The organism is Algorimicrobium echini (genome assembly GCF_900115185.1).
GTDB classification, from domain to species: Bacteria; Bacteroidota; Bacteroidia; order Flavobacteriales; family Flavobacteriaceae; genus Algorimicrobium; species Algorimicrobium echini.
Genome location: NZ_FOVN01000005.1, coordinates 7,501 through 65,171, shown reverse-complemented (window position 1 = coordinate 65,171; position 57,671 = coordinate 7,501). Strand labels below are relative to the sequence as shown.

The window sequence follows — 57,671 nt, the reverse complement described above, 5'->3', positions numbered from 1 at the left end:
TATTGTATTTTTTATATGAAAACGTGTTACCAAATTCAGCTTCCAGCTTTTCAGGATGTTTGCTAATTAACGTGATGTGGAAATCCAATGTTTTTAAAACAGCCTGATTTTCATAAAATCCTTTAATAAGGTGGTAGTTAAACTGACCAAAACCAAAGAAGAGATTATCAATATTATGAGATTCCAAACAAATTGTGGGCATACGAAAAGCTTTTGTGCAAATTATATAAAATGAAAACCAACTGCTAATTTAATTCCGAATAAAAATAAAATAAATATTGTAATATTGTAGGATGAATTACACAGTGCACAAGGCGTTTCAGAAGGATGAGCAACAGCTTACATCTTATATTGAAAATTATGAAACGACTGGTGAGAATTTTGGTAATCAGGATCGGAATTCACTAAAACTATACAATTTAAATGGTTTAACGATTAACGTGAAATCTTTTAAAATTCCGAATTTGGTGAATCAGATTGCCTATCGCTTTTTTAGAAAAAGTAAAGCACAAAGGTCTTTTGAATATGCTAAACGTCTCCTACATTTAGGCATTGGAACGCCTCAACCTATTGCTTTTTATGAGTATAAAACACCTTTTTTATTCAAGAAAAGTTATTATATCAGCGAGCACTTGCCTTATGATTTAACCTATCGTGAATTGACTTTCAACTTAACTATGGCGAATCATGAAGCCATTTTACGTGCTTTTACACGATTTACATTTGGACTTCATAAAGCTGGCGTGAATTTTCTAGACCATTCGCCTGGAAACACGTTGATTCAATTAAACGATGGTGCGTATAAATTTTATTTAGTGGATTTAAACCGGATGGAGTTTGGTGATATGGATTTAGAAACCCGTATTAAAAACTTTGCACGCTTAACGATTCACAAATCAATGGTAGAGGTCATGAGTGACGAATATGCTAAATTAGGAGGTTATGATTATAATCGCGTTTTTAATTTAATGTGGGCTGAAACCGAAGCGTTTCAGAACCGATTTCATAGAAAAAGACGTATTAAAAATAAGGTGTTTTTTTGGCGAAAAAAATAAACTAAACCTTGTTTTTCCAGATTTGATAGAGTTTAATGTATTTTAAAAATGTGACATTAAAGGTCTGTACACAAATAATAAAACCATTAAGTCCATCCAAAAAACCAAGTCTTAAAAAATAGGCTTTAAAAAATGCCCAGCTTGGTCTGTAGAGTATTTTCCAAATAGATGATTTTTTTCCTAACTTAAAATAGGCTTCAGCAGCAATTGTAGAAAAACGTTCTACTTTTTGATTGTGTTCTTGATAGTCTCTAAAAATCCAATGCAATAAATCACCTTCTAATTTTCCAGAACTTTTTCCAGGTTTTAATGTGAAACTGTCATGTGGATTAATACCTTGCCATTCTCCACTTTGTTTTTTAAATAAGCGTAGTTTTTTATCTGGATACCAATCAGAGTGCTTAATCCATTGACCACAATAATTATTCATGCGGTTGCAATAATAACCATCAAATTGCCAGTTCGACTTTGTTTTTAAGATGGATTTTTTTAAAGATTCAGACAGAGCTTCATCACCGTCTAATGATAATATGTGCTCAAAACTCGCCTTGTTAATAGCTATGTTTTTTTGCTCAATGTAACCTTCAAATTTATGCTGGATAAATGAAACATTATAGGCTTTGCAAATAGCTTCTGTTCGGTCAGTAGAGTAGGAATCTAAGACTATAATTTCATCGGCAACTTCTATTAAAGATTTTAAACATTTTTCTAAATGTTCTTCTTCATTATAAGTTATTATGACTGCAGATAACTTAACCATGTGCAATTAATTTCTTTAAAAATACTTGTAATTTTTCAGTGAACAAATTAGGATTAAATACTTGATATAATTCCGTGGCCTGTGGTTTCATATCTTTCTCTCTTTTCTCTTTATATAATTCTGGTTTGTAGTCTTTTAAATGCACGGATTCATTTACACATTTTTCCTCAAAAATATTCCAAGTATCTTTATCAATCCACGGTGAAAAAATGGTAAATGTTTTTATATTTAATGCTTTAGCCATATTTATAGCGCCACCTTCATTTCCAATTAATGCATGACAATGTGCTGTGAGTGCTAAAAATTCACGCAGACTTTTTCCAAATAAATTGAGATAAATATGGTTTTGTGTTTCTGGTTTACAGAGCTTAAAAATGGCTTGAGCATCGGCTTCCTGCTTTGGAATATAATTAAATAAAACCTGACCATCTGTTGTAGCTACAATTTGGTCAATTACTTGTGCCATGTACTCAAACGGATAGGTTTTATTAGGGCCACTGCCTAAAACACTAATCATAATTAGTGGTTTATCGAGGTTTATTCCATTTGAAATTAAAAATTGTTTACTTGTTTCAAGTTCTTCCGTTGTCAAATAAATTTTAGGACGAGCTGATTGAATATAAATATCTAAAGGTTCTAGCAACTGCAAACGATTAACTATTGCTAAACCGCAAGCTTGATCCGTTTTATTACTGCGTTTTATATTGTGATGATATAGGAAACTTGTATACGGCTTATAATAAGAAATTTTAGTTTTAGCTCCAGATAAAGCAGTAATGAGGTTACTGGATAGTTTTGAATACACATCCATTACCACATCATACTTTTCTTTTTTTACAGATTTAGCTAAAGACCAAAGCGCTATTTTGCTTTTTTCGGCTTCAGGTGTAAAGAAGATGAAATTATCAATAAACGGATTGTTTTTTACAACTGGAAACGTATGCGAATTTATTAAGTAATCTAATTGCGCATTTGGATAGCGCTCTCGTAAGGCCTTAAATAAGACACTAGTTGTGAGCACATCACCAATCATTTTTTGTTGTATAACTAATACTTTCAAATAACTAGGTTTGTTTTTATTCTTTCAAACTTCTACTGTACACGGCTACTGTAAACTAAATTAAACCGCTACATCATACTCACGAAGCGCATCGTTTAAAGATGTTTTCTTGTTGGTACTCTCTTTACGTTTTCCGATAATTAATGCACATGGCACTTGAAATTCTCCTGCTTGAAATTTTTTAGTGTAACTACCAGGAATAACTACAGAACGAGCAGGAATAATGCCTTTCGTTTCAATTGGTTCATCGCCAGTAACATCTATAATTTTAGTACTCATGGTTAAAACAACATTAGCACCTAAAACAGCTTCTTTTTCAACTTTAACACCTTCAACTACAATACAACGAGAACCAATAAAGGCACCATCCTCTATAATAACAGGAGCAGCTTGAAGCGGCTCTAAAACACCACCAATACCAACACCGCCTGAAAGATGCACGTTTTTACCAATTTGAGCGCAACTGCCTACTGTAGCCCAAGTATCTACCATCGTGCCTTCATCTACATAAGCACCAATATTTACATAACTCGGCATCATTATAACACCTTTAGAAATATAAGCACCATGCCGTGCAACTGCATGTGGTACCACTCGAATACCTTTATCTTTATAACCTGTTTTTAAAGGAATTTTATCATGATATTCAAAAATGCCGACCTCAAAAGTTTCCATTTTTTGAATAGGGAAATATAAGACGACCGCTTTTTTTACCCATTCATTTACTTTCCAACCTTTAGCAGTTGGTTCAGCAACGCGTAGTGTACCTTCATCTAATAAGTCTATAACACTTCGAATACTATCAATAGTGACCGTATCCGTTAATAATTCACGATTATCCCATGCGTTTTCTATAATTTGCTGTAGTTGTTTCATAATATTTATACTAAAGTTTAGGCGTCTAAAATGTATTATTTTGCTCTTTTCACAAAGATAAAGTTATAAATGAATTCTTTATTATGGATTGCTTTTAAAAAATGTAATATTTGATTAAGTTTTGGTTTTTAATGGTAACTTTGTCGTTATATGGGACGTATACTCGCAATAGATTATGGAAAAGTAAGAACAGGAATAGCTGTTACAGATGAACTGCAAATTATTGCTTCGGGATTAACAACGGTAGCTACCAAGGAATTAATTAGTTTTTTAATAGATTATGTTAAAACTGAATCTGTTGAATTATTCGTTGTTGGCGAACCCAAGCAAATGAATAATCAAGCTTCAGAAAGTGAGGCACTAATTCAGCCTTTTTTGAGTAAGTTGCAAAAATCTATTCCGCAAATCCCTATTGCTCGTGTTGATGAGCGGTTTACTTCAAAAATGGCCTTTCAAAGTATGATAGACAGTGGTTTATCAAAAAAGAAAAGGCAAAATAAAGCATTAGTGGATGAAATTAGTGCAACGCTAATTCTTCAGAGTTACTTAAATAATAAATAACTGATTTACAATCACGAATAAGTGCCTTGAAATACCTATCCCGTTAAAAATAGTAAGCTTGTCGTTTTTATAGGCTAGTTGACAGATATTTTTGAAATTGATTGGGCCTGCGAATTATATTTGTCCAAAACCAAATCAGTTTATTATGAAAAAAAATTACATGTTTATAGTGCTTTTAACGGCACTTTTCTTTTTTAACCAAGCGCAAGCGCAAATTTGTCCAGATAATGGGTTTACTAATACAACCTCGTTATTCTTTTTTTATGATGCAGGAGCGCCACCTTGTGTAGATAGACCAACAACAATAACTGTGGAAGGGAGTACTTTTAATTTAACAATTTGTGATAGCTCTTCTGCTGTTTATGATATTGAGCCTGGCGACACCCCTATTATGAATGCCACATTATTTACAGCAGATTTCGGAACAGCAACCTGTGAGTACACGAATGGAAATTTAACAGATGAAACCTTATCTATAGATTCTATCGATAAAGCTTTAAATAATTTTGTTGTTTTTCCTAACCCAGTAGTTCAAGGCAATTCATTTAATGTTGTTTTTGGGAGTAACTTAAACGCCCAAATTAATTTGTTTTCTGTAACAGGAAAACGTGTTTTAACAGAAACCGTGTCTAATCTTGCCAGAAAGCAATTAGAGATTTCCAATTTACCAAATGGTGTGTATTTATTACAAATTAAAAGTGGATCTTCAACCGTATCAAAAAAGGTTGTCATAATGAAATAATATTTTTATTTCCATTTAAGTCTAAAAACTTCTTACACATGTAAGAAGTTTTTTTTTGCTTACCGTTTATCGGATGGTATTGTTTTTAAGCTGTTTTTATAGATTTATCAGCTTTTTTTTTATTCGTAATAGTTTACTTATATACTTTATAATGAGCTTGTTTTAAGAGCCTTGTCGGTAAAATACCGTTTGTAAAGGTCTATTAGCGTTACGTTTATCGATAAAAGGTAAGGCTTTGTCTTATTAACGAGTATATCTTGTGTTTCAACAAATTAATTATAGCCTTACCGTTTATCGATATTATATTTGTCGTGTTCAATTAAAGCAACATAACAATGAGACAGTTTTTATTAATCGGGATTTTTACAGTATTTAGTTTAGCTGGTATGCAAGCTCAAACTTCTAATAAAACTGAAGACTTAAAAAAGATTGAGTCAACAAGTCAAAAAACCGTAGCTGTAAAAACAGAATCTAATGAGTTAGCTGCTAAAAAGAAAGATATTCTAACTGAAAAAATTGAATCAAAATTAAACGGAAGAATTAATATTTTTGTTTTAAAGGAAACACGTCTAATTTGCTAAAACATTAAAAACATTAGTATATACTTAAAAACTCCTTTTTTAAAGGAGTTTTTTTATGGGTATAATTAAGAAGTATTGTATTTTTGCAAAGAATTTCTAGAATTAAAAATCCATGATATTACCCGTTATAGCCTATGGCGATCCTATTTTAAAAAAAGTAGGAAAAGAAATTACAAAGGACTACCCAAAATTAGATGAATTATTAGACAACATGTATGAAACCATGTACAATGCTTATGGAGTTGGTCTTGCAGCTCCACAAATAGGTTTGGATATTCGTTTGTTTTTAGTTGACACATCGCCATTTGCTGAAGATGAAGTCTTTTCGGAAGAAGAACGTGCTTTTTTAAAAGATTTTAAGCAAACATTTATTAATGCTAAAATTTTAGAAGAAACTGGTGATGAATGGGCTTTTAATGAAGGCTGTTTAAGTATCCCAGACGTGCGTGAAGATGTGTTTAGAAAACCAACAATAACTATCGAATTTTACGATGAAAACTTCGAAAAGCACACCAAAACTTACGATGGTTTGGTAGCGCGTGTTATTCAGCATGAATACGACCATATAGAAGGTGTTTTATTTACAGATAAACTATCGTCATTAAAGAAACGCCTGATTAAAGGGAAACTTTCAAATATTTCTAAAGGAAAAATAAGTGTGGATTATCGTATGCGTTTCCCAAGTCAAAAAAAGAAACGATAATATTTGTTTAACATAAGTAAACATAAGATATTTGCCCACCTTAAAATGAAGATATGAGTTTAGAAAAAGTATTATCAATAGCAGGAAAACCAGGATTGTATAAAATGATGGCACAAACAAGAGGTGGCTTTATAGCTGAATCCTTGTTAGATGGTAAAAAAATGTCTGTAGGCATCCATCATAATGTAAGTATCTTAAGTGAAATTGCTATTTACACACTTACGGAAGAAAAACCATTACGAGAGGTTTTTAATTTAATTAAAGAAAAAGAATCTGGTGGTGAAACATCAATAAGTCATAAAGATAATAAAGATAAATTAGAAGAGTATTTCTTTGAAGTATTACCAGATTACGATGAAGATCGTGTGTATGCAAGTGATATTAAAAAAATTATACAGTGGTATAATTTACTTCAGAAAAATGATTTGTTAGATTTTGAAGCAGAGCCTGAAACCGAATCGGTAGCAACAGATGAGGAAGAATAGTAACAGTTCACTATCTTGAATGTAAAAAATCCAGTAACGCTTATGTGTCACTGGATTTTTTAGTTTGTCAGATATTTAAAACAATATTAATTGTAATTTTATCAAAAACCAATTATGAATACCAGAGAAGATCAACTACAAGCTTTTAATAGACTATTAACCATCATGGATGATTTGCGTGCGCAATGTCCTTGGGATAAAAAGCAAACTATGGAAACCCTTCGCCATTTAACCATAGAGGAAACTTACGAATTGGGCGATGCTATTTTAGATCACGATTTAAATGAGGTAAAAAAAGAGCTGGGTGATGTGCTTCTACATATAGTTTTCTATGCTAAAATTGGAAGCGAAACCAACCATTTTGATATAGCTGATGTTTGTAATGGTATTTGCGAAAAACTCATTCATAGACATCCACATATTTATGGCAATGTTAAAGTTGAAAATGAAGCAGATGTAAAACGAAACTGGGAAAATTTAAAACTTAAAGAAGGTAAAAAAAGTGTTTTGGAAGGTGTTCCAAAAAGTTTACCAGCACTAGTAAAAGCTAGTAGGATTCAAGAAAAAGTTTCTGGTGTCGGATTCGATTGGGATGAACCTAAACAGGTTTGGGAAAAAGTGGAGGAGGAGCTTCAAGAATTTCAAGACGAAGTGAAAGCTGGTAACCAAGAAGCTATGGAAAGTGAATTTGGTGATGTTCTTTTTTCTATGGTAAATTATGCAAGGTATTTAGGTATTAACCCTGAAAATGCACTAGAAAGAACCAATAAAAAATTTAGCAAGCGCTTTCAGTATTTAGAATTGAAAGCCAAATCTTTAAACAAAAACTTAAAAGACATGACACTCCGTGAAATGGATGTTTTTTGGGAGGAAGCCAAAAAGCAGTAATTGAAAACCATTTTCAGGTTTTCAAATAATTTAAAAAAATCAGGAAGCCAAAAAGCAGTAATTGAAAACCATTTTCAGGTTTTCAAATAATTTAAAAAAATCAGGAAGCCAAAAAACAGTAATTGAAAACCAATTTCAGGTTTTCAAATAATTTAAAAAAAGGGGAAGCCAAAAAACAGTAATTGAAAACCATTTTTTTAGGTTTTCAAATAATTTAAAAAAATTAGCAAGCCAAAAAACAGTAATTGGAAACCATTTTCAGGTTTTCAAATAATTTAAAAAAATTAGGAAGCCAAAAAACAGTAATTGAAAACCATTTTTCAGGTTTTCAAATAATTTAAAAAAATTAGGAAGCCAAAAAACAGTAATTGAAAACCATTTTCAGGTTTTCAAATAATTTAAAAAATTTAGGAAGCCAAAAAACAGTAATTCGGCAGAAGTTAAGAAATAAAGGTTTTAAGCTGTTGTTTTTAAAGTGTTTGTGTTAATTTTTAAAAAATATTTAAAACAAAACGTCCAAATCTATTTTATGTGCGTATATATAACAAATGCACGTTCATTAGTAGATTAATAGCATAATCATAAATAACTTTCCTTATAACGTGCATGTAAGTAGATTTAGTTGTTTAGGTTGGGACAAAACAACTATTAGTTAGTTTAGTTAGAAAAAATCCTGCTCGACGTTCTTATACGGCAAGCAGGATTTTACTTTTATAACACAATAGAGTTTAAGCTTTTTTAATACAGCTCTTTTATTTTACTCAATTTTGTTTTCCATAATTTTAATTCTTGTTTGTGTCTTTCAATATTTTTATGAACCTCTTGGACTAATGGGTTTTCATCATTAACATTCTGAAAAAACTGCAAATTATTTTCCAACTGATTAATTTCAGCTTTAACTTCTGTAATACGCTTCCTAATAAATTGACGTTCATTATCTAAATGTCTCGAATCTTCAGAATTATTAAGCGTTTCTAACTTGGTTTCAAATTTTATTAATTCGGCTTCATTTTTATTGAGATTTAATTTTTTGAAAACACCGTCCAAGGCTTTATTGAGCTTTCCTTCAATATAACGCTTGTTAGATGGCACATTGCCAACCGACTTCCAGTTTTCAATAAATGCTTTTATAGTTTCTAAATCCGTTTCTTTTTCACCTGATAAGTTGATAGTTTTCAATTCTTCAAGTAATTGTACTTTTTTAGAGAAAGCTTCATTTCCTTCTGCATTTGCAGTGTCTTTTGCTTTATGTAAACGGTCAAAATAATGATTACAAGCTGTTTTAAATTGTTTCCATATTTTATCGCTGTTTTTACGTGGCACATGACCAATTTTTTTCCAGTCACTTTGAATTTTTTTCATCAAAGCTGTTGTGGTTTCAAAATCGTCACTATCTTTATTATCCTCTGCTATTTGGATTAATTCCATTTTCTTTTGAAGATTATCAAACTGCGACTTTTTTAAATTTTTATAAAAAGCATTTTTTTTGCGATTAAAGCTTCTAACAGCATCTTTAAACTTTGCCCAAGTTTCTTCGTTAACTCTTATAGGAACTTTTCCAGCGCTAAAAAATATTGTTCTTAACTGTTCAACATCTTTAATACTATTTTGCCAACCATTATGAGAATCTGCACCTTTTTCAGTTATTTTATTAATTTGCTCAATAATTTCATTTTTAACCTCCAAGTTCTTCTCATAAACTTGATCTAATTCGGCAAAATAGGCTTGGCGTCTGTCATGTATTGTTTTAGTAGCTGCTTTAAATCGTTCCCAAACAGCTTCACGATGTTCCTTATCAACTGGGCCAAGTTCTTCTTTCCACATTTTATGAAGAACCTGTAATTCCCGGAAAGCACGATTTAAATTTTCGTCTTTTGCCAGCTCTTCAGCACGCTCAATAATTTTTAGTTTTTGATCTAAATTATGTTTAAAATCTAAATCGCGTAAATCACGGTTTAAATGCAGAAAATCATAGAAAACTTCAACATGATGGTGGTAACTATTCCAGGCATTATTGTATTTGTCACGTGGAATTGGGCCAGCCGTTTTCCAGCGATCTTGAAGTTCTTTAAAGTGCTTATATGTGGTATTTATATTTTCTTCATCATTAAATAATCCTTTTATTTCCTCAATAATTTGGAGCCTATTGGCTAAATTATCTTTTAGATTATTTTCAATGTTTTTATGGTGTGCATGTAATTTACCCTTGTAGTCTTTGTAAATATCTTTGAACCGTTTTTGAAGCGGACTGGAAAAAAAGAAATCTATTTCATTTCCACCATCATTTAAAAATTCTTCTTTTTTCTCGTCGAGAAGTGTGTTAAATTGAGCTTTAAACTCTGTTCTAATAGCTTCTACCTGTTTTTTAATGGCTTGCACTTTGTGATTCGAAACCAAATGTTCTAGCTCATTTACTAGAGCTTCCATAGACATTTTATCGTAATCTTTTTCTTCTATGTGATGCCTATCTGCATTGCCTTCGTCTTCAGCGTCTTCAGCATTGGATTCTTCAATTTCATTAATAACTTTATCAGGATCTTCTTTATCCAATTCTTCTGTTTTTTCTTGGGTAACAGGCGCTTCAGTATCAATGTTTTCTGATGGTTCGGAAGGTGTTGGTTTTTGAGGAATTTCCTGTTGTTCTTGAACGTTTTCACTTGTTTCAGGTTGTAATTCCTCTGGTTTTCCATCTGCTTTGGGCAGGTTATCGTGCTCTGACATTTTGTAAATGTGTTAGTTTTTTGAAATAACTTTAGCGTTAAAGATAACAACAACTGCAATAATTACAAAAGGTTAAACCGTATAAATCATGTTTATCCTACAATTAGTTAGCGTTCCAGATGCGCCATGCTTTTTCCGCTTGGAATTTTAACATTTGTAATCCATTAATAGTTACGGCATTTTTAAGCTGACCTTGCTTTAAAAAACGGGTTTCTTCCGGATTATAAATTAAATCGTAAAGAATATGGTCTTTTGTTAGAAACTGATACGGAATATTTGGTGCATCTGCTACGTTGGGAAAGGTTCCTAAAGGCGTACAGTTTATAATAATTAAATGTTCTGAAATGGTAGATTCCCCTAAATTGTTGTAGGTTAATTGGGTTGGATTTTTTGATGTTCTTGAAACAAATTTGTAAGTAATACCTAGTTCCTTTAAAGTGAAAGCAATGGCTTTACTAGCACCACCTGTTCCTAAAATAAGTGCTTGCTTATGAAAAGGTTTTAAATGTGGTTTTAAAGTTTTTTTAAAACCATAACAATCCGTGTTATAGCCTATTAACTTGCCATTTTTATGACGTTTGATAGTGTTAACAGCGCCAATATTTTTAGCCTTTTTATCAAGTTTATCTAAATAAGGAATAATAGTTTCTTTATAGGGAATAGTAACATTGCAACCAACTATTTCAGGGTTTTCAAAAATATTAAGAATAGTATCAATATTATCTATATCGAAATTTTCATAGGTAGCATCCAAAATATTTTCCGAAGAAAATTTATCAGTAAAGTAATTTTGAGAAAATGAATACGAAATATTCTTACCTATTAATCCAAATTTACGCATGTTGGTTTTTTGTTTTTCGTCCGTAAAATTCCAGTGCTAGAACAATAGCAATTCCGAGGATAATATAGGCCAATGCCATATAGGTTTCGGTGTTTAATTCCGGAAAATACCGTTCGTAGTTTTCAATAATTTTTTTGCCCGAAGAATCTAGCATAGCTGTACCATTGGGTTGTAGTTTAAAAAGTGTTTTTTTCCATGGCCAAACCACACCTAAAGATCCTACTATGAAGCCTATAATGGTTGCTAGTGTGATACTTTTGTAGTGTTTTAGAATATAACTTAATACATGCGAAAAAGTAACGAGACCAACTACAGAGCCAAACGTAAAAACAGCTAATATTTTAAGCATTCTAATACGAACTGCATTTTCCAGAAAACTGAAGTCACCTTGAATAATTTCCGTAAATGTGTCAAATAAAGCATTTACAGAATCTACTAATAATAACACATAATTACCTAAAAGAATCAGTATAAAAGAGCCTGAAAATCCAGGTAGTGTCATTCCTGAAACGCTTATTATGCCACAGAAAAATACAAACCATAAATTGTCGTTTTCCATAGCAGGATCTAGAAAACTAATGCTGACACCTAAAATAATCCCGATGGTAAGCGCCATATATGTTTTAAAATTCCAGTCTTTAAAATCTTTACTAATATAATAGATGGAACCTATAATCATACCAAAAAACACACTCCAAACATAGAGTTCGAAATGTTTGATGAGGAAGTCCAGTACTTTCGAAATACTGAAATAACTGATAATCATCCCTAAAAATAACAAGCTTAAAAACCGACCATTTATATATTGAAAAAAGCTTTTAAACCGACCATTAATGAATAATTTAAAGGCTTTTCTATTTATTTTTTGTAGTGAATAAATAAATTCTTCATAAAAACCAGCAACAAAGGCAACCACACCACCAGATACTCCAGGAACCTTATTGGCGGCTCCCATTCCTAATCCTTTTAAAATTAAGAATATTTTATCGGTAATGGTTCTTGTGCTCTGCATTATTGGACTTTTTTACCGAAGCGTTCTAGAATAAAAATGGTAAAAAATCCCACAAGCATTAGAATAATGGCTGGTACTAATTGTGGATCCAGTCCATTATTTTGAGTGGCATACATGTTGGGTAAAATACTCGTTTCAGAGATAACCTTAAGCGAATCAAAGTCTGCTAACTCTTGTTGGTAGATAGTTAAATTTCCTAGCGTGGTAATATCAGATAATGGTGATATCAATCCAGACGATTTCTCCATAACCAAGTCTGTTAATTTCCATGGCCAAACCTTATTTAAAGAACCAAAAATGAAACCAGTTAGTAATGCTAATGTCACGTTATGATAATTTTTAAATAACCATTTCAGTACATGACTAAAACTCAATAATCCCACCAAAGCACCACCAGCAAATAAAGTAATTCGTTTCAAGTCGAAATCATGAAACGCATCACTTAATGTTTTATAAGCGCCTAGAATTAGAAGAATAAAGGAGCCCGAAATTCCAGGTAAAATCATGGCACAAATAGCTATGGCACCAGCTATAAATAAAAAGTATGGCGATTCATTTCCTGCAGATGATGGTAGTGTAGTAATATAAAATGCAGCCACAGTTCCAGTTATAAGAGCTAAAACAGTTGGTAAGTGCCATTTATTAATTTGTTTTCCCACAAAATAAATACTGGCAATAATTAATCCGAAGAAAAACGACCAAATTAAAACAGGATGGTATTCAATCAGGTATTTTGCCAAGCGCATAAAGGATACAAAACTAACAATAATTCCAAGTAATAAAGCTACCAGAAAATTTCCATTTAATGCTTTCCAAAAAGCAGTAAAACCAGATGTTTTAAGTGTTTTAAATAAACCTAAATTAACATTACTTATCGTGGTAATTAATTCTTCATAAATTCCAGAGATAAACGCAATAGTTCCGCCTGAAACACCCGGTACAGCATCGGCAGCACCCATGGCAATCCCTTTTAAGGATATTAATAAATAGTCAGATAAACGTCTTTGCATGATTTAGTTTTAAGTACAGGAAATCAAAGGTAAATAAATAAAATCAGACGTGTAACTTATAGTTTGGCTTTCAGGAGTGATTTTACGGGTTGCGATTTGCAAATGCTTGGAAAAAGTTCTTCAAGAATAAATGCAAATTCGGCATTAAAACGTAAACCATTTTTTAAATGGTAGGAACCTTTTTCAGTTTCTGAAAGCAGATAATACAAACCTGCTAAACGAAATTCTATTTCAGCATTTTCTGGATAAAACTCAGAGGCTTGTATGAAATTATAAACGGCTGCTTCTGGTTCTCCTAATTGATGTAGAATATCTCCACGAGTTAACCAAGTGTTTAGTTCATGATTGCCCAATTCTAATGCTTTTTTATAGCCACGTTCAGCTTCTTCTAAATGTTGTAAGCGTTCGTTAATTTGAGCATATAGTTTCCAGTAATGCACATTTTCACTATCAATATTTATGGCTTTATTAATGTAGTAGAGTGATTTTTGATAGTTTTTCTGACGGTTATAAAATTTAGTTATGGCTATCCAACCTTTATCTAAAAGCGGGTCTTCTTCTACTGTTTTATAAAAATATTGAACGGCTAAATCGTTATTACCTAGTTTTTGATGACATAAACCAATGTGTAAGAGAGCAAAAGAAGTCGGATCATCTAATGTTAATGTGATACTATAATTTTCTATAGCTTCATGAAAACGTTTTAATTTTTCTAGAACCTTCCCTTTTTCTAAATAAGCACCAATAAACCGGTCGTCTGAAATAATGGCGAAATCAAAAGCGGTGAGTGCTTTTTGATAATCTTTTAAATCGAAATACTGCTTACCAAGTTGGTGCCAAGCGACTTCGCAATATGGATTGTTTTCCAAAAACATATTCAGATAGGTAATAGCCTCTTCATGTTGGTCTAAAAAGTCAAAACAATAAATCATATTATGAAGTGCAGAATAATCTTCTATATCAGACTCCAAACATTTCATAAAATTCGCTTTAGCCTCTTCAAATTGATCTAAAAATAAATGCTCCATTCCTATAAGTGAGTAAATATCTATTGGATCCTCTGTAAGTTGTAGTGCTTTTTCTAAAACTTCAATGGCTCTAACATGATCGTCACGTTTTGATAAAATATTTGCTTTCTGTATGTATATTTCTTCATTTAAAGGTTCCAAAGCGTATAACTCGTTTATAAGCATATCTGCTTTTTCCAAATCGTTTTCAAAGACAAAAATTTCGACTTTAAACAGTTTTAAATTTGTAGAAGTTGGATGTTGAAGCAATCCCAGTTTTATAGCTTTTTTAGCAAGTGCAATTTTACCATGATTCAGATAGTGATGAATGATATTCTCAAATTCTTCAGAATCGAAAAACAACACATGGTTTGTTTTTAACATCGATTCGAATCGGGTAAGGGATAGATTATTGTTGTCATTTGGACGTAACTCCATAAGCAGATTTATATAGTTTTTCCTTGAAATAAATGTAAGGCTCTAATTGGTGTTTCAGGCCAAAAGGTTTAAATGTTTTTAACAAAGTAATCAACAATTAAGCCGAATTTGCCTTTTAAATACTGAAAAACAGATTCTTAAAGGGTTTGATTTGTTTGAATGTCGTCGAGAATAGTCGTAATAATTTGACAACCTTTCATGATTTCCTCATTACTGATGGTTAAAGGTGGTGTTATTCGAATGGCCTTTGGTTCAAATAATAACCAAAATAGAATTAGTCCAGCCTCTTGTGCTTTTAAAACTAATTGGTTTGTAATTTCAGCAGAAGGTGTTAAAGCAGCTAGCATTAAACCACGACCACGAATTTCTGTTATAAGCGGATGTTTTAAATGTTTTTTAATAAGTGCCTCTTTTTCTAGAGTCTTTTCCATTAAGTTAGATGAAAGCACTTCATGTAAAGTTGCATGGGCTGCTGCTGCAATAACCGGATGACCACCAAACGTGGTAATATGCCCTAGCTTGGGATTGTTTTGTAATAGTTGCATTAAATTATGAGATGCTGTAAATGCTCCTATTGGCATGCCACCACCTAAACCCTTGCCAGTAACTAAAATATCGGGAATACAATTGTAATGCTCAAAAGCGAATAATGTTCCAGTTCTACCAATTCCAGGTTGGATTTCATCTAAAATTAATAATGCACCAACCTCTTGACAACGTTTTTTAACTTTTGCTAAATATCCATTTTGAGGCTCTATAAAACCAGCACCTCCTTGGATGGTTTCTAAAATGACACCAGCTGTTTTGGTAGTGATATTTTGAATATCAGCTTCCTTATTATAAGTGATAAAACGGACATCTGGAACTAATGGACGGAATGCTTTTTTGCGGTCTTCATAGCCCATAACACTCAATGAACCCATGGTGTTCCCATGATATGCGTGGTGAGCTGAAATAATTTCGCTTCTACCAGTAGCACGTCTAGCTAGTTTTAAAGCACCTTCTACAGCTTCAGTACCAGAATTTGTTAAGTAGGTGGTTTGTAAGGATTCTGGCAAGTGTTCAGCCAATAATTTGGTGAGTGCTACGGCTGATTCCTGTATGTATTCGCCATAAACCATTACATGTAAATACTTGTCCAACTGTGTTTTGATAGCTGCCACAATTTTGGGATGCTTATGTCCTAAAGTACAAGCTGAAACACCTGCAACAAAATCTAAAAATGCTTTATTATCAGTGTTGTAAATGTAAGAGCCTGTGGCATGCGATACTTCCATAGCTAAAGGATGTGGTGAGGTTTGGGCCTGATATGTATAGAAATCTGTTTTCACAATTAATTGTCATCAGAATTTATAGCCGTTCCAATACTTGGTTTTTTCTTTGGCTTGTCTTTAGCTTTCTTTTTTTTCTCTTTTTCAGGACTTAAAGCTTCTTCAGGAATATTTCGAGACACTTTGGATTTTTTTGCTGGCTGTCCATCGTTCGGAACTTCCGTCTTTTTTAAATTTTTATCCGCATTTTCAACCCGTTTTAGTAAGGCGTCATCAAAAAACGCTTCTTGCGGTACGTATTCTTCAAGCCCTTTTATTTTCGGTAAGTTTAGAGGTGGATCATCACTAAATAAATCTGCTACACTTTTTGGTCGTTCGTCATCACGCCATACAAAACCTCTTAATAATCGTCCGTTTTCTGGGAATTGCGATTCAGGGGTTGTAACAGCATCAGGTTGTTTATAACGAATAAACTGGTCTATATCACCTTCCGAAAAGAAAATAGAAATACTTCCAGATTTAGCTTTGTCAATGCCTATCAATTCTTGCTCATCATTACGAGCATAAAAAATAGATTCAGCATTTTTATCGATATCTACTTGGCGCAAATTATTTGCTTCATCAAACAAACCGACTAATGTTTTGCCTTTTATTTGATTGTAACCATCTTTGCTAATGGTATCTCTACTAATAACAAAGGCATTTTCAAAAACAAAAAGTGAATCTATTTTTTCCGTTTCTGGATTAGATTTAATATGAATGGTATCACCTGTCATTTGGTTTTCTAAATTCCAAATTACTGGGTCTCTACGTTTGGCAAAGGCATCTTGTGAGGCTAAACGTTTTAAATTTATTAATTGGGTTAAACCTGTTGCATGATTGACATGTACGGAATCTGCTTTACCACTCATATCCGATTTATAGAATTTCGCATTTCTGAATCCGCGTGTAATCCGTTTTTCAGGTTTGCCAGTTACCATTAAAGTGTCTGCATGCATATAGATAGAATCGTTTTCTTGAACCGTAATGGCTAAAGCACGTTTGGTGATAAAAACCGAATCCTTCGCTTTATATATTTCAGCATAATGACCTTTAATGATACTTTTGTTTATGGTATCCGTTACTTTAATATGGTTGGTAGCCGATGCAAAACTTCGGGTATTATCAAAGTACATGCTATCACCTTCAAAAATACGGTTGTCATAATCTATACGCGTTTTTTTAATGCCGTAACCTGTTTTATTTTCGGTGTCATAAAAGCCTCTTTCACAATAGGTTTTACTTTCATCGGTTACAATAGTGGATGGACCGTATAAATAGGCGTGACCGGTTTCTGAATAGAAATCCAGTTGATTGGTATTAATCACGTAATCTGGATTATCTAAAACCACGTTATTTACAAATTGGTATTTTTTAGCGTTCATATAATAGCGACCAATTTGGCTGGTAATGGTTCCCGAAGAATCGCGCACCACACGACCACCACTTTTATAATACGATTCCTGTTTTACGCGATCAAAATAGAGTGTATCTGTTGTTAAAATAGAGTTTGGTTCTTCCAGTTCTACTTTGCCACTAGCAAATGCTAGTTGGGTTTTTCCGCTATATTCTACATATTCGGATTTCATGTTTATGGTATCACCTTGTTTCATAGTGACGTTTCCGTAGGCTTCCACGAAATTTTCATTACTATACAAATTGGCTTGGTCGCACCACATGTCTATACCCTCGTGAATAACATGCACTTGACCAGAATCATCACGTGTCATGACTTTTAAACCTGGTTCTACAGCATCATCAAAGTTTAAAAAACCCGAATAGACAATTTGAATTTGCTTTTGCTCTTGTGCTGATGCTGATGTAAGTACAAACAGGCAGCAGATTAAAAAGCTATATATAAAAATGGATTGTTTCAAATTATAAAATTTGCCTCAAAAATAATGATAAAAATGAAGTGATGGGTTTGTTTGTGAAATTTTTAATAGAAATGGCGGATTTAAGATGGAGTAGTAAATGAAAAAACCTGTCAGGAAATTTTCTTGACAGGTTTTTTGTTTTATTAGATGCTCCGCTTTACTTCTGATAACACATCAGGCGTAAAAATAGAGCTTACATAAAAATAGTCTGTTTTCTATCTGGTCCAACAGAAACCACGGTAATAGGGATTTCTAATTCTTTTTCCAAGAAGGCGATATATGTGTTTAATTCTTTTGGGAATTGCGATTTTTCGGTCATTTTGGTTAAATCGTCTTTCCAACCAGCGAACTCTGAATAGATAGGTTTAATATTTTCAGGTTCTATATTATACGGTAAATGCGTAATAGTTTCACCTTTATATTCGTAGGCAGTACAAATTTTAAGTGTTTTAAACCCGGAAAGGACATCACCTTTCATCATCATTAATTTGGTAACACCATTAACTTGGCATGCATATTTTAAAGCCACTAAATCCAACCAGCCACAACGTCTAGCACGACCAGTAACAGCTCCAAATTCGTGACCAATTCTAGCCATGTCTTCGCCTACGGTATCAAACAATTCTGTTGGAAATGGGCCAGAACCTACTCGTGTGGTATAGGCTTTAAAAATGCCATATACATCGCCAATTTGGTTAGGTGCCACACCCAAACCAGTACAAGCACCAGCAGCAGTTGTGTTACTAGAGGTTACAAATGGATAGGTCCCGAAATCGATATCTAATAGTGAACCTTGAGCACCTTCGGCTAAAATAGTTTTACCTGCTTTTTGGGCTTGGTATAAATATTCTTCACTATCAATAAATGTTAATTCCTTTAAGCGCTCAACGGCTTCAAAAAATTCAGTTTCTAATTCTTCTAAATCATATTCAATTTTAACGTTATAGAAGTCAATCATTGCTTCATGCTTATTAGCAAGTGCACGATATTTATCTTTCCAATCTGCCAACTCTAAATCGCCAACGCGAATACCGTTTCTACCCGTTTTATCCATATAAGTTGGGCCAATACCTTTTAAGGTGGAACCAATTTTAGCTTTTCCTTTAGAGGTTTCGCTGGCTGCGTCCAACATACGATGTGTTGGTAAGATAATATGTGCTTTTCTAGAAATGATTAGTTTCTTTTTATAATCAATATTAAACTGATCTAATCCTTCTAATTCTTTTACAAAAACAACGGGATCAATCACCACACCATTACCAATGACATTTATGGAATCGTCGTGAAAAATTCCAGAAGGAATGGTTCTTAAAACGTGTTTAATACCATCAAATTCCAAGGTGTGTCCAGCATTTGGTCCGCCTTGAAAACGGGCAATAATGTTGTAGTTGGAGGTTAAAACATCAACAATTTTTCCTTTGCCTTCGTCTCCCCATTGTAATCCTAGTAGTAAGTCTACTGCCATGTTGTAAAATATTATTTAGTTGTTTTCTTGTTGCCGTAAAAGTAGAGTGAGTGGTTGGTGATTTCAATATCAAAAACCTCTTCAATTGTTTTTTTTATGGATTGAATTCGCGGATCGCAGAACTCGATTACCTCACCTGTATCTGTTAAAATAACATGGTCATGTTGCTTATCAAAATACGATTTTTCGTAATGCGCTTGGTTTTGGCCAAATTGGTGTTTCCGCACCAGACCGCATTCTAAAAGGAGTTCTATTGTATTGTATAAAGTAGCACGACTAACACGATATTTTTTATTTTTCATGTTTAAGTACAAGGATTCAATATCAAAGTGTTCTTCGCTATTGTAAATTTCTTGTAAAATAGCATAGCGTTCTGGTGTTTTACGATGCCCTTTATCACTTAAAAAGGCTGTAAACACATTCTTAACTATCTCTTGGTTTTTGGTATCTGTTTTAACGCTCATAATCGGCTGCAAATTTACACATATTTTTAAACTCTTTGTACTTTATCAATACCATTAATTTTTTTTAGGTTATCCATAAGCTTTTTAAGCATGTTATTATTTTTAACAACCACATTAATTTTTCCAGAAAAAATACCGTCATCACTTTCAAAACTAATGCTTTTCATGTTTACATGCATATTGGATGATATGACTTTAGTAATGTTGTTTACCAACCCTAAATTATCAATACCAGATAATTTAATTTGTGCAGGAAACTCTTGTTGAGATGAATCAATCCATTTAGCAGGCATAATCCTGTAGGCATAATTAGACTGTAAGCTAACCGCATTTGGACAGTTTTTTTTATGAACTTTTAATCCGTCATTAATTGTTAGGAAGCCAAAAACAGGGTCGCCAGGAATAGGATTGCAACAATTAGCAAATTTATACTCTAATTTCTCTTCTTCTTTACCAAAAACAAGTAAATCATATTTGGATGTTATCTCGTCTTTTTCTAGCTCTTCTTTAGGAATATTTGGCTTTCTGGATATTTTGTTTTTAATATAACTCATGAAAGCATTGCTTCTGGATGATGCATATTCCTTGAGCATGGTATTATCAATAGATCCAGTGCCTACACGATAAAATAAATCTAAACTGGTTTTAAGCTTAAAAAAGTTTACCAGTTCATTAACTGATTTTTCATCTAAAATTATTTTTAATTGCTTTAATTTTCTTCTTAAAATCTCTTTTCCGTCTTCAGCAATTACTTTCTTGTCTTCTTTTAATGCCGATTTTATTTTACTTCGTGCTTTGGCTGTTGTTGCATAATCTAACCAGTTTGGATTTGGTTTAGCATTTTCAGCAGTTAGAATATCTAAACGGTCGCCACTTTTTAATTCATGACTTAAAGGAACGAGCTTACCATTCACTTTTGCACCACGCGTTTTCATTCCAATTTCTGTGTGTATGCTAAAGGCGAAATCTAAAGGAGTTGCTCCTTTGGGAAGCGATTTTAAATCACCTTTAGGAGTGAAAACAAAAATTTCTTTCGAATATAGGTTGAGTTTAAATTGTTCAACAAAGTCTATAGCATTGGTTTCTTGGTTTTCTAAAGTTTCTTGTAATTTGGATATCCAGGTGTCAATACTGTCATCTTCTCGTTCGGAACCTTCTTTATACTTATAGTGAGCAGCATAGCCTTTTTCGGCTATTTCATTCATACGCTCGCTTCTAATTTGTACTTCAACCCAACGGCCTTTAGGGCCAACAACGGTTATGTGTAATGCTTCGTAACCTGTAGATTTTGGAGAAGAAATCCAATCGCGTAAACGAATGGGATTTGGGCGAAAATGGTCTGTAACAATAGAGTAGATTTTCCATGCCAGAAATTTTTCATTTTCAGGGTCGCTTTTATAGATGATTCTTACCGCAAACTTGTCGTAAATCTCATCGAATGAAACCCCTTGATTCAATATTTTTTTACGAATTGAAAAAATGGATTTTGGTCGACCTTTAATCTCGTAATTTAACTGTTCTTTATCTAAAGAGGTAGATATTACTTGGCTGAATTCTTTTATATAAAGATCTTGCTCTTCTTTACTTTCTTTAATTTTGTGTAAAATATCAAAATACACATCGGGTTCCGTGTACTTTAAGCCTAAATCTTCTAATTCTGTTTTAATGTTATACAAGCCAATTCTATGTGCTAAAGGCGCATAAATGTATAGTGTTTCAGAAGCTATTTTTATTTGTTTATCCGCTCGCATGGAATCCATTGTTTGCATATTATGCAATCGATCGGCAATTTTGATGATGATAACGCGCACGTCATCATTTAATGTTAATAGCATTTTTCTAAAATTCTCTGCTTGCATGGATACGTCCATATCTGTATCCTTATTTAGCGAAGATATTTTAGTTAATCCATCTACAATTTTGGCAACGGTTTCTCCAAAAAGTTCTTCAATATCCTTTACCGTATAGCGGTCACAATCTTCAACAACATCGTGTAAAAGAGCAGCAGTAATGGATGTCGCATCTAGGCCAATTTCTTTGGCTACTATTTTGGCCACCGCAATAGGGTGAAAAATATAAGCTTCGCCAGATTTTCTTCGCTGATCTTTATGCGCATCCATAGCAACATCAAAAGCTTTCCTAATTTGGATTTTATCCGCTTTGGACAGCGTTCGGTAACTTACGCGTAATAGTTCTCGATATGCTTTGGCTATCGTTGCATTTTCCTTTTCTATATCAACTTCTGTCATAAAAATAAAAATAGTATAAAGAATATTACTTTACAATTATTAACTGTTTATTTTTTAGGGTTTATAGAAATTCCATTTTCAGCAAAATTTTTAAAATTTTGCATATAAGTTTTTGTTTGATTTTTAAAAATACTAGGCATAATTAAAAGCATCAAGCGCATTTTGAAAGTGGTTGGAATAACTTCATTTTTTGACACCCAAAGACTTTCTTTTTCTGAAACTGCCGTAAAACAATTTTCTTGAATGGTATAGATTCCCTTGCTTTCGTATGTTAGATGTAGTTCGTCAGGTAAGGCACTTTTTGAAATAGTTTGTATTAAAAAAAAGCTTTTGGTATCTAAAGTATAATGCAACCGAATTTTAAAACCCGTTTTGCTTGGCGTTCCATAAATGTAGTCGTAATCGTTTAGTCCTAATTGCCAGTGTTTTAGGTTGTCTGTATTTATAAGTTTACTGGTAAACGTTTCCAGATTTTGGTTAATACGTATTTCAGTTGTGTAAGTCATGCAGTATGAGATATTTTACAGATAAATATACAATTATTATTGATTTGGGAATTTACAAATTCCAGATACTAAAAAACTTTGTTACCCGTTTGTTAATGGGTCTTGCTTTATGGGTTAATATTCCTATTTTTGCAGGAATTAACAAAACAAATTTCTGATGTTTAGATTTATTTATGTTTTACTATGTTTGGTAGTTTTTAATCTTACACAAGCACAAACTGCGGACAAAGCCGTATTATTTACCGTAGCGGACACACCTGTTTATTCAGATGAGTTTATTCGAATATTTAATAAAAATCTAGATTTAGTTAAGGATGAATCTCAAAAAGATGTCGATTCTTATCTAAAATTATTTGTGAGCTACAAGTTAAAAATTAAAGAAGCCCAAGCTAAAGGATTGGATACCATGCCAACCTATCTTCGTGAATTAGGTAACTACAAATCGCAATTAGCTAAAAACTACTTAACAGATACGAAGGTAACAGATGCATTAGTTGAAGAAGCTTACCATAGAACAGCAAATGAAGTCAAAGCCAGTCATGTATTAATTCGTTTGGATGATAACGTTTCTCCTCAAGATACTTTAAACGCGTATAATGAATTAATAAAATTACGTAGTCGTATTTTAAAAGAAGGGTTTGATGCCGTTCAAAAAGACGTTCATAATGGCAAAACAGTATATGCTGAAAATTTAGGGTATTTTTCAGCCTTTAAAATGGTTTACGATTTTGAAAACGTAGCTTACACGACTAAAGTAAACCAAGTTTCTATGCCATTTAAAACACGTTTTGGATACCACATTTTACTAGTAGAGGATGCAAGACCATCCAGAGGAGAGCGCACAGTAGCTCATATAATGATAAACAATAAGCGTGATGATAAACTGGAGGATGCAGAAACGCGCATTCATGAAATTTATAAAAAAATACAACAAGGTGAGTCCTTTGAGTCACTAGCCAAACAGTTTTCAGAGGACAAAAGTTCATCAGGAAATGGTGGTAAGTTGGCAACTTTTGGTGGAGGCCAATTAAGTTCAATAGAGTTTGAAGATGTGGCTTTTAGCTTAAAGAATAATGGCGATATTTCAGAGCCTTTTGAAAGTGGTTTTGGTTGGCATATTATTAAGCTACTTGATAAATCGGAAGTGTCTGATTTTGAAACTATAAAGCCAGAATTAGAAGCGCGTGTAAAACGTGATTCGCGTTCGCAATTAATAAACACATCAATTGTTAATACGCTCAAGGAACGTTATAAAGTGCAAGATAATCCAGAAGCATTAGCGTATTTTGAATCTATAATGAACGAAGGCTACTTTTTAGGTTCTTGGCAGTTGCCTAAAGATTTTACAGGCGCTAAAACATTAGTTGTAATAGATAAGAAAACATTAACCTATGAGGATTTTGGTCAGTACTTATTTAAAAATCAGCGTAGAGCAACACCAAGAAAACCTTTTAACGTTTTAATAAAAGATTATTATGAAGCGTTTTTAAATGCAAATTTAATGCAGTATCAGGAAGAGAATTTAGAAAATGAAAGCGAAGAATTTGCCCATATTGTTACTGAATATCGCGATGGATTGTTGTTGTTTGATTTAATGGAAAATGAAATTTGGAACTCTTCAAAAACAGACTCCATTGCCATACAAACATTTTACACAGCTAACAAAAGCAATTACAATTGGAGTAAGCGTATAGATGCCGATGTGGCTTCAGCTTCAAATAAAAACACCATTAAAACAGTGAAAAAAATGTTGGAATCTGGGCAAACTCCTGAAGAAATTAAAGAGAAGCTTAATGCTAATGGTTCAATAGAGGTCATTTTTACTTCAGGAATTATGGATAAATCACACCAAGCATTAACAGCTGATATGGTTTTTGAAAAAGGTGTATCAAAAATTTATCGTCATGAATCAGCTTATGTGGTTGCTAATATAAAAGACGTTTTGCCTGAAGCACCTAAAACCTTTGAAGAGGCTAAAGGACAAATAATTAGTGATTACCAAGTTGTAAAAGAACAACAATGGTTACAGTCTTTGGAACAGAAATATCCGGTTCAAATAAATGAGTCCGTTTTAAACAATATTAAAGCTAAACTAAAAAGCAATTAATTGAAATACGCCCAATTTAGCATATTACTAAGTGCCTTTTTATTTGTTGTGTCTTGTGATTATTTTTATAAACAAGCAGACGATAAAACAGCAGTTGCTCGCGTTAATGATGTTTTTTTGTATGCCGATGATTTAGAGCATTTGTATACTGATAACATGAGTACAGAAGATAGTTTGCTTCGTGTTAATAATTTTATAACCCGATGGGCTACACAACAATTGCTTGTAGCAGGCGCTGAACGAAACTTAAATGAGAGCAAGCTTCAAGATTTTAATAGACTAGCAGAACAGTACAAGAATGATTTGTATGCTACTTCATATCTAGAAGCCTTGGTGCGAAGGAGTATTGATACTGTGGTAACAAAAAAGGAAGCAGAAGCCTACTATAATTCCAATACAGATATTTTTACCCTTAAAGAAGATTTAATTAAATTTAGGTACATTCAAGTTGATGAAAACAGGCTGGATATAAGCGAATTAAAAACTAAATTTCAGCGTTTTAATGAGTTAGATAAGCAAGATTTGGACTCCATTGCTATTCAGTTTAAATCCTACTCATTAAACGATTCTATTTGGATTAAGGTAACACAAGCCATTAAAAAAATTCCGGTAGTTACTACAGAAAACAAAAATGAATTGTTAAAAAAATCTAATTTTATACAACTCAAAGATTCATTAGGCCTATATTTGATGCAAATTGAGGATGTTTTGGAACGTAATAGTCCAGCGCCATTAGATTATATTAAGCCAACCATTGACCAAATCGTTATTAATAAGCGAAAACTAGAACTCATTAAAGAATTAGAAAAAGATATTACAAAAGATGCTATTAAAAATAAACAATTTGAAATCTACAATTAGCCGTACGCAATATGTAATGACAGTATTTGCTGTGCTTTTTTCTGTAGCTATACATGCGCAAGAAATTATTGAAGATGAAGCGCCAGTTGCAGAAAAGCAAATAGATACAACCTTATCCAACCAAGCACAGAAAATTGATGGTGTTGCTGCTGTTGTTGGTGAATATGTAATTTTAGATTCAGATGTGGATGCTAACATTATACAGTTAAAAGCACAAGGAGCTTCTTTAGAAGGTGTTACGCGTTGTCAGCTATTTGGAAAATTGCTGGAAGATAAGTTATATGCGCATCATGCCATTCAAGACAGTATTGTGGTGTCTGATGCTGAAATTCGTTCTAATGTAGATTATCAATTGCAGCAGTTTTTAGCACAGTCTGGAAAAACCATGCAAGAGCTTTTAGAACTGTACAACCATCCAAATGAAAAAGCATTCAGAGATGAAATGTATGAAATTAATAAGAGTCAGAAATTAGCAAGTGAAATGCAAAAGAAGATTCTTGATGGTATTGAGGTAACACCAGAGGAAACGCGTCAATTTTTTAACCAGATACCAAAGGACGAACGTCCAACATTTGGTACGGAATTAAAAGTGTCTCAAATTGTAATTCAGCCAAAAATTTCTGAAGAAGAAAACCAACGTGTTATCAATCAATTAAAACAATTTAAAGCAGATGTACTTGAAAATGGTGCTAACTTTCGCTCTAAAGTGGTTTTGTATTCTGATGATAAAGCATCCATTCCACAAGGTGGTATGTACACACTTAATAGAAAGCAGCCACGTATGGTTAAGGAGTTTCGTGAAGTAGCTTTTTCATTACAAGAAGGTGAAATTTCCGATCCTGTTAAAACGGAATACGGTTACCATCTAATATATCTAGAAAAAATTAGAGGTCAAGAATACGATGTACGTCATATTTTATTAATTCCAAAAGTGTCAGAAACGGCAATTGCCGAAGCACGGGAGAAATTAGTAAAAATCAGACAGCGTATAGTTGATGGCGATATTAGTTTTGCGGATGCAGCCAGAGAATCAAGCGATGAAAAGGAAACGCGAAGTGAAGGCGGCTTTTTAATTAATCCCGAAACTCAAGATTATAATTTCGAATTAACGAAAATTGATCCCGAAGTATACGGACAAATCCAAGACTTAAAGGATGGTGAAGTTAGTTTGGTATTAACCGACCAAGAACGAACCGGAAATGTGAAGTTTAAAATTATGATGGTAAGCGATCGTGTGGAAGAACATGTAGCAGATTATGCACGTGATTACTTAAAAATCAAAGAATTGGCGCTTAATGAAAAACGCATTAGAGCTATAGATAAATGGCAAAATGAAAAAATCATGGACACCTATATTAAAATTAACAATGAATATAGAGATTGTGAATTTTCAAGTAACTGGTTAAAACAATAAAATATGTCTGATGTTGCTGCAATTGAAAGCTTCGTAAAAAAATATAAAAACTTAAAAACCGAAATTGCCAAAGTTATCATTGGTCAAGAAGCGGTTGTTGATCAAATTCTAATCTCCATTTTTTCCGGTGGTCATGCCTTATTAATTGGTGTGCCTGGTTTAGCAAAAACGCTAATGGTTAATACTATTTCCCAAGCATTAGGACTTAATTTTAAGCGTATCCAGTTTACACCAGATTTAATGCCTAGTGATATTCTAGGTAGCGAAATTTTAGATGAAAACAGAAATTTTAAATTTATAAAAGGACCAGTTTTTGCTAATATAATTCTTGCCGATGAAATTAACAGAACACCACCTAAAACACAAGCCGCTTTATTAGAAGCTATGCAGGAACGCTCTGTAACTGTTTCAGGGCATCATTATAAATTAGATTTACCTTATTTTGTTTTGGCTACCCAAAACCCGATTGAACAAGAAGGGACGTATCCATTGCCAGAAGCACAGTTGGATCGTTTTATGTTTGCAATTAATTTAGACTATCCAACATTTGAAGAAGAAGTAGCTGTTGTAAAAGCAACTACGTCTGATATTCAAAATAAAGTTAGTGCCTTATTTACAGCGCAAGAAATTGTAGATATCCAACAATTATTACGTCGTATACCTGTGGCAGATAATGTTGTGGAATATGCTGTAAAAATGACTGGAAAAACCAGACCTAATAGCCCACAAGCAGCCGATTTAGTTAAAAATTATATAGATTGGGGAGCAGGACCTAGAGCTTCACAAAATTTAATTTTAGCAGCTAAAACACATGCAGCAATTCACGGTAAGTTTTCGCCAGATATGGAAAATGTTCAAGCGGTTGCTTATTCAATTTTTAAACACCGAATTATTAAGAATTATAAGGCTGAAGCTGAAGGTATTTCGGAAGAACAGATTATTACCAGTTTATTTTAAGTCGTTCTAAATTATTTAGGGTTTAAAAATAGCTGTTCTAATTGTTAATTTATTATTTTTTAAACAATAAAAATAATGATATGGCAATATGACTGCTAAAAAATCATCATTTTTTGAATATCCTTTAAAGATATTCCGATTTCGTTACATATTTTTAAATCTTCTTTAAAATTTGTAGTTTTGCAATCCCATTAGTTTGGATATTAATAAGATTATTCACCATTTAAATAGAGTATATGGCATTCGATATTGACATGATCAAAAAGGTTTATGCAAACATGACAGAACGTGTAGATAAAGCACGCAAGGTTGTTGGTAAACCATTAACACTTTCAGAAAAGATTTTATACGCACACCTTTGGGATGAAACACCAAACAAACCCTTTGTAAGAGGTAAGGATTACGTAGATTTTGCACCAGATCGTATAGCCTGTCAAGATGCTACGGCTCAAATGGCATTATTACAATTTATGCAAGCTGGTAAGCCTAAAGTTGCTGTACCAACAACTGTGCATTGTGATCATTTAATTCAAGCGAAGCAAGGTGCTGTAGCCGATTTAAAACGTGCGAATGAAACTAGTAATGAGGTATTTGACTTTTTAGCTTCAGTTTCAAAAAAATATGGTATAGGCTTTTGGAAGCCAGGAGCTGGTATTATTCACCAAGTCGTATTAGAAAATTATGCCTTTCCGGGCGGTATGATGATTGGTACAGATTCTCACACGGTTAATGCTGGTGGTTTAGGTATGGTAGCCATTGGAGTTGGAGGTGCTGATGCTGTAGATGTTATGGCAGGAATGGCTTGGGAATTAAAATTTCCGAAGTTAATAGGTGTTAAATTAACAGGCAGCTTAAATGGATGGACATCAGCAAAAGATGTCATTCTTAAAGTGGCAGGTATTCTAACTGTAAAAGGAGGAACAGGTGCTATTGTTGAGTATTTTGGCCCTGGAGCTAAAAACTTATCTTGTACTGGAAAAGGAACCATTTGTAATATGGGTGCTGAAATTGGTGCAACCACATCTACATTCGGGTATGATGATTCTATGGAACGTTATTTACGTGCTACAGACAGAAGCGATATTGCTGAAGAGGCAAATAAAATTCGTGAGTATTTAACAGGAGATGATGCCGTTTATGCAAACCCTGAAGATTATTTTGACCAAGTTATTGAAATTGATTTAGATACATTACGTCCGCATTTAAACGGCCCTTTTACACCAGATTTAGCAACACCAGTTGGAGAGTTAGGTGACAAAGCCAGAAAAAACGATTGGCCTTTAAAAGTTGACTGGGGCTTAATAGGCTCTTGTACCAATTCATCTTACGAAGACTTAACACGTGCAGCATCCATTGCAAAACAAGCCGTTGATAAGAAGATTAAAGCAAAATCTGACTTTGGTATTAATCCAGGTTCAGAGCAAATTAGATTTACTGCAGAACGTGATGGAATATTAAAAATATTTGAAGATTTAGATGCCACAATCTTTACAAACGCTTGTGGCCCTTGTATTGGACAATGGGATAGAAGTGATAGAAAAGGCGAAGAGAAAAATACCATTGTGCATTCCTTTAACAGAAACTTCTCCAAACGTGCAGATGGTAATCCTAATACCCATGCCTTTGTAGGTTCTCCAGAAATGGTTGCAGCAATCGCTATTTCAGGTCGTTTGGATTTCGATCCTATGACTGATACCTTGATAAACGAAGATGGTGAGGAAATTAAATTAGATGAGCCAAACGGACTTGAGTTACCACCATTAGGCTTTGATGTTAAAGAGTCAGGTTATGTGGAACCAGTAGCCGATGGAAGTCAAGTAGATGTTTCCGTGAGTCCAACTTCTGAACGGTTACAATTATTAACGCCTTTTAAACCTATTGGGAATACAATTACAGGTGCTAAATTGTTAATCAAAGCTTTTGGTAAGTGTACAACAGACCACATTTCTATGGCGGGACCTTGGTTACGTTTTAGAGGACATTTAGATAATATTTCTAACAATATGCTTATTGGAGCTGTTAATGCTTTTGGTAAGAAAACAAACTTTGTTAAAAACCAATTGACAGGGGAGTATGGTGGTGTGCCTGATGTAGCAAGAGATTATAAAGCAAATGGTATTTATTCTGTTGTTGTAGGAGATCATAATTACGGTGAAGGATCGTCTCGTGAACATGCTGCTATGGAACCAAGACATTTAGGTGTTGCTGCTGTTTTAGTTAAGTCGTTTGCACGTATTCATGAAACAAACTTGAAAAAGCAAGGTATGTTAGGTTTAACATTTGCTAATGAAAGTGATTACGATTTAATTCAGGAAGATGACACCATTAACTTTTTAGATTTAGATACGTTTGCTCCAGACAAACAATTAACTTTAGAGTTTGTTCATGCAGATGGCTCTAAAGATGTTATAAAAGCAAACCACACCTATAACCAAGCGCAAATTGATTGGTATAATGAAGGGTCTGCATTAAATTTAATAAAGAAGCAAAATAACGCATAAGAGTTATTTATCTTTACAATAATTATAAACTCCTGATAATCATAATGATTTCAGGAGTTTTTTCTTGTTAGGAATCTGTTTTAAAAACGACGAATAAATTTTATTTCATACTATGAAAAAGCCAAAATTCACCTTAAGTAATATTATTTTTGTTGTTGTAATCGCCTTGTTGATTATTCCGCAAACTAGACAACCCATTCAAATCTTTTTACAGAAAGGTTTGGCCATGATTAGCCCTTCCGAAATTAGCGCAGACAAACGTGAAAATCTGGAATCTTATGATAACTGGAAGTTAATAGACTCGAATGGAAATCAATATGATTTTAAACAAGCTCAAGGTAAAGTGGTTTTTATCAATTTCTGGGCAACTTGGTGTCCACCTTGTATTGCTGAAATGCCGAGTATCGATAATTTATATGCTGATTATAATGATCAGGTCGTTTTTCTTTTAGTTTCCAATGAAGAGTCTAATATTATTAATGATTTTAAAAGTAAGAATGCCTATAACTTTGAGTTCTATCAGTCGGTTACTAATGTACCAGATCAGTTTCAAACTAGTAGCATTCCACAAACGTATTTAATTGATAAGTCTGGTGCTATTGTAATGGATAAATCCGGAGCTGCTAACTGGAATAGTGATTCTGTGAGAAAATTGCTAGATGACTTATTAGCGTCTGATTAAAACTTTTATAAAGGCACTTATAAAATTCCAAGAGAATAATGAGCGCATAATTTTTAAATCTTCCGTAAAGCTAGATTCTTCATCTAAAAAACGAAACATGGTAGAAATAGCATTTTTTGAATAAAATTGCTCAAAAATCCAAACACCTTTTTCATTATTAGTTTCAAGGACTTTCAAAAAAATTTTATCGTACAGTTTATATTTTTTTTGGAATAAATTATGCGAGGGTTCTTGACCGTTTTTAATGTTTTTAATAATGGTGGCAACATTCTTTTCAGTGTGCTTGAATGAATAACCTGTAGAACCTTTTACCCATCCACCTGCTGTGCCAATTTTTGTTAAGTGTTTGCTGTTGTGTGTCCAAAAGGGGTAATCTGTCATTGGGATATTGCCCATTTCGGTTTCATCAATTTTATAGTTATCAATTTGCAAATGGTTATCAATATAGTCTTTTATAGCAGCATCATAAACGGATTCTGAAACCGTTTCAGGGGTAAAAAAAGTATACTCTATGAGTGCTCGAGTTTCTGAAAAAGGGAGCACATAAACAAAACTTGTGGAATTTTGATGCTGAAACCGATAATCCATCATGGTGAATGTCTTAGGATTAAAGTAAGGTGTTTCCGTTTCAATTATCCACCCTTTAAAATGTTGCTGAATGTATGTGTATTTAGACCCTTCTAAATTAAAATTATTTGGCATTCTGCTATCAAAAACATGATTAGCAGTGTATAAACCATTTTTGCCCTGAACTGAAACAATGTCTGTTTCTGATGTTGAAACAATAACATCCTTTATAAAATGAGTATTGACTGATTGTTGTAATGTGTTTTTTGACCAATTGTAAAAATCAATAGACCGAATGCTTTTGTAAGTATATGGTTTTAAATGAATTGATAATGATTGTTTTTTAGAATGAAAAAGAGCCGTTTTCCAAGACTTTTCGGTAATTGTATCCCATTTACTGGAGCCAGTTTCCCAGAAGCTCCATGTTTTATCATTTACTGCTTTGTTGGATGGATCAATTAAAGCAATTTTTTTATGCTTCAATTCGTCATCATTCATAAAACCTAAAGCAAGTTGTAAACCAGCGAGACCATGTCCTATAATTATATAATCGAAATGATTTTCGTTAGGCATGAACAGATTTTTAAAATATATTTATTTCTTAAAGTACTTAAACGGTACAAATAACATTCCGAAGCATTCACCATCATTTTTTCCTAGGTGCTTGTGGTGCATTTTATGAGCACGACGTACGCCTTTGGCGTACCAATTATTTGCATTGCGCAATAATTTAAAACGCTGGTGAATAAAAATGTCATGTACAAAAAAATAAGCAAGACCATATGCAAAAATGCCTAATCCCATTGGGAGTCCAATCCACAAACCTTCATATTTCCACAGTAAAAATAAGGTAATACTAACCACGGCATAAAAAATAAAAAACAAGTCATTTCGTTCAAACCAACTGTTGTGATTTTTGTGGTGGTGGTCCTTGTGTAAACTCCATAAAAATCCGTGCATAATATATTTATGGGTAAACCATGCCATGAATTCCATGAACATAAAAGTGCCAATAAAAACAAATATCCATAATATAGTATCCATCATATTTTTACAATAAATTTAATTGATATTTTACATAACTACGCGTTAACAACTCAATTTTTTTATAGTTTGGAACACGTATTCGTGCATTTTTAATTTGTAAAGCAGGTGTTCTTTTTAGTTTTTTTAATAATTGGCTATAATATCTGTATGCGGTAAACACACCAAATTTAGCTTCAATAGGCAATTCTTTTATGCCTTGAAGACCAATTTCGAAATCGCGTTCAATTTCTTTAATGATTAGTAATTTTGAAGCTTCATCTAATTTTGATAAGTCGGTATTTGGAAAATAGGTACGACTCAAATCTTCATAATCACTTTTTAAATCTCTCAAAAAGTTCACTTTTTGGAATGCTGATCCTAAATGCATGGCAGAATTTTTTAAGTGATTATATTTCTCATTATCACCTTTAACAAATACTTTTAAACACATAAGCCCAACCACATCTGCGGAACCATAAATATAGGTGTTGTATTCATCTGCCGTTAAATAAGTGGTTTTATGTAAATCTGTACGCATGCTTTTCATAAACGCTTCTACCATATGTTTCTCAATACCATATTTATGATAGGTTTCTTGAAATGAATTTAAAATAGGATTTAAACTAATTTTACGTTCTAGCGCTAGATGCAAATCTTTCTCGAATTCATCAAGTAAGGTTTCTTTATCAAAGTCATGGAAGCTGTCTACAATTTCATCGGCAAATCTTACAAAACCATAAATATTATAAATATCCTGACGTATAGAACTAGACAACATTTTAGTTGCCAATGAAAAGGAAGTGCTGTAGGTTTTAGTTACCGTCTGGCTGCAGGAACGAGAAACATGGTCAAAAATTGATTTCATCTGTTACTTAGTGTTTAATTGTTTTTTAAGCTTCGTTTTTCATATACATCATGTTAAACAGCTGCTTGGTATTATTTTTTATGATGTTTATTTATAAGCTCGGCAACCAATTTTCCAGATATCAATGAGGGTGGTACACCTGGACCTGGTACGGTTAACTGTCCTGTAAAATACAAATTATTTACTTTCTTACTCTTTAGTTTAGGTCTTAAAAAGGCTGTTTGTAATAAAGTGTTTGCCATGCCATAAGCATTTCCTTTGTAGGAATTATAGTCCTTAATAAAGTCGTTTACACAAAACGACTCTTTAAATAGTACGTGGTCTCTAACTTTTTGAGATGTTAATGTTTCAAAACGATCCATTATTTTTGAAAAATAGCTCATTCGTAATTTGGTTGTATCTTTTAATCCTGGAGCAAGGGGAATTAAAAATATTCCAGCCTCTTTTCCTTCTGGTGCTGCATGACTATCTGTAATAGATGGAAAACTGGCATAAAATAATGGATTTTCTGGCCATTTAGGGTTGTCGTAAATAGCCTCTGCATGTTTTTCAAAATCGACATCAAAAAAGAGTGTATGGTGATTTACGTTTTTAATTTTCTTATCGAAGCCTACATAGAATAGGAGCGATGAGGGTGCAAAGGTTTTGGCATTCCAATACGCTTCGGAATATTGTTTATATTCCGAATCTAAAAGTGTTTCAGTATGATGGTAATCTGCTCCACTTAAAACCACATCACTTATATAAGTTTCACCATTGGAAATGACTCCAGAGGCGATTTTGTTTTTAACTAATATTTTTTCAATGGGAGCGTTTGTTTTAATGGTAACTCCCAGACTTTTGGCTAAAGTTTCCATAGCTAAAATTACTTGATACATACCTTTTTTAGGATGAAATGTACCAAGTCCAAAATCGGCATAGTTCATAAAGCTGTAAAAAGAAGGTGTATCGCCTGGTTTGGCACCTAGAAACAGAACTGGGAATTCTAGAATTGTTACCAAGCGCTCGTTTTTAAATTCTTTCCGAACATCCTTTTTTATGGTACTGAAAAACTGTCCTATTTTCTTAAAGGTTTCGGTTGTTACCAATTCAAAAGGGGAAACACCAGGATTATAAACTAAATCTTTAATGGCAACATTGTAATTGTCTTGTGCTTTGTCTATAAACTTCTGAAGTATTTTTGAACTGCCAGGTTCTTCCTGTTCAAAAGCCATACAAATTTTCTCTAGAGTATCTTCTATTGTTATATAATCGTCTTTCCCGTAATAAACAGAGTAAGCAGGATTTAATTTTTCTAACTGATAATATTCGGAAGGTTTTTTATTGAAATCTGCAAAAAAGCGCTCAAACACATCCGGCATCCAATACCAAGTTGGTCCAATATCAAATGTAAATCCATCTTTTTTTAATTGTCTAGCACGACCTCCAATAGTGCTGTTTTTTTCAAAAATGATTACGTCATGACCAGATTGCGCTAAATAACAAGCAGCTGCAAGCGATGAGAAACCAGACCCTATAATTGTAATTTGTAATTTCATATGTTTAACAAATATATAAAAATGTTAAACAAAAAACTCTTTTTTTAAAGATATTTTTCTAAATCTGCTACGGAGGAGAATGGTTTAATAGATTTACTGAGTTTGCTAGTATCTAACGTGTCTAGCATTCTGCCAAAAATCCATAATTCATTATTATTTAGGAGTAATTCTTTTTCAAATTCAATCAAATACGTTTCAATATTTTCAGCTTCAGGTTTCACGGTGAAGTAAGAGATAAATGTAACGTTTTTGTAGTGTTTTAAAATATCTTTAAGACTTACAATGGGTACGCTCGGCCCTAAATAAATAGTGTGATATTCAGATTTAGTTAATTTATAGTTTATAAAATGTAGGCCTAAATCATGAATTTCGTTATTAGGCAGGAATAGAACGAATGTTTTATCATTATTTTTTGGCGATTCATACTGATGGTTTTCAATATTAATCAGTAGTTTTTGTTTAATTAATTCTGAAATAAAATGTTCTTGGGCTGGTGTTATAGTATTTGTTTGCCATAGAAGGCCTATTTCACTCATAAGCGGAATGAAGACCTCTAAAAATATTTCTGAAAAGCTTTTGTGGGTTTTTAAAGAATCATAGGTTTTTAAAAAAAGGGCTTTGTCAAAATTCAACATCGCTAGTTTAAACATATTAGTAGCGTGGTCATCAGCATAAGTTTTTGCTGATAAGCTGCGTACAGTGTCTGCAATATCTACCTCGTTAATTTTGGCTATTTTAGATATTTTAAAACCATTATTATAGAGGAAGGTTATATTGAGTAGCTTTTGTAGGCTTTCTAAACTGTAGAATCTAATATTTGTTTCTGTCCGGTTTGGCTCTAAAAGATTGTAGCGTTTTTCCCAAATTCTAATGGTGTGCGCTTTAACACCTGAAAGGTTTTCTAAATCCTTGATACTAAAGTTGTTCTTAATATTGTTCATATTTTATTCAAAAATATTAAACAAAAATAATAAATTAATTGAATAAACAATTAAAAACGCCAATTTTATCTTAAATACATTTAAATTTCTTTGAAAAGTTTTGCCGTTTAGGTGATGTAAGAAAGCGTATAATTCCGGAATAATAATTAAGTGCGCACGAGAAGACTCGAACTTCCACGGACTAATGTCCACCAACCCCTCAAGCTGGCGCGTCTACCAATTCCGCCACGTGCGCAATAATATTGTGTAAAAATAAAAAAAGTTAAGCAAAATGCTTAACTTTTTTTTAGTGACCAGGCTGGGGCTCGAACCCAGGACCATCTCCTTAAAAGGGAGATGCTCTACCAACTGAGCTACCTAGTCATTTTGTTTCTCTGTAACGAGGGTGCAAATATAAAAGCTTTAATTAATAAAACAAGGCTTTTTTTTAATTTTTTTTTGTTTTTTTGTTGACCAAGATCGTATCTTTTTAATAATCAATTTTTAAGCTGTTTATGAATATTATTTTATTGGGTTATATGACGTCTGGAAAATCTGTAATTGGCAAAAAATTGAGTCAAATACTAAAAAAGCCATTCCAAGATTTAGATGATTATATTGAAAAAAAAGAAGGCAAAACCATATCTGATATCTTCACAACTAAAGGAGAAATATATTTTCGTAAAGTTGAAGCCATGCATTTAGAGTCTTTTTTACAGCAAAATAATATGATATTATCATTAGGAGGCGGAACACCATGCTACGGTAATAATATGAATCTAATTAAGCAGCAATTAAACACCCAAAGTATTTACTTGAATGTTTCAGTGGCAGAATTAAGCAAACGTTTATATCTAAATAAAGAAAATAGGCCTTTAGTAGCACATTTACAATCAGAAGACGCAGTAGCTGAATTTGTGGGTAAACATATCTTTGAACGGGTAAATTTTTATAATCAGGCTGATATAATTGTAAATGCTAATAATTCCCCTGAAAAAATTATCGATGATATTCTTTTAAAATTAATCTAAAGAAGCTTCAAACACTTTGCCTTCAAGAACAACATCTACATGTTCGTGTAGTGAAGTTGATAATGAGATTCCTTTAAAATCTGCCTTTACAGGATATTTTTTATGATTTCTATTAACTAACACGGCCGTTTTAAATTGTTTAAGTGGTACATTCAGAAAATGCTTTACGCCATAAATTAGTGTGGTGCCAGAGTTTAATACATCATCAATTAATACTACTGATTTATTTGTATACTCTGAAGTGGCCAAAGAAGTGGAAATAGGGTTTAAAGGATTTTTCTTATCGATTATTACACGACACAATACTGGGTTAATTGTTGAAATTTTGCTTAAAACAGTTTTTAGTTTTTTGGCAAGTAGATACCCATTGGAATCAATTCCGGCTAGGACAACTTCCGCTTCATCTACATTGTTTTCGTATATTTGATAAGCAATACGTCTAATTTTATGAACTATCTCATCGTGGTTGAGAATGGTATTTTTTTCTGTGGTTTTCATAAAAACTATTTTTTCAAAGATACTAGAGATAATTATAAAATCTTTTAAATATCTGATTCAATTTCATGCTCATCACGATATTCTTCAATATCACGACGGTCTTTTTTTGTTGGCCGTCCAGTGCCTTTTTTACGGTAGTAGTCTTTAGAATACTTCAATAATTCATTGGCTGCAAAGGCTTCTTTTGGAGTGGTATCTGTTCTATAAATATCCACCAATTTAGCGCCTACTCGGTTAGGAGGTAGGTCATTAATGGTAAGGCTGTAGTTAATTTGATCTTTCCTAACTTCAATTTTGTCAGTTGGATACACATCGCGACTTGGTTTTGCAGGATCGCCATTTACTTTTACATGCCCTTTTTTGCAAGCTGTAGTTGCTATGGTTCTTGTTTTAAAATACCTAACACACCATAAAAATTTATCTATTCGCATACAAAAGGTCTAAAAACTACGTTAATGTTGTTGTACAAAATTATTTAAAAATTGTATCTTGCCAACAAAAATAAGCAATAATGAAATTAAGAAAAATTTTACTGCTACTTATAGTTGTTTCAACTGTTTTTACAGCTTGTGAAAAAGATGATGGTGTTGGTGATGTTGTTCCATTGAGAGATGCTGCTGAAGTATACGAAGAGGACCTTATAGATATTGAAACCTATCTTGAAACGCATTTTTATAATTATGAAGAATTTCAAGAAAATAGTCCATACAGTTTAGAAAATGATGAATTTCGAATTGTATTCGATACGATTGCAGGTGATAATGCAGACAAAACTCCACTAAAAGACATGGTTAACCTTAAAATTGTTCCTTTTGATGGTATCGATTACAAATTGTATTATTTAAATGTTCGTGAAGGCCTTGGGAAAGAAATTCATTTTACAGATCAAGCGACTTTAATTTATGAAGGCAGTAGCACTATTGACAATTATGTGTTTGATAGCGCAGTAAATGAGTCTCAATTTAACCTTTTAACAGTAGGCTCTTCTTCTGGTGTTGTTCCAGGATTTCAGCAAGCTTTAGTTGAATTTAAAACTAGCGATAGCTTTACGGTTGATGACGATGGACCAACATCTTATCATAATCACGGAATTGGTGCGGTTTTTATTCCTTCGCGTTTAGGTTATTTTAATAGTACACTTGAAGGTGTACCAAATTACACACCAATAATATTTAAATTTAATTTGTACAAACGTGCTATTTTGGATCATGATATTGATGGAATTCCGTCATGGATGGAAGATATAGATGGTAATGGTGATGTGTATGATGATGATACAAATGGAAATTTCACACCAGACTTTTTAGATAATGATGATGATGGTGATGGCTATTTTACCAAAGATGAATTGGAATATAGCCAGTATACAATTATTGTAGGTGATCCAGAGCCGATTTTTGCTGATAATGAGTTTGAGAGTTCAAGACAAGAAAACAATGGTGTGATAACCATAAAAACCGTTATTATAACAGATAGAGATGATGATGGTGTTCCAGATTATCTAGATATTGATACGATTCCAGAATCGTAATTTCTACAGATTATAAAAACAAAAAAAACCGCGTTTAGCGGTTTTTTTTGTTTTTATAAATTAACCAAATCATTAAAGTAATAGCGAAATACTAAAAATTAATTGGTCAGGTCGTGTGTCTATTCTTCCAATACTTAATCCGTTGTTTGTTGCAAAAACAGCTTCATTATCGTTAAAACCACGTTCATAACGCAAATCAAATCCAATTTTCTTTAAGCTAAATCCTACTCCAAAATTAAGTCCAACTGTAAAGTCATTTTCAATGGAGTCAATATTAATTCCATCAAATTCAGAATCGACAATATATTGTAATGAAGGGCCTGCAAAAACATTAAGAACTTTTAAAAACCGAACGCCAACTAAAAGTGGTGCATCAATTTTTTGCATTTTAAAATCCCCAGTATCATAATTGCTTTTGGTTGCTGTATACACCAATTCTGGTTTGGCAAAAATTTTACCACCTACTTTATAAAATAAACCAAAGTGATAGCCTATATTTCTATCTGGTTTTTCAGCAGCACTAACAGCCGATTCATAATAATTACCATTAGCATTGTAGTTTAAACCACCTTTAAAACCAAAACCACTGGCTGTTTGGGCAGTTGCTGTGCCTATAAATAAAAAGGAGGCAATCAGACTTAAAACAAGATATTTCATATTATTTGTTTTTTTGATTACCTCCTTTAAACGAAAAAAAGATTCGTTTATTTTCTATTCAATACGGTTTCTGTAGCTTTTACAATAGCTTCGGCATTTAAACCATATTTTTCCATAAGTTGAGCAGGTGTACCAGACTCTCCAAATGTGTCATTAGTTGCCACAAATTCTTGTGGAACGGGATTGTTTGTTGTTAAAACACGAGAAACACTTTCACCTAAACCTCCTAAATGATTATGTTCTTCTGCAGTTACAATACAACCTGTTTTAGCTACGGATTTTAAAATAGCAGCATGATCCAAAGGTTTAATAGTGTGAATATTTATCACTTCAGCAGAAATACCTTTGTCGTTTAAGGTTTTAGCAGCTTCAAGAGCTTCCCATACTAAATGACCTGTAGCAACAATAGTTACATCTGTACCATCTACTAAATGAAGCGCTTTACCAATTTCAAATTTTTGGTCAGCAGGTGTAAAGTTGGCCACACTCGGTCTTCCAAAACGCAAGTAAACAGGGCCTTCGTGTTCTGCTATAGCTATAGTTGCAGCCTTGGTTTGGTTGTAATCACATGGATTAATTACGGTCATGCCTGGCAACATTTTCATTAATCCAATATCTTCTAAAATTTGGTGTGTTGCACCATCTTCACCTAAAGTTAAGCCAGCATGCGATGCACAAATTTTTACATTTTTACCAGAATAGGCAACGCTCTGACGAATTTGATCGTAAACACGACCTGTTGAAAAGTTAGCAAAGGTTCCTGTAAATGGAATTTTTCCGCCAATGGTTAATCCTGCAGCTAAACCAATCATATTAGCTTCTGCTATACCGACTTGAAAAAAACGTTCTGGGTGGTTCTTTTTAAAATCGTCCATTTTTAAAGACCCAATTAAATCCGCACAAAGCGCAACAACATTTTCGTTAGTTTTTCCTAGTTCGGTTAATCCAGCTCCAAATCCTGAACGTGTATCTTTATTTCCTGTATTTGTATATGTTTTCATATCTATGTCCACGAAAGTGGTTGTCTTTTTAAATTAATAATCACCTAAAGTCTCTGGGTTTTGTTTTAAGCCGATAGCTAACTGCTCGTCATTAGGTGCTTTTCCGTGCCATGCATGTGTATGCATCATAAAATCGACACCATTACCCATAACGGTTTTTAGTAAAACACAAACGGGTTTACCTTGTCTAGTTCTAGATTTTGCTTCAGCCATACCTTTTAATATAGCATCTATATTATTGCCTTCTTCAATCTCTACAACCGTCCAACCAAATGCTTCAAACTTTCCTTTAACACTTCCTAAAGGTAAAACTGTGTCTGTTGAACCATCAATTTGCTGACCATTTAAATCGATAGTCGCAATAATATTATCAACGTTATTACCTGCAGCATACATTATGGCTTCCCAATTTTGGCCTTCTTGAAGTTCGCCATCACCATGTAAGCTATAAATTAAATGCTTGTCATTATTTAATTTTTTGGCTTGAGCTGCTCCTAAAGCAACAGACATGCCTTGTCCTAAAGAACCAGAAGCAATCCGAATTCCTGGTAAATCTTCGTGAGTAGTTGGATGGCCTTGCAAGCGTGAATTAATTAAACGGAATGTATTTAATTCGGTTACTGGAAAATAGCCTGAACGCGCTAATACACTGTAATATACTGGCGAAATATGACCGTTTGATAAAAAGAATAGATCTTCGCCAATGCCATCCATATCAAAACCGTCTTTACGGTCCATGATTTCTTGGTAAAGGGCTACAAAAAATTCGGCACAGCCTAATGAACCGCCTGGATGTCCAGAGTTTACCTTGTGTACCATACGTAAAATATCTCTACGTACTTGGGTTGTTAAGTCTTCTAATTGTTGTGTGTTTGACATGCTTGTGTTGTTATTAATAAGTTGCAAAAATAACGCTTTATCTAGATTTATTATAAGAGTTTAAATGCATTTATTAACGATTTCAATGCATTTGCTAACAATTTTGTTTTTATTAAGAAGTACATCGTAATATCTTATTTATATTTGCCCTTTCATGATAAATTGAATATGACATTTGACTTAAAAGTAACCGACCCAAATTCAAAGGCTAGAGCTGGTAAATTAACTACAGATCATGGTGTTATTGAAACACCAATATTTATGCCTGTAGGAACCGTTGCAACCGTAAAAGGTGTTCATCAACGTGACCTAAAAGCTGAAATTAATCCAGATATTATTTTAGGGAATACCTACCATTTGTATTTGCGTCCACAAACTGATGTTCTAGAAAAGGCTGGTGGAATCCATAAATTTATGAATTGGGATCGGAATATTTTAACCGATTCAGGTGGATATCAAGTGTATTCATTGTCAGCCAACAGAAAAATAAAAGAAGAAGGTGTTAAATTTAAAAGTCATATTGATGGAAGCTATCACACATTTACACCTGAAAACGTCATGGAAATTCAACGTTCTATAGGTGCCGATATTATCATGGCATTCGATGAATGTACTCCATATCCATGCGATTATAGATACGCCAAACGTTCCATGCACATGACGCATAGGTGGTTAGATAGGTGTATTAATCATTTAGAAAAAACGCCTCTAAAGTATGGTTATGATCAAGCCTTTTTTCCAATTGTTCAAGGGAGTACTTATAAGGATTTACGCCAGCAATCTGCTGAATATATTGCCAATGCTGGAGCAGTAGGAAATGCTATAGGGGGATTGTCTGTAGGTGAGCCTGCTGAAGAAATGTATGGTATGACGGAAGTGGTAACCGCTATTTTACCGGAAGACAAACCTCGCTATTTAATGGGTGTAGGAACTCCTATAAATATTTTAGAAAATATTGCATTAGGCGTGGATATGTTTGATTGTGTTATGCCAACACGTAATGCTAGAAATGGTATGCTTTTTACAGCACATGGTTCTATAAATATTAAAAACTTAAAATGGCGTGAAGATTTTTCGCCAATCGATGAGATGGGAATCACCTTTGTTGATACCGAATATAGCAAGGCCTATTTAAGACATTTATTTTCAGTTAATGAATTATTAGGAAAACAGATTGCAACTATCCATAATCTAGGGTTCTATATGTGGTTGGTTCGTGAGGCTAGAAAACATATATTAGCAGGCGATTTTACTACTTGGAAAAACAAGATGGTTAAACAAATGGATAACCGCCTTTAATTTAGAAGAAATAGAAATTGAAAATATTAGATTGGTACATATTAAAACGTTATCTCTTTACATTCTTTGTGATGCTGATGTTGTTTATTCCCATCGGAATTACGGTCCATCTTGCAGAGAAAATTGGAAAAATTTTAGAAAATGAAGCACCTTTTGGCGAGGTCATGCTTTATTTTTTAGATTTTACTATATATTTTGCGCACTTATTGTTTCCTTTATTTTTGTTTCTATCGGTAATCTGGTTCACTTCCAAATTAGCAAACAATACAGAAATTATAGCTTTTTTAAGTTCAGGGGTTTCATTCACACGTTTTTTAAGACCTTATTTAATAGGCGCTACTATTGTATCAATATTGGCTTTGGTTTTAGGACTTTATTTAGCACCAGAAGCCAGTAAAGGCTTTAATGATTTCAACTACAAGTACTTGAAAACCAATAAAAGCGCTATAGATAACCAAAATGTGTATAGGCAAATTAATGATAACGATTATATATATGTCAGTAGTTTTGATACCAAACAAAAACTTGGTCAGAATTTTACATTAGAGCATATTGAAAATGATAAAATAGTCTATAAAATTACTGCAAGTTCTATTCGTTTTGAAGAAAAAGATTCCACTTATAGGTTGTTGTCTTATGTAAAACGGACAATTGGAGAGGACAAAGATGTGTTAGAAGTTAGTAGACGAAAAAATGTTCACTTTGATTTCGATTTAGAAGATTTAACACCTGTTGAATACATAGCTGAAACGTTGCAGTACGGCGAGTTGAATAGGTTTATTGAGAAAGAAGAAGCTCGTGGGTCATCTTATATCAGTCGTTATAAATTAGTAAAATACAGAATTTGGAGTTTACCTGTGTCTGTTTTTATTTTAACGATTATCGCGGTAGCTGTTTCGTCTATTAAAAGAAGAGGCGGTATGGGTGTAAACCTAGCCTTTGGTATTTGTATTGCTATGGTATTTGTATTCTTTGATAAAATTTTTGGGGTTCTTGCAGCTCAATCCGATTTTCCTCCACTAATTGCAGTGTGGTTTCCAAATATATTATTCGGTATATTAGCGTCTTACCTTCTATATAATGCTAAACGATAAATTAAAAAACTACGCACACTTACATTTGTTAGTGTTTATAGCTGGTTTTACTGCTATTCTCGGACAGTTAATTTCCATAGAAGCTGTTTCACTCGTTTGGTATCGCATGCTGATTGCTTTGGTTTTTATGGGTGCTTATGTTTATTTTTCTAAAGCTAAAATTAAAATTTCATTTCAGTCCATGCTCATGCTAGGCTTTGCAGGAGTTGTAATAGCCTTGCATTGGATTACCTTCTTTGCCGCCATAAAGGTGTCTAATATTTCAATTACTTTGGCCATGTTTTCAACAGGTGCCTTTTTCGCCTCTTTTATAGAACCATTAATTTATAAGCGAAAACTTATTGGTTATGAAATATTGTTTGGAATACTTGTTATAATCGGTGTCTTTATTATTACACAAACTGAACTTCATTATTGGCTAGGTATTATTTTGGGCATATTGTCAGCCTTTTTATCATCTCTTTTTGCTGTATTGAATGGTAAGTTTCTGGAGAAACATTCGGCAACGGTCATTTCGTTTTATGAGTTTATTAGTGGCGTTGCTTTTATTAGTTTGTATTTGCTTTTTTCTGGAAAGGGTTTTTCAACAGAATTTTTCGCGCTCCACGTATCAGACATCTTATATCTATTCATTTTGGCTTCAGTATGTACTGCTTATGCGTTTATAGCATCAGTTTACGTTATGCGATATATTAGTCCTTTTACTGTTGTGTTAACGTATAATTTAGAGCCTATTTATGGTATCATTCTCGCCCTAATTATCTTTCCTGAAAAAGAAAAAATGAGTGTTAATTTTTATATTGGAGCGGCAATTATTATAGCTGTAGTAGTATGTAATGGCCTGTTAAAAAATAGAAGAAAGCGTCAGAAGAGCCTAGCCACTCTGTCACAAATACGTTAATATTTTTATCATGTATTTGGTAATTAGTACTTTTGTAAAAAGCATTATGCATACCTAATATTTCGTCTTTTTACTTCGGGATAAAATGAAAAAAATATGTAGGTTTGTAGGCTAACTAATTTAAATTAAAAATTCCTATGGAATATTTAGAGTTTGAACTTCCAATAAAAGAACTAGAAGATCAGTTGCAGAAATGTCAAGTGATAGGTGAGGAGAGTGATGTTGATGTAACCGAGACCTGCAAGCAAATTGAAAAGAAACTGATTGCCACAAAAAAAGATATTTATAAGAATTTAACCCCTTGGCAGCGTGTGCAAATGTCTCGTCATCCAAACCGTCCTTATACATTGGATTATGTTAAAGCGCTTTGTGGTGAATCCTTTTTAGAGTTACATGGCGATCGTAATGTAAAAGATGATAAAGCTATGATTGGTGGCCTTGGTAAAATAGGCGACCAAAGTTTTATGATTATTGGTCAGCAAAAAGGTTACAATACAAAAACACGTCAGTATCGTAACTTTGGTATGGCTAATCCTGAAGGTTACCGGAAGGCATTACGCTTAATGAAGTCTGCAGAAAAATTTAATATTCCTGTTATTACACTAATTGACACACCTGGTGCTTATCCTGGATTGGAAGCAGAAGAGCGTGGTCAAGGTGAAGCTATTGCAAGAAATATTTTAGAAATGACCCGATTAAAAGTTCCTATTATTACTGTTATCATTGGCGAAGGTGCTTCAGGTGGCGCATTAGGAATTGGGGTTGGTGACAAAGTTTTAATGCTAGAAAACACATGGTATTCAGTAATTTCGCCAGAATCATGCTCATCTATTTTATGGCGCAGTTGGGAATTTAAGGAACAAGCTGCAGATGCTTTGAAATTAACCGCCACAGACATGAAAAAAATGAAACTAGTAGACCAGATTATTAAAGAACCAATTGGTGGTGCACATAGTGATCGGGAGAAAACGTTTTTATCTGTTCGCGAAGCCATTTTAAAATCTTTCGAGGAGTTTAAAAACTTATCACCAAAAGAATTAGTGAAAAATAGAATGGATAAATATATGGATATGGGCGTTTTTAAAGGCTAATCCGTTTCGTACTATAGAACCTTAAAATCTGAAATTTTGTATTTCAGATTTTTTTATGCTTATTAACAATAAAATCAACTTATTAACAGTTAAATTGTTAACTTCCAGTTAACAACCAAACTCGATAATTGCTATTATTATAGCAACCTTTTAATTACTTTCGCTCACATGAAACAACCGAATCAAATAAAGGGATATCCCGTAGATAAAAGCACTTTAATTAGTCTTGAAAAAGGTAAAATACCGCCTCAAGCCATTGATTTAGAGGAGGTTGTACTCGGGGCAATGATGATTGATAAAAAAGGAGTTGATGAGGTTATTGATATTTTAAGTCCAGATGCATTTTATAAAGAAGCACATCAACATATTTTTGAAGCCATTTTTCAGTTATTTGAAAATAGTGAACCGATTGACTTATTAACTGTTTCTAGTCAATTAAAGAAAAATTTAAAATTAGACATTTCTGGAGGCGATTTTTACTTAATTTCTTTAACTCAAAAAGTATCGTCATCGGCACATATAGAGTTTCATGCACGTATTATCTTGCAAAAATTTATTCAAAGAAGTTTAATAAAAATTTCAAGTGAAATTATTGAAGACTCTTATGATGAAACCCAAGATGTATTCGATTTATTAGATAAAGCAGAAGCGAAGCTGTACGAAGTTACCCAAGGAAATATTAAAAAATCCAGTGAAACAGCCCAAAGTTTGGTTATACAAGCCAAGAAAAAAATTGAAGAAATATCCAATAAAGATGGTTTAAGTGGCATTCCAACAGGTTTTACTAAACTTGATAAGTTAACATCTGGATGGCAAGAAAGTGATTTAATTATTGTGGCTGCTCGTCCTGGTATGGGTAAAACAGCTTTAACGTTATCTATGGCAAGAAATATTGCTGTAGACCAAAATATTCCAGTAGCTTTCTTCTCTTTAGAGATGGCATCAGTGCAATTAATTATGCGTTTAATTTCTAGTGAAACAGGACTTTCATCAGAGAAATTACGTACTGGTAAATTAGAAAAGCACGAGTGGGAGCAGTTAAATGTTAAAGTAAAAGGACTGGAAAAAGCGCCTCTATTTATTGATGATACACCTTCACTTTCTATCTTTGATTTACGAGCAAAAGCTAGGCGTTTAGCGTCCCAACATGGCATTAAATTAATCATGGTGGATTATTTGCAATTAATGACAGCAGGAGGAAGTCAAAAAGGCGGTAACCGTGAACAAGAAATATCTACCATTTCCCGAAACTTAAAAGCTTTAGCCAAAGAATTAAGTGTGCCAGTAATTGCATTATCACAGTTATCACGTGCTGTAGAAACGCGTGGTGGCAGTAAACGACCATTACTGTCGGATTTACGTGAATCTGGTGCTATTGAGCAAGATGCGGATATTGTAAGTTTTATTTATCGCCCAGAATATTATAAAATAGATGAGTGGGATGACGATGAGCGCTCACCAACTGAAGGACAAGCAGAATTTATTATAGCCAAACACAGGAATGGTGGACTGGATAATATCCGTTTGAAATTTATTGGTAACCTTGGTAAGTTTGATAATTTGGATGATTTTGATACACCTTTTGATCACGAGTTTCATTCTAAAATGAATGAGGCTGCCAATGACAACACGTTTAAAGCCGATCATTTTCCATCACCAAATGATGCCTTTGGGGCTCCAGATGATAATGATGTACCTTTTTAAAAAGTAACTTTTTACAATAAATAAACAAAAGCATTCTATTTTTTTATACATAAAATAGTTTTGAGTTTTAACAGCCTAACACTATTTTTTCATGTAATTTTGCACTTCTATTAAATAGTGGCTTTTATGAACCAATTGCGTACAACAAACATATTATTATCAATCATCGTGATTCCATTGGTGTTTTTTTTATTAAAAACACTTTCGTTTATTTTTATTCCATTGATTTTCTCCATGTTTATTGCCTTGTTATTCTTACCACTTATGCGCTGGTTAGGACGAAAACGAATTCCAAGAGCAATAAGTATTATAATCGTCATATTACTAATAGCTATTGGTTTAAAAATAGGGTGGGAGCTGGTAAAGGTTTCGGGTCGTGAAATTTTAAATTCGGAAACAGAGTTTTTTGTAAAAGCTGAAGAAAAATTTGATTCACTTTTGTTATTGGGTAATGAAACTTTTGGCATTGAAATAGACAGTAAAGAAAGTCTTTTTAAAAAATTTATTCACGAAGAAAGTATAGGAGTTACCATTGACTTTGTTCGGAAAACATTAACCATGATTTTAATGACGGTATTTTTCGTTGTTTTATGGTTAGCAGAATCGATTAATATTCAAAAAGTTTTAAATAGTACACTTTTAAAACTAAAGCATACCTCGGTAAAAACGTTTATTAAAATAGAAAATGATTTAATGACGTTTGTAAAAGTCAAATTCGCAGTTAGTCTGGCAACTGGAATAGGTACAGGTTTAGCTTGTTTGTTTTTTGATGTGAGCTTTCCTATTTTTTGGGGATTATTTGCCTTCTTAATTAATTTTGTTCAAATGGTTGGCTCTGTAATAACGGTTGTGTTATTATCAGCATTTGCTTTTATCGAGCTAGAACCAACGAGTATTTTATTCTTCTTTGTGGTTTCAATAACAGGTGTTCAAGTCCTTTTTGGCTCTATATTAGAACCAGTTTTTATGGGTAAATCCTTTTCATTAAACGTTATTACGGTATTAGTAATGTTAATGCTATGGGGTTTTCTCTGGGGTGTTCCTGGTTTAATTATGGCAATCCCAATTACGGTTTTTTTAAAAATAATGCTGGAACAATTTGAAAGTACTAAAGTTATTGCCAGTTTATTGTCAGGTAAGAGTTAGTTTTTCTGCAGGTTAAAATTAGTTTAAATTAATTTGAAAGGCTTATTTTTTCAGTATATTTCAGCTATGAAAAAGTTTACCACTCTTTTACTGTTTTTGTTTACCTTAAATAGTTTTGCATCCTATATTTTAATTCCTATGGATGCCGAAAGCCAGAAAAACCATCTGAAAGCTTATGGTATTACCTATTGGACTTTGGATAATCAGTTAAAAGTAAATTGGTTATTAAATTACAGAGGTGGTTCATTTCTACTACCAGATACCGAACGTATTCAACGGGAGTGTCAAATTCGTGGTGTATCCTTTGAAGTACTTTCTGACTCTAAAGTAGAAAGCATTCTAACTGAAATTAGTAGTCCGAGTAAAAATATGGAATCGGTTATTCTAGAAAAAGCACCAAAAATTGCGGTTTACTCACCAAAAGGTAATTTACCATGGGATGATGCTGTAACCATGGTGTTAACCTATGCTGAAATTCCTTATGAAACCATTTATGATGAGGAAGTGCTAAATGATGCGTTGTTGTTGTATGATTGGTTACACTTGCATCATGAAGATTTTACGGGACAATATGGAAAGTTTTATGCTAATTACAAAGCCGTCTCTTGGTATATTGAAGAAAAAAAGGCAGCTGAAGCGTTGGCAAAACGATTGGGTTATGATAAGGTTTCCGATGAGAAATTAGCTGTAGCCAATAAAATTAGAGAATACGTTATTGGAGGTGGTTTTATGTTTGCTATGTGTAGTGCAACAGATAGTTTTGATATTGCTTTATCGGCTGATGGTGTGGATATTTGCGAGCCGATGTTTGATGGTGATGCTAGCGATGCTAACTATCAAAATAAAATAGATTATAATAGAACCTTCGCCTTTAAGGATTTTATTCTAGAGCGAGACCCCAATGTTTATGAGTTTTCATCCATTGATATGACTACCAAACGGCAAATTCCAAAAATGACCGATTATTTTACATTAATGGATTTTTCAGCTAAATGGGATCCAATTCCAACCATGTTAAACCAAAATCATACGGCTTTAGTTAAGGGATTTATGGGGCAAACTACCTCTTACAGTCGCGATCAGATAAAAGCCAATGTGCTGGTTTTAGGAGAAAATAAAACCAATGGTGAGGCCAAATATATTCATGGTATTAAAGGAAAAGGCTTTTTTACATTTTATGGTGGTCATGATCCTGAAGATTATACACATAAAGTAGGCGACCCGAAAACAGAATTGGATTTATATCCAACATCTCCAGGCTATCGTTTAATTTTGAATAATGTACTGTTTCCAGCCGCTAGAAAGAAGAAACAAAAGACCTAGAATGAAGCATACTATCGCTTTTCTTTTTTTACTTTTTTCGCTATTATCGTTTTCTCAAAATGATTCCATTATCAGTTATGGTCAAAACCTGATTTATGAAAACAAGTTGGATGATGCTATTTCGTTTTATAATTCTCATTTAACTGAACCTAAAAGTCCAGAACAAAAAGTAAAGTTACTTATTGGATTGGCTGATATCTATAAGCTTAAGTTAGATTTCAAAAAAACCAATCACTATTTAATTGAGGCATATACGGATATTGAGGAATTAGGAAATAAGCAATTAAAGTTTCTATATCATGTTAAAATGATTGAGTTTTATAGAAAACGAGGTTTGTTTAAAGAGGCAATAGAACATCAAAAAAATGCAGAGTCAATTTTAAAAAAAAATATTATAAATGAATTTGACTTATCTAGTTACTACAATAGACGCGCTTCACTTTTTTCACAACATTTTGGCAATTTAGATTCTGTAATAGTTTATGCTAATAAATCTTTAAAATTGGCAGAAAAGGTAAATCACAAGGATAATATATTTTATTCAAAATTAGAATTAGCTAGTGTTTATGAGCGAAGAGGAGATATAAAAGGCGCTATTGCATATTTTGAGGATTTATTAAATTATGCCAATAATAACAGCCTAATACAACATCAAGCTGATGTATATATCAACTATACTAATGCTTTAATTAAAGATGATCAATTAGAAAAAGCGTTACAAGTAAGCCTAGAAGCTATAGCTTTCGCAAAAGCTAATCACTTATTATTTAATGAAATTATAGTAACCATAAATGTTTATGAAACATATAAAAAATTAGGCAATACAGAAAAGGCCTATGACTATTTGCTTAATAGAATTATTCTTTCCGAAAAATATAATAAACTGGAACATGATAAATTTTTATTTGAACTTGAGGAAAAGTATAAATTAACTGAAAAAGAAAATGAAATTAAGATAAATACCCTTGAAATTGAAAATAAAAATAAAGCATTGGCTTCCAACAAAATCAAGCTTTATGTTAGTATTAGTCTATTTTTGGCAGCCCTTATTATTACCGTCTTAATTGCATATTTTTTGAAAAAGGAAAAAAGTACCAATAAACAATTGAAAATTTTGTCGGAAGAAAATGAGTTTTTGTTAAGTGAAGCAAATCATCGTATCAATAACAACTTGCAGTTGGTAGTTATTCTTATTTCAGACCAGTTGAAAAACACGAAAGGTCAAGAGCGATTTGAATTAAAAAATATTCTGACTAAAGTGGAAGCCATTTCAACCCTTCATAAACATTTATATAAAAATAAAGATAAAAGTAAAGTAGATGTTGCAAACTATTTGAATGATGTAAAGGTTAGCTTTTTCGAGGTCTTTAAGGAGAACGATATTCAAACCGATTTTAAAATCGATTCTGTTGATATTTCTTCAGATCATGCCATGTATTTTGGCTTACTACTTTCAGAGTTGTGTATCAATTCCATTAAACATGCCTTCGATAAGGAAGACAGCAAAACGATAAATTTCAGATTGACTCACAAAGAAAACAGGATGTATTTTAATTATTCCGATACTGGTTCACGCGAAAAAAATAAAGAGGTCAAGCCAAAACTAATTGATAAAATTTGCCGTCAGTTAAAAATAGAGTATCAAATAGAAACCGATAATGGATTCTCTTTTTCATTTGAAAAACACATTACTAATGACTAGTTACCAAAACACTAAAATTCTTATTGTAGAGGATGATGTGATTATAGCGGAATATATTGCTGATTTGTTACAGGATGAACAATTTTCTAATTTAAAAATAGTTCACGATAAGAACTCAGCTTTGCATGAAATGGCTTCCTTTCTACCAGATATTATTTTAATGGATATCAACTTAAGTGGTTTAAATGACGGGATTGAATTATCAAAATCTAAAAACACAAACGCAACGGTTATTTTTATCACAGGACAGTCTGATTTTGCATTAATGAATGAAGCTTTAAAAACGAATCCAGATGCTTATTTAACAAAACCAATTAAAAGAGTAGATGTTTTGGCATCCATTAGTTTAGCTATTCAGAAAAAACAAAAGCAAAGTTTTCAGTTTAAAGATGGATATGACATTGTGAATTTAGAATATGATGCTATTAAATACATTATGGCTGACGGTAATTATAGTAATATTTATACAACTTCTAAAAAATATACAATTAGGCAGTCCTTAAGTACTATTTTTAAACAACTACCATTAGATATATTTAAACAAACCCATCGGTCATATGTTGTAAATAAAAGTAAAGTGCTTCGTATAACAGCCTCTTCCGTATTTGTTAATGACGTAGAAATTCCATTATCCCGAACCTATATAAAAGGCTTTAAGTAGTCTTTTACATACAAACAAATGTATTTCATCCCTGTTTATTTGCAGTTCATGGATTAAAATTTAGTTTTGGACGACAATTAATTCAAACTAAATTTTTTTATGAAACTAAAATTACTTTTATTTTTTGCTGTAGTGGTTGCAACTACAGTTTCCGCTCAAACCTTTTCTGTAGGTGGTGTTAATTATTCTGTTGTTTCAACAACTAACAATACAGTGGGTGTTACTTCGTCTGCAAGTTATGTAGGGGAATTAATAGTTCCTTCAACAGTTCAAAACGCTGGTGTTACTTATACTGTCGTTTCAATTTTAGATGCTGCGTTTCAAAATAGCACAACTTTAACTTCAATTACAATACCAAATACCGTTACTGAAATAAGGAATAGTGCGTTTCGATTTTGTACAAATTTATCCACTGTAGACATGGGAGATTCTGTTACAAGTATTGGACAGCTTTCATTTAATGCGTGTTTTAGTTTAACTTCTGTGGTTATTCCTAGTTCAGTCACAAATATTAGTATTAATGCATTTGAATTTTGTAATACTTTGACCTCGGTTACAGTCGAATGGGTAACACCATTATCTATTAATAACAATGTTTTTAGTGGTGTAAATATTGGAGCAGCAACATTAAATGTTCCCTCTGGTACTGTAGCATCTTATCAAGCAGCATCAGTTTGGCAAGATTTCGGGAACATTTTGCCACCACCACCAGCAACCCATTTAAATTTTGACGGTGTTAATGATCAGGTTAGTATACCAAATGAGGCCAATTTCGATTTTACAAATCAAATGACTGTAGAGCTTTGGGTGAATTCAAGCGTGATGCCGCAACAATGGGATGCTTTAGTGGTAAAAGGGGATGATAGTTGGAGGTTGCATTTAAATGATTCAGGAACTGTGAATTTTACCTGTAGCGGCGTAACTCCTACACAAGAGATTAATTCAATTTCAAATATAAACGATGGAAATTGGCATCATATAGCTGCAACTTTAGGTGATAATGCTATTAAGATATATATAGATGGTGTATTAGAGACTCAAGCTACCGCTTCTGGGATTATTAATAACAATGCGCAGACGGTGTTAATAGGAAACAATCCAATATATTCTGGTCGCTTTTTTAAAGGTGATATGGATGATATTCGTATTTGGAATGTTACCAGAACAGCAGAACAGATAAATGGTTCAAAAGATTGTGAACTGCAAGGTACGGAAACAGGTTTAGTAGCCTATTACAAATTCAACCAAGGTAATGATGCTGGAAACAATGCTGGGAATAATACGTTAACTGACGCTACAACAAATGCAAATAATGGGTATTTAAATAATTTTGCTTTAACAGGAAGCACATCTAACTGGTTAGCAGGTTCACCTGTAACAACAGGTTCAATAATTCCTTCTGAAGCGACAGTTACGACTCCAGTAACGTATACCCAAAACGATACAGCAAGTCCTCTAACAGCAACAACAGGTTCTAATGGTACAGGTTTATTATGGTACACAATGGAAACAGGAGGAACTGGTAATGGAAATGCACCAACACCTAGTACAGATACTGTTGGTTCAACTTCTTATTGGGTGTCAAGCACCAATGATAGCGGTTGCGAAAGTGAGCGTTTAGAAATTGTGGTTGAAGTGGCAATACCAGCAGACCATTACCGTATGGGTACATCTAATAATGGAGCATCAAATGCCTTTTATATAAATGATGACGATGGTGGACTTAATTTACCAAATGCATTTACCGTAGAACTTTGGGTTAAAACTTCGGAAGCTCTTTACATTTTAACTGGTATTGATGAAGTTGAGATCTATAATTTTTATACGTTCAATGTTGATCAAGATAATAAACTAAATTTTCGAATTTCGAATTTTTATGATTACCAAGAACAATTTGTATCTAATCTAGCTTTAACGGATGATGATTGGCATCATATAGCCTTAAGCAGAAACTCATCCAACTCATACAGTTTTTATATAGACGGTATTTTAGATAGCACTTTTACGCCTATGGTACCTATTGAAGAATTTAATATATCCCAAATTGGTACTGGAAATGCAGCTATAGATGAGTATAGAGTATGGGACCTACCAAGAACAGAGGAGCAAATTAATGCAAATAAAAACTGTGAATTGCAGGGTACGGAATCAGGGTTATTGGTTTACTATAAATTTAACCAAGGTTTGAATGCTGTAAATAATACTAGTATTACCACTATATTTGATGCTACAGCAAACCAAAATAATGCAACTATAAATAACAATTCGGTGTTAACAGGTCAAACCCAAAACTTTTTAGCTGGATCACCTGTAACAAGTGGTTCTACTATACCAAATATACCTACAACTACAACCTTAATAACCTATGAATTAGGAGATACTGCCAACCCATTAACAGCAGCAACCGAAGGTACAGGTTTATTATGGTACACAACAGAAACAGGAGGAACAGGTACAACAACAGCACCTACACCAAATACATCCGCAATTGGCTTAACTTCCTATTGGGTAGCTAGTACAAATGCAAATGGATGCGAAAGTGCACGTGTAGAAATTGTCGTAAATGTTCAAGACACTTTAGGTTTAGAAGAGGTGGGAGCTTTAAAAAATGTTCGCGTGTATCCAAACCCAACAAGTGGTCATGTTTCCATTAGCTTTCCGAATGCTTTGGACTCAAAAATTTCACTTTATGATTTAAACGGGAGGCTGTTATCAAATAAAACAGAAACATCCACGAAATCTATCATAGATTTGAGCAACTATGAGGGTGGCGTTTATCTTTTAAAAATAGAAGTAAATCAAAATGAAATTATTAAAAGAGTTGTAAAGTACTAATGAACTCAATAATTAAAAAGGCTATTTAGGTTAAGTTGAAAACAGCGACTATCAGAATTGATATCGCTGTTTTTTTATGAATGTCTCCATGTGATATATTATAAAATAGAAATATGAATAGCCGTGTTATATTGCATTCACATACAAAGTGCTGCATTTCAAAACGTCTTTTTTGTGAGTAGTAAATTTAGTTATAGTTTAGTTCTGTAAAGCTATTACAGTCAATTTATCATGGGTTTAAATACTCAACATTAATTAAATTAAGGGATTTGATTAATTAGCATGAGGCAGCGATATTCAGTTTGGATGTCGCTGTTTTTTTTATTTCAGGACAAAAAAAATCCGAATCAATTAAGATTCGGATTTTAATTATAAGCGAAATATGTTTTACAATAGGCGAAACGCCTTACTTTACTTTATTTACTACAGCTGCAAAAGCTTCTGGGTTATTCATAGCTAAATCTGCTAAAACCTTACGATTTAATTCAATATTATTAGCTTTCATTTTACCCATAAACTGTGAGTAAGACATACCATGTTGTCTAGCTCCAGCGTTAATACGTTGAATCCATAAAGCACGGAATGTTCTCTTTTTGTTTCTACGGTCTCTGTACGAATATTGCATCGCTTTATCAACCGCATTTTTGGCTACTGTCCAAACGTTTTTACGACGTCCAAAGTATCCTTTTGCTTGTTTAAGCACCTTTTTTCTTCTGGCTCTTTTGGCAACAGAATTTACTGATCTTGGCATAATTTTAAATTTTTTTGTAGTAGGCGATCTTTTTCAGATACTTTTTTGAGCCTAACTCCAGGGTTTATATATAATTTTAACCGAACGTATTTACAATTATTTTAATCGTAATTGTTCCTTAATACTATTAACATCATTGTCATGTACTAATGTACTGTGCGTTAATGCTAACTTACGCTTTTTAGATTTCTTTGTTAAGATGTGACTCTTAAAAGCGTGCTTTCTTTTAATTTTACCAGTACCAGTAATTTTAAATCTTTTCTTGGCACTAGATTTGGTTTTCATTTTAGGCATTTTTCTTCCTAGTTTAAGTTATTTCGCTTACTATCTTTAATCTGTCTCGAAGCGTCGAGAACAGCTTTTCTTTTATTTTGATTTTTTTGGAGCAATAAACATGGTCATACGCTTACCTTCTAATTTAGGCATTTGTTCTACTTTACCTAAATCTTCTAAATCTTGCGCTAAACGCAGTAATAGAATTTGTCCTTGTTCTTTAAAAACAATAGATCGACCTTTAAAGAAAACAAACGCTTTTAATTTAGCGCCTTCTTGTAAAAATTTTTCAGCATGTTTCTTTTTAAACTCGTAATCATGATCATCTGTTTGAGGACCGAAACGAATTTCTTTTACGACAACTTTAGAAGCTTTCGCTTTTAATGCTTTTTCACGTTTCTTTTGTTCGTAAAGAAACTTTTTATAATCCATCACTTTACAAACAGGAGGATCTGCTTTTGGCGATATTTCAACAAGGTCAAGCCCTTGCTCATCAGCTATTGCTAATGCTTCTTTTGTTGGGTAGATTCCTACTTCAACATTGTCACCTACTAAACGCACTTTTTCTACCCTAATTTTAGTGTTGATTCTGTGCTGATCTTCTTGATTTACTCGACGAGGAGCTTGTCTTCTTCTACGTATTGCTATGGCCTTATAATTTTAGTTTAACTTAATTTTTTATTAAAATTTCTTTAATGTTTTATTGACTTCTTTGTTCAATATATCGGTGAATTCTTGTACAGAAATCATGCCAAGGTCTTCACCACCATGCTGACGAACTGAAATTTTACCTTCTTGTTCTTCATTTTCACCAACAATAATCATATATGGGATTTTTTTCATTTCGGCTTCCCGAATTTTTTTACCCATAGTTTCATTTCTATTATCAATTAGGGCGCGAATTTCGTCATTTTCTAGCAAATTTAAAACTTTTTTCGCGTATTTTTCATATTTCTCACTAATAGATAATACAATTACTTGATCTGGTACTAACCACAACGGGAAGTTTCCGGCAGTATGTTCAAGCAAAATAGCAACAAACCGTTCCATGCTTCCAAAAGGTGCACGGTGAATCATTACAGGTCGGTGTTGTTCATTATCACTGCCTTTGTAAGATAATTCAAAACGCTCAGGTAAGTTATAATCTACTTGAATAGTACCTAATTGCCATTGCCTACCTAAAGCATCTTTAACCATAAAATCTAATTTTGGGCCATAAAAAGCAGCTTCGCCAGTTTCAACCAC

Annotated in this window: 54 protein-coding genes and 2 tRNA genes (2 of these 56 only partly in view); 25 read left to right on the top strand and 31 right to left on the bottom strand. The window is 33.0% G+C overall.

Annotated features, from left to right (window positions below):
- A protein-coding gene (locus BM239_RS11625; protein WP_092208793.1) for a glycosyltransferase family 4 protein crosses the window boundary here: on the bottom strand, window positions 1–202 show its 5' portion. Its footprint begins 875 nt before the window's first position; only the first 202 of its 1,077 coding nucleotides appear in the window; its start codon is at window positions 200–202; the stop codon falls past the left edge of the window.
- A gap of 91 nt (window positions 203–293) precedes the next feature.
- Between BM239_RS11625 and BM239_RS11620 the strand changes: the two genes are divergently transcribed.
- On the top strand, window positions 294–1,055 hold the full coding sequence (locus tag BM239_RS11620) for a lipopolysaccharide kinase InaA family protein (protein WP_092208791.1): 762 nt from the start codon (window positions 294–296) through the stop codon (window positions 1,053–1,055).
- Between the two features lies 1 nt (window position 1,056).
- Here the strand turns inward: BM239_RS11620 and BM239_RS11615 are convergent, their stop codons facing one another.
- The 3 genes from BM239_RS11615 to BM239_RS11605 are packed head-to-tail and all read right to left on the bottom strand — an operon-like array spanning window position 1,057 to window position 3,751.
- The gene (locus BM239_RS11615) at window positions 1,057–1,815 is read right to left on the bottom strand and encodes a glycosyltransferase family 2 protein (RefSeq protein ID WP_092208789.1); all 759 of its coding nucleotides are present in this window, start codon (window positions 1,813–1,815) and stop codon (window positions 1,057–1,059) included.
- Complete coding sequence (locus BM239_RS11610) at window positions 1,808–2,875, bottom strand: glycosyltransferase family 9 protein (RefSeq protein WP_092208787.1); 1,068 nt, start codon at window positions 2,873–2,875, stop codon at window positions 1,808–1,810. Before BM239_RS11610 ends, BM239_RS11615 begins: the two co-directional genes overlap by 8 nt.
- A gap of 60 nt (window positions 2,876–2,935) precedes the next feature.
- Window positions 2,936–3,751, bottom strand: coding sequence for a 2,3,4,5-tetrahydropyridine-2,6-dicarboxylate N-succinyltransferase (locus tag BM239_RS11605; RefSeq protein WP_092208785.1), 816 nt, complete (start codon window positions 3,749–3,751; stop codon window positions 2,936–2,938).
- Window positions 3,752–3,901: 150 nt separating this feature from the next.
- Here BM239_RS11605 and ruvX point away from each other — a divergent pair, with 150 nt between their 5' ends.
- From ruvX to mazG, 6 genes are all read left to right on the top strand, one after another.
- On the top strand, window positions 3,902–4,312 hold the full coding sequence (ruvX, locus tag BM239_RS11600) for a Holliday junction resolvase RuvX (protein ID WP_092208783.1): 411 nt from the start codon (window positions 3,902–3,904) through the stop codon (window positions 4,310–4,312).
- 145 nt (window positions 4,313–4,457) lie between these two features.
- A complete protein-coding gene (locus tag BM239_RS11595; protein WP_092208781.1) occupies window positions 4,458–5,054 on the top strand; it encodes a T9SS type A sorting domain-containing protein in 597 nt (198 codons plus the stop codon).
- Window positions 5,055–5,389: 335 nt separating this feature from the next.
- Complete coding sequence (locus tag BM239_RS11590; RefSeq protein ID WP_092208779.1) at window positions 5,390–5,635, top strand: hypothetical protein; 246 nt, start codon at window positions 5,390–5,392, stop codon at window positions 5,633–5,635.
- Window positions 5,636–5,747: 112 nt separating this feature from the next.
- On the top strand, window positions 5,748–6,338 hold the full coding sequence (def, locus tag BM239_RS11585; protein WP_092208777.1) for a peptide deformylase: 591 nt from the start codon (window positions 5,748–5,750) through the stop codon (window positions 6,336–6,338).
- Between the two features lie 53 nt (window positions 6,339–6,391).
- Complete coding sequence (locus tag BM239_RS11580; RefSeq protein ID WP_092208775.1) at window positions 6,392–6,823, top strand: DUF5606 family protein; 432 nt, start codon at window positions 6,392–6,394, stop codon at window positions 6,821–6,823.
- Window positions 6,824–6,937: 114 nt separating this feature from the next.
- Window positions 6,938–7,711, top strand: a complete 774-nt coding sequence (mazG, locus tag BM239_RS11575; RefSeq protein ID WP_092208773.1) for a nucleoside triphosphate pyrophosphohydrolase — start codon at window positions 6,938–6,940, stop codon at window positions 7,709–7,711.
- Window positions 7,712–8,449: 738 nt separating this feature from the next.
- Here mazG and BM239_RS11570 read toward each other — a convergent pair.
- From BM239_RS11570 to BM239_RS11520, 11 genes are all read right to left on the bottom strand, one after another.
- Window positions 8,450–10,432, bottom strand: coding sequence for a DUF349 domain-containing protein (locus tag BM239_RS11570; RefSeq protein WP_092208771.1), 1,983 nt, complete (start codon window positions 10,430–10,432; stop codon window positions 8,450–8,452).
- 103 nt (window positions 10,433–10,535) lie between these two features.
- Entirely contained in the window at window positions 10,536–11,273 is a 738-nt protein-coding gene (locus BM239_RS11565; protein ID WP_092208770.1) for a shikimate dehydrogenase family protein, read from the bottom strand.
- Window positions 11,266–12,285: a DUF368 domain-containing protein gene (locus tag BM239_RS11560; RefSeq protein WP_092208768.1), complete on the bottom strand. Its 1,020-nt coding sequence runs from the start codon at window positions 12,283–12,285 to the stop codon at window positions 11,266–11,268. Before BM239_RS11560 ends, BM239_RS11565 begins: the two co-directional genes overlap by 8 nt.
- A complete protein-coding gene (locus BM239_RS11555) occupies window positions 12,285–13,295 on the bottom strand; it encodes a DUF368 domain-containing protein (protein WP_092208766.1) in 1,011 nt (336 codons plus the stop codon). The genes BM239_RS11560 and BM239_RS11555 overlap by 1 nt, the downstream gene beginning before the upstream one ends.
- Window positions 13,296–13,351: 56 nt before the next feature.
- Window positions 13,352–14,740 (bottom strand): tetratricopeptide repeat protein, encoded by a 1,389-nt coding sequence (locus BM239_RS11550; RefSeq protein ID WP_092208764.1) that lies wholly within the window; start codon window positions 14,738–14,740, stop codon window positions 13,352–13,354.
- A gap of 137 nt (window positions 14,741–14,877) precedes the next feature.
- Window positions 14,878–16,071, bottom strand: a complete 1,194-nt coding sequence (locus BM239_RS11545) for an aspartate aminotransferase family protein (protein ID WP_092208762.1) — start codon at window positions 16,069–16,071, stop codon at window positions 14,878–14,880.
- Window positions 16,072–16,073: 2 nt separating this feature from the next.
- Window positions 16,074–17,927 carry an OstA-like protein gene (locus BM239_RS11540; RefSeq protein ID WP_092208760.1) on the bottom strand — a complete coding sequence of 618 codons (1,854 nt, stop codon included), beginning with the start codon at window positions 17,925–17,927 and terminating at the stop codon, window positions 16,074–16,076.
- Window positions 17,928–18,120: 193 nt separating this feature from the next.
- Window positions 18,121–19,392 carry an adenylosuccinate synthase gene (locus BM239_RS11535; RefSeq protein WP_092208758.1) on the bottom strand — a complete coding sequence of 424 codons (1,272 nt, stop codon included), beginning with the start codon at window positions 19,390–19,392 and terminating at the stop codon, window positions 18,121–18,123.
- A gap of 11 nt (window positions 19,393–19,403) precedes the next feature.
- On the bottom strand, window positions 19,404–19,856 hold the full coding sequence (locus tag BM239_RS11530) for a Fur family transcriptional regulator (protein WP_092208756.1): 453 nt from the start codon (window positions 19,854–19,856) through the stop codon (window positions 19,404–19,406).
- Between the two features lie 26 nt (window positions 19,857–19,882).
- Complete coding sequence (locus BM239_RS11525; RefSeq protein ID WP_092208754.1) at window positions 19,883–22,105, bottom strand: RelA/SpoT family protein; 2,223 nt, start codon at window positions 22,103–22,105, stop codon at window positions 19,883–19,885.
- 47 nt (window positions 22,106–22,152) lie between these two features.
- A complete protein-coding gene (locus BM239_RS11520) occupies window positions 22,153–22,611 on the bottom strand; it encodes a hypothetical protein (RefSeq protein ID WP_092208752.1) in 459 nt (152 codons plus the stop codon).
- A 157-nt stretch (window positions 22,612–22,768) separates the two neighbouring features.
- Between BM239_RS11520 and BM239_RS11515 the strand changes: the two genes are divergently transcribed.
- From BM239_RS11515 to BM239_RS11490, 6 genes are all read left to right on the top strand, one after another.
- Window positions 22,769–24,718: a peptidylprolyl isomerase gene (locus BM239_RS11515; protein WP_092208750.1), complete on the top strand. Its 1,950-nt coding sequence runs from the start codon at window positions 22,769–22,771 to the stop codon at window positions 24,716–24,718.
- Complete coding sequence (locus BM239_RS11510) at window positions 24,719–25,579, top strand: peptidylprolyl isomerase (protein ID WP_092208748.1); 861 nt, start codon at window positions 24,719–24,721, stop codon at window positions 25,577–25,579.
- Window positions 25,542–26,993: a peptidylprolyl isomerase gene (locus tag BM239_RS11505; protein WP_092208746.1), complete on the top strand. Its 1,452-nt coding sequence runs from the start codon at window positions 25,542–25,544 to the stop codon at window positions 26,991–26,993. Before BM239_RS11510 ends, BM239_RS11505 begins: the two co-directional genes overlap by 38 nt.
- 3 nt (window positions 26,994–26,996) lie before the next feature.
- Complete coding sequence (locus BM239_RS11500) at window positions 26,997–27,950, top strand: AAA family ATPase (protein ID WP_092208744.1); 954 nt, start codon at window positions 26,997–26,999, stop codon at window positions 27,948–27,950.
- A gap of 236 nt (window positions 27,951–28,186) precedes the next feature.
- Window positions 28,187–30,451 (top strand): aconitate hydratase, encoded by a 2,265-nt coding sequence (locus BM239_RS11495; RefSeq protein WP_092208742.1) that lies wholly within the window; start codon window positions 28,187–28,189, stop codon window positions 30,449–30,451.
- A 112-nt stretch (window positions 30,452–30,563) separates the two neighbouring features.
- Window positions 30,564–31,133: a TlpA family protein disulfide reductase gene (locus BM239_RS11490; RefSeq protein ID WP_092208740.1), complete on the top strand. Its 570-nt coding sequence runs from the start codon at window positions 30,564–30,566 to the stop codon at window positions 31,131–31,133.
- Here the strand turns inward: BM239_RS11490 and BM239_RS11485 are convergent.
- The 7 genes from BM239_RS11485 to BM239_RS11455 form a co-directional block, all read right to left on the bottom strand.
- Window positions 31,119–32,273 carry a lycopene cyclase family protein gene (locus BM239_RS11485; RefSeq protein ID WP_092208738.1) on the bottom strand — a complete coding sequence of 385 codons (1,155 nt, stop codon included), beginning with the start codon at window positions 32,271–32,273 and terminating at the stop codon, window positions 31,119–31,121. The two genes, BM239_RS11490 and BM239_RS11485, sit on opposite strands and share 15 nt — an antisense overlap.
- Window positions 32,274–32,294: 21 nt before the next feature.
- Window positions 32,295–32,744, bottom strand: a complete 450-nt coding sequence (locus BM239_RS11480; RefSeq protein WP_092208736.1) for a sterol desaturase family protein — start codon at window positions 32,742–32,744, stop codon at window positions 32,295–32,297.
- A gap of 7 nt (window positions 32,745–32,751) precedes the next feature.
- On the bottom strand, window positions 32,752–33,591 hold the full coding sequence (locus tag BM239_RS11475) for a phytoene/squalene synthase family protein (protein ID WP_092208734.1): 840 nt from the start codon (window positions 33,589–33,591) through the stop codon (window positions 32,752–32,754).
- A 71-nt stretch (window positions 33,592–33,662) separates the two neighbouring features.
- On the bottom strand, window positions 33,663–35,129 hold the full coding sequence (locus tag BM239_RS11470; protein ID WP_092208732.1) for a phytoene desaturase family protein: 1,467 nt from the start codon (window positions 35,127–35,129) through the stop codon (window positions 33,663–33,665).
- 44 nt (window positions 35,130–35,173) lie between these two features.
- The gene (locus tag BM239_RS11465; protein ID WP_092208730.1) at window positions 35,174–36,070 is read right to left on the bottom strand and encodes a MerR family transcriptional regulator; all 897 of its coding nucleotides are present in this window, start codon (window positions 36,068–36,070) and stop codon (window positions 35,174–35,176) included.
- A gap of 151 nt (window positions 36,071–36,221) precedes the next feature.
- Window positions 36,222–36,305: transfer RNA gene (locus BM239_RS11460), tRNA-Leu, on the bottom strand.
- Window positions 36,306–36,360: 55 nt separating this feature from the next.
- Window positions 36,361–36,433, bottom strand: a tRNA-Lys gene (locus tag BM239_RS11455).
- A gap of 131 nt (window positions 36,434–36,564) precedes the next feature.
- Between BM239_RS11455 and BM239_RS11450 the strand changes: the two genes are divergently transcribed.
- Window positions 36,565–37,080 (top strand): shikimate kinase, encoded by a 516-nt coding sequence (locus BM239_RS11450; protein WP_092208728.1) that lies wholly within the window; start codon window positions 36,565–36,567, stop codon window positions 37,078–37,080.
- On the opposite strand, the gene BM239_RS11445 is transcribed toward BM239_RS11450, so the two are convergent.
- Both BM239_RS11445 and BM239_RS11440 read right to left on the bottom strand, forming a co-directional pair.
- Window positions 37,072–37,578 carry a phosphoribosyltransferase family protein gene (locus tag BM239_RS11445; protein ID WP_092208726.1) on the bottom strand — a complete coding sequence of 169 codons (507 nt, stop codon included), beginning with the start codon at window positions 37,576–37,578 and terminating at the stop codon, window positions 37,072–37,074. The genes BM239_RS11450 and BM239_RS11445 overlap by 9 nt on opposite strands.
- A gap of 44 nt (window positions 37,579–37,622) precedes the next feature.
- Window positions 37,623–38,009 carry an RNA-binding S4 domain-containing protein gene (locus tag BM239_RS11440; RefSeq protein ID WP_092208724.1) on the bottom strand — a complete coding sequence of 129 codons (387 nt, stop codon included), beginning with the start codon at window positions 38,007–38,009 and terminating at the stop codon, window positions 37,623–37,625.
- Window positions 38,010–38,089: 80 nt separating this feature from the next.
- Here BM239_RS11440 and BM239_RS11435 point away from each other — a divergent pair, with 80 nt between their 5' ends.
- A complete protein-coding gene (locus BM239_RS11435) occupies window positions 38,090–39,109 on the top strand; it encodes an FKBP-type peptidyl-prolyl cis-trans isomerase (protein ID WP_092208722.1) in 1,020 nt (339 codons plus the stop codon).
- 72 nt (window positions 39,110–39,181) lie between these two features.
- Here BM239_RS11435 and BM239_RS11430 read toward each other — a convergent pair whose 3' ends face one another.
- Genes BM239_RS11430 through BM239_RS11420 form a run of 3 tightly spaced genes read right to left on the bottom strand, consistent with a single transcriptional unit; the run spans window position 39,182 to window position 41,646 of the window.
- Window positions 39,182–39,766: an outer membrane beta-barrel protein gene (locus BM239_RS11430; protein ID WP_092208720.1), complete on the bottom strand. Its 585-nt coding sequence runs from the start codon at window positions 39,764–39,766 to the stop codon at window positions 39,182–39,184.
- A 47-nt stretch (window positions 39,767–39,813) separates the two neighbouring features.
- Window positions 39,814–40,767 (bottom strand): transketolase family protein, encoded by a 954-nt coding sequence (locus tag BM239_RS11425; protein WP_092208718.1) that lies wholly within the window; start codon window positions 40,765–40,767, stop codon window positions 39,814–39,816.
- A 33-nt stretch (window positions 40,768–40,800) separates the two neighbouring features.
- Complete coding sequence (locus tag BM239_RS11420; RefSeq protein ID WP_092208716.1) at window positions 40,801–41,646, bottom strand: transketolase; 846 nt, start codon at window positions 41,644–41,646, stop codon at window positions 40,801–40,803.
- A gap of 168 nt (window positions 41,647–41,814) precedes the next feature.
- Between BM239_RS11420 and tgt the strand changes: the two genes are divergently transcribed.
- The 10 genes from tgt to BM239_RS11370 all read left to right on the top strand — a co-directional run bounded on the left by tgt (window position 41,815) and on the right by BM239_RS11370 (window position 55,402).
- On the top strand, window positions 41,815–42,945 hold the full coding sequence (gene tgt / locus BM239_RS11415) for a tRNA guanosine(34) transglycosylase Tgt (protein WP_092208713.1): 1,131 nt from the start codon (window positions 41,815–41,817) through the stop codon (window positions 42,943–42,945).
- 17 nt (window positions 42,946–42,962) lie between these two features.
- Entirely contained in the window at window positions 42,963–44,039 is a 1,077-nt protein-coding gene (locus BM239_RS11410) for an LptF/LptG family permease (RefSeq protein WP_092208711.1), read from the top strand.
- Window positions 44,026–44,940, top strand: a complete 915-nt coding sequence (locus BM239_RS11405) for a DMT family transporter (RefSeq protein ID WP_092208709.1) — start codon at window positions 44,026–44,028, stop codon at window positions 44,938–44,940. Before BM239_RS11410 ends, BM239_RS11405 begins: the two co-directional genes overlap by 14 nt.
- 137 nt (window positions 44,941–45,077) lie before the next feature.
- Window positions 45,078–46,031 carry an acetyl-CoA carboxylase carboxyltransferase subunit alpha gene (locus BM239_RS11400; protein WP_092208707.1) on the top strand — a complete coding sequence of 318 codons (954 nt, stop codon included), beginning with the start codon at window positions 45,078–45,080 and terminating at the stop codon, window positions 46,029–46,031.
- 168 nt (window positions 46,032–46,199) lie between these two features.
- Complete coding sequence (gene dnaB / locus BM239_RS11395; RefSeq protein ID WP_092208705.1) at window positions 46,200–47,735, top strand: replicative DNA helicase; 1,536 nt, start codon at window positions 46,200–46,202, stop codon at window positions 47,733–47,735.
- Between the two features lie 126 nt (window positions 47,736–47,861).
- On the top strand, window positions 47,862–48,881 hold the full coding sequence (locus BM239_RS11390; RefSeq protein WP_092208703.1) for an AI-2E family transporter: 1,020 nt from the start codon (window positions 47,862–47,864) through the stop codon (window positions 48,879–48,881).
- A gap of 138 nt (window positions 48,882–49,019) precedes the next feature.
- Window positions 49,020–50,204, top strand: a complete 1,185-nt coding sequence (locus BM239_RS11385; RefSeq protein ID WP_092209123.1) for an asparagine synthetase B — start codon at window positions 49,020–49,022, stop codon at window positions 50,202–50,204.
- A 1-nt stretch (window position 50,205) separates the two neighbouring features.
- Window positions 50,206–51,906: a tetratricopeptide repeat-containing sensor histidine kinase gene (locus BM239_RS11380; RefSeq protein WP_177209033.1), complete on the top strand. Its 1,701-nt coding sequence runs from the start codon at window positions 50,206–50,208 to the stop codon at window positions 51,904–51,906.
- The gene (locus BM239_RS11375; protein ID WP_177209032.1) at window positions 51,899–52,567 is read left to right on the top strand and encodes a LytR/AlgR family response regulator transcription factor; all 669 of its coding nucleotides are present in this window, start codon (window positions 51,899–51,901) and stop codon (window positions 52,565–52,567) included. Before BM239_RS11380 ends, BM239_RS11375 begins: the two co-directional genes overlap by 8 nt.
- 99 nt (window positions 52,568–52,666) lie before the next feature.
- Window positions 52,667–55,402 (top strand): LamG-like jellyroll fold domain-containing protein, encoded by a 2,736-nt coding sequence (locus BM239_RS11370; RefSeq protein WP_092208697.1) that lies wholly within the window; start codon window positions 52,667–52,669, stop codon window positions 55,400–55,402.
- A gap of 406 nt (window positions 55,403–55,808) precedes the next feature.
- On the opposite strand, the gene rplT is transcribed toward BM239_RS11370, so the two are convergent.
- The 4 genes from rplT to thrS form a co-directional block, all read right to left on the bottom strand.
- Entirely contained in the window at window positions 55,809–56,153 is a 345-nt protein-coding gene (rplT, locus tag BM239_RS11365) for a 50S ribosomal protein L20 (RefSeq protein WP_092208695.1), read from the bottom strand.
- Between the two features lie 96 nt (window positions 56,154–56,249).
- On the bottom strand, window positions 56,250–56,447 hold the full coding sequence (gene rpmI / locus BM239_RS11360) for a 50S ribosomal protein L35 (RefSeq protein ID WP_092208693.1): 198 nt from the start codon (window positions 56,445–56,447) through the stop codon (window positions 56,250–56,252).
- A 72-nt stretch (window positions 56,448–56,519) separates the two neighbouring features.
- Window positions 56,520–57,074 (bottom strand): translation initiation factor IF-3, encoded by a 555-nt coding sequence (gene infC, locus BM239_RS11355; protein WP_262484332.1) that lies wholly within the window; start codon window positions 57,072–57,074, stop codon window positions 56,520–56,522.
- A 33-nt stretch (window positions 57,075–57,107) separates the two neighbouring features.
- Window positions 57,108–57,671: the end of a threonine--tRNA ligase gene (gene thrS, locus BM239_RS11350; RefSeq protein WP_092208689.1), read on the bottom strand. 1,374 nt of this gene lie beyond the right edge of the window; only the last 564 of its 1,938 coding nucleotides appear in the window; its start codon lies beyond the right edge, outside the window; it ends in the stop codon at window positions 57,108–57,110.

Coding starts and splice junctions, on each gene's coding strand:
- BM239_RS11620 (WP_092208791.1), top strand. CDS start 294: ATGAATTACACAGTGCACAAGGCGTTTCAGAAGGATGAGCAACAGCTT.
- BM239_RS11615 (WP_092208789.1), bottom strand. CDS start 1,815: ATGGTTAAGTTATCTGCAGTCATAATAACTTATAATGAAGAAGAACAT.
- BM239_RS11605 (WP_092208785.1), bottom strand. CDS start 3,751: ATGAAACAACTACAGCAAATTATAGAAAACGCATGGGATAATCGTGAA.
- ruvX (WP_092208783.1), top strand. CDS start 3,902: ATGGGACGTATACTCGCAATAGATTATGGAAAAGTAAGAACAGGAATA.
- BM239_RS11595 (WP_092208781.1), top strand. CDS start 4,458: ATGAAAAAAAATTACATGTTTATAGTGCTTTTAACGGCACTTTTCTTT.
- BM239_RS11590 (WP_092208779.1), top strand. CDS start 5,390: ATGAGACAGTTTTTATTAATCGGGATTTTTACAGTATTTAGTTTAGCT.
- def (WP_092208777.1), top strand. CDS start 5,748: ATGATATTACCCGTTATAGCCTATGGCGATCCTATTTTAAAAAAAGTA.
- BM239_RS11580 (WP_092208775.1), top strand. CDS start 6,392: ATGAGTTTAGAAAAAGTATTATCAATAGCAGGAAAACCAGGATTGTAT.
- mazG (WP_092208773.1), top strand. CDS start 6,938: ATGAATACCAGAGAAGATCAACTACAAGCTTTTAATAGACTATTAACC.
- BM239_RS11570 (WP_092208771.1), bottom strand. CDS start 10,432: ATGTCAGAGCACGATAACCTGCCCAAAGCAGATGGAAAACCAGAGGAA.
- BM239_RS11565 (WP_092208770.1), bottom strand. CDS start 11,273: ATGCGTAAATTTGGATTAATAGGTAAGAATATTTCGTATTCATTTTCT.
- BM239_RS11560 (WP_092208768.1), bottom strand. CDS start 12,285: ATGCAGAGCACAAGAACCATTACCGATAAAATATTCTTAATTTTAAAA.
- BM239_RS11555 (WP_092208766.1), bottom strand. CDS start 13,295: ATGCAAAGACGTTTATCTGACTATTTATTAATATCCTTAAAAGGGATT.
- BM239_RS11550 (WP_092208764.1), bottom strand. CDS start 14,740: ATGGAGTTACGTCCAAATGACAACAATAATCTATCCCTTACCCGATTC.
- BM239_RS11535 (WP_092208758.1), bottom strand. CDS start 19,392: ATGGCAGTAGACTTACTACTAGGATTACAATGGGGAGACGAAGGCAAA.
- BM239_RS11530 (WP_092208756.1), bottom strand. CDS start 19,856: ATGAGCGTTAAAACAGATACCAAAAACCAAGAGATAGTTAAGAATGTG.
- BM239_RS11525 (WP_092208754.1), bottom strand. CDS start 22,105: ATGACAGAAGTTGATATAGAAAAGGAAAATGCAACGATAGCCAAAGCA.
- BM239_RS11520 (WP_092208752.1), bottom strand. CDS start 22,611: ATGACTTACACAACTGAAATACGTATTAACCAAAATCTGGAAACGTTT.
- BM239_RS11515 (WP_092208750.1), top strand. CDS start 22,769: ATGTTTAGATTTATTTATGTTTTACTATGTTTGGTAGTTTTTAATCTT.
- BM239_RS11505 (WP_092208746.1), top strand. CDS start 25,542: ATGCTATTAAAAATAAACAATTTGAAATCTACAATTAGCCGTACGCAA.
- BM239_RS11500 (WP_092208744.1), top strand. CDS start 26,997: ATGTCTGATGTTGCTGCAATTGAAAGCTTCGTAAAAAAATATAAAAAC.
- BM239_RS11495 (WP_092208742.1), top strand. CDS start 28,187: ATGGCATTCGATATTGACATGATCAAAAAGGTTTATGCAAACATGACA.
- BM239_RS11490 (WP_092208740.1), top strand. CDS start 30,564: ATGAAAAAGCCAAAATTCACCTTAAGTAATATTATTTTTGTTGTTGTA.
- BM239_RS11485 (WP_092208738.1), bottom strand. CDS start 32,273: ATGCCTAACGAAAATCATTTCGATTATATAATTATAGGACATGGTCTC.
- BM239_RS11480 (WP_092208736.1), bottom strand. CDS start 32,744: ATGGATACTATATTATGGATATTTGTTTTTATTGGCACTTTTATGTTC.
- BM239_RS11475 (WP_092208734.1), bottom strand. CDS start 33,591: ATGAAATCAATTTTTGACCATGTTTCTCGTTCCTGCAGCCAGACGGTA.
- BM239_RS11470 (WP_092208732.1), bottom strand. CDS start 35,129: ATGAAATTACAAATTACAATTATAGGGTCTGGTTTCTCATCGCTTGCA.
- BM239_RS11465 (WP_092208730.1), bottom strand. CDS start 36,070: ATGAACAATATTAAGAACAACTTTAGTATCAAGGATTTAGAAAACCTT.
- BM239_RS11450 (WP_092208728.1), top strand. CDS start 36,565: ATGAATATTATTTTATTGGGTTATATGACGTCTGGAAAATCTGTAATT.
- BM239_RS11445 (WP_092208726.1), bottom strand. CDS start 37,578: ATGAAAACCACAGAAAAAAATACCATTCTCAACCACGATGAGATAGTT.
- BM239_RS11440 (WP_092208724.1), bottom strand. CDS start 38,009: ATGCGAATAGATAAATTTTTATGGTGTGTTAGGTATTTTAAAACAAGA.
- BM239_RS11435 (WP_092208722.1), top strand. CDS start 38,090: ATGAAATTAAGAAAAATTTTACTGCTACTTATAGTTGTTTCAACTGTT.
- BM239_RS11430 (WP_092208720.1), bottom strand. CDS start 39,766: ATGAAATATCTTGTTTTAAGTCTGATTGCCTCCTTTTTATTTATAGGC.
- BM239_RS11425 (WP_092208718.1), bottom strand. CDS start 40,767: ATGAAAACATATACAAATACAGGAAATAAAGATACACGTTCAGGATTT.
- BM239_RS11420 (WP_092208716.1), bottom strand. CDS start 41,646: ATGTCAAACACACAACAATTAGAAGACTTAACAACCCAAGTACGTAGA.
- tgt (WP_092208713.1), top strand. CDS start 41,815: ATGACATTTGACTTAAAAGTAACCGACCCAAATTCAAAGGCTAGAGCT.
- BM239_RS11405 (WP_092208709.1), top strand. CDS start 44,026: ATGCTAAACGATAAATTAAAAAACTACGCACACTTACATTTGTTAGTG.
- BM239_RS11400 (WP_092208707.1), top strand. CDS start 45,078: ATGGAATATTTAGAGTTTGAACTTCCAATAAAAGAACTAGAAGATCAG.
- dnaB (WP_092208705.1), top strand. CDS start 46,200: ATGAAACAACCGAATCAAATAAAGGGATATCCCGTAGATAAAAGCACT.
- BM239_RS11390 (WP_092208703.1), top strand. CDS start 47,862: ATGAACCAATTGCGTACAACAAACATATTATTATCAATCATCGTGATT.
- BM239_RS11385 (WP_092209123.1), top strand. CDS start 49,020: ATGGATGCCGAAAGCCAGAAAAACCATCTGAAAGCTTATGGTATTACC.
- BM239_RS11380 (WP_177209033.1), top strand. CDS start 50,206: ATGAAGCATACTATCGCTTTTCTTTTTTTACTTTTTTCGCTATTATCG.
- BM239_RS11375 (WP_177209032.1), top strand. CDS start 51,899: ATGACTAGTTACCAAAACACTAAAATTCTTATTGTAGAGGATGATGTG.
- BM239_RS11370 (WP_092208697.1), top strand. CDS start 52,667: ATGAAACTAAAATTACTTTTATTTTTTGCTGTAGTGGTTGCAACTACA.
- rplT (WP_092208695.1), bottom strand. CDS start 56,153: ATGCCAAGATCAGTAAATTCTGTTGCCAAAAGAGCCAGAAGAAAAAAG.
- rpmI (WP_092208693.1), bottom strand. CDS start 56,447: ATGCCTAAAATGAAAACCAAATCTAGTGCCAAGAAAAGATTTAAAATT.